Origin of the sequence: Rubrivivax sp. A210, from assembly GCF_904426505.1 — a bacterium.
GTDB lineage: Bacteria > Pseudomonadota > Gammaproteobacteria > Burkholderiales > Burkholderiaceae_C > Rubrivivax.
Map to the genome: position 1 here is coordinate 1 of NZ_CAJGBN010000009.1, position 56,579 is coordinate 56,579.

Genomic DNA, 56,579 nt, shown 5'->3' on the forward strand with positions numbered 1-56,579 from the left:
TGCGCTTCGTCGAAGGCCGGCGGCGGCCCGGCGGGGGTGCTGGCCGGCGTCGGGGCCAGCAGCGACTGAGCCAGCTGCCGCGCCGGCGCCGCCTCGCCGGCGGCCAGGTGCAGGCGCAGGCTGGCCAGTTCCAGCGCCTGCACGCGCCCCTGTCCCGCGGCATTGCCGGCGTCGGCCGCCGCCGCCTTGCGCGCCAGCGCCAGCGCCTCGTCCAGCAGCGTGCGCGCCGCCGCATGTTTGCCCTGGGCCGACAGCACCTGGGCCTGGTTGCCACGCGCCACCGCGCGCTGGTACTTGAAGTCCATGTCGTCCGGGAAGACCTCGGCCATCTGGTCGCGCAGCCCGATCTGGCGCGTGTAGGCGGCCTCGGCCTCCTCGCGGCGGCCGGCGATGGCCAGGCACTGGGCCTGCTCGCCGATGGCGAAGGCCAGGCTGTCGGGGCCGTAGCGGTTGGCAGGGTCGGCCACCAGGGCGGCCTCGGCGGCGGCGCGGGCGCGGTCGGCGCTGGCGCAGGCCGCGGCCCAGTCGCCGCGGCTGGCAAAGGCCAGGCTGCTGCCCTGGATGCGCGCCAGCACGCCGTAGAAGCTGATGGCGCTGCTGAGCGCCCAGACATCGGCCGGGTGGCGCGCCAGCATGCCGTCCAGCAGCGGCTGGCCGGCGCGCAGCGCGGCCTCGGCGCGCGCCAGCTCGCCGCGGCGCTGCCAGACCTCGCCGTGGCTGATGTGCATGTTGACGGCCACGCCCAGGGCCTCGGTGCTCATGCCGGGGGCGGCCACATAGCGCCCGGCGTGGGCCAGGGCCTTGCGCAGATTGGCCGCGGCCAGGTCGTGCTCGCCGATGTTGATCGACATGTCCACGCCCTGCAGCCGGCTGATGCGGTAGTAGGTGCTGGCCAGCTCGTAGGCCAGCTGAGGGTCGCCGACGGCCGCCGGCTGCAGGCTGTCCATGAAGGCGGCGGCGTCCAGCAGCAGGGCCGAGCGGGCCGAGGTGGCGCCGGGCAGGTTCTCGATCAGGTCGTGGTACTTGAAGACCAGCTGGTTGGCGAGCTGGCGCACCTGCTTGAAGCGCTGCTGGGCAAGGTCGCGCTGGTTATCGGCCACACGGGCCTGCCACAGTGCCAGGCCGGCGCCGGCCAGCACGGCCACCAGGGCAAGGGCGGCCAGCGCCACGGCTGCGCGGTTGCGCCCGATGAAGCGGCGCAGCACATAGGCCGGCCGTGGCGGCTGGGCCTTGACCGGGTAGCCGCCCAGGTAGGCGCGCACGTCGTCGGCCAGCGCGTCGACGCTGGCGTAGCGCGCATCCACTTCCTTGGCCAGGGCCTTGAGCAGGATGTTGTCGAGGTCGCCCTTCAGGCGCTGGCGCAGGCGCAGCCAGTCGGGGTCGGCCACGATCTCGGGGCCCAGCGTGCTGGGCCGCGAAGGCTGCTCTTCCAGCACGCTGCGCGCCGCCTCCTGCGGCGAGGTGGCGCCGCGGCCATAGGGCCGCACGCCGGTGAGCACCACGTAGAGCAGCACGCCCAGGCTGTAGATGTCGGTGGCCGTGCCCACGGCCTCGCCGCGCACCTGCTCGGGGCTGGCGTACTGCGGCGTGAAGGGGCGCTCGCCGCCCACGGTGATGGCATCGACCGACGAGCCCGGCCCCAGCGGTTCGGCCAGGGCGTCGAGCGCCTTGGCGATGCCGAAGTCCAGCAGCTTGACCTGCTGGTCGGGCGTGACCAGCACATTGCCGGGCTTGAGGTCGCGGTGGACCAGCAGCTTGCGGTGGGCGTGGGCCACGGCGTCGGCCAGTTGCAGGAAGAGCTTTAGCCGCGCCGCCAGCGGCAGGCCGGCGCAGGCGGCGTCCATGGGCTGGCCGACGACGTGCTCCATCACGAAGTAGGGCAGGCCGTCGCCGGTCTGGCCGGCGTCGAAGAGCTGGGCGATGTGCGGGTGCGACATGCGCGCCAGCGCCTGCTGCTCGTGCGCGAAGCGCTCCAGCACCGCGGCCGTGTCCATGCCGCGCTTGAGCACCTTGATCGCCGCCCGGCCGGCGTAGGCGCCGTCGGCGCGCTCGGCCAGCCAGACATGGCCCATGCCACCGGCGCCCAGGCGCTGCACGATGCGCCAGGGCCCCAGGCGCTGGCCCTCGCGGCCCGGTTCGGGCGGGTGCGGGGGCGCGACAGGCCGTGAAAGGAAATCGCCGCCACCCGAGGCCGTGGTGTCGCCATGGGCCAGCAGCGAGTACACCTCGGCCAGCGCCGCGGGCGCCAGGCCGGCGCCGGCCAGGAGGGCCTCGCGCGCCGCCGCGTCCAGGGGCAGGGCGCGCTCGAACCAGCTGCGGACCAGGGCCCAGTCTTCGGGCGGGGGTGTCGTCATCGGGAGAATCCTAAGAGTCGGTGTCCGGGGTGGCCGCCGCGGCCCCCTGTTCGAGGGGGGTGGCGCCGGCCGGGCGGTGGCGAGGAACGTGACTTTTCGGGCAGACCGCAAGCCGCCGATGTACACAATCTCCCCACTGCCATGTCGCCGATCATCGCCCCAGAAAACCCGTCCGAAGTGACGCAGTGGTTGCGCCAGCTGGGCGGCAGCACGCCGCAGGCCTCGAGCCAGCTGTTCGAGCTGCTGTACAGCGAGCTCAAGCGCGTGGCGCGCTCGCAGCTGCGCCGCGAAGACCCCGGCCACACGCTCAGCCCCACGGCGCTGGCGCACGAGGCCTGGTTCCGCATGGCCGAGCAGTCGCGCACGGCGTGGCAGAACCGCAGCCACTTCCTGGCCGTGGCCAGCACGATGATGCGGCGCATCCTGGTCAACCACGAGCTGGCGCGCCGCGCCTGCAAGCGCGACGCCGAGAAGGTGGCGCTCACGCTGTCGGGCCTGGAGCAACTGGCCGACGCGCCCGACCGCGACGTGGTGGCGGTCCATGAGGCCCTGCTGGCCTTCGAGACCGTCGATGCCCGGGCGGCCAAGGTGGTGGAGCTGCGCTTCTTCGGCGGGCTGGAGAACGAGGAAGTGGCGCAGGCGCTGGACATCAGCCTGGCCACCGTCAAGCGCGACTGGGCCGTGGCCCGCGCCTGGCTCAAGCGCGAGCTGGCCAGCCGGCCCTGAGCGCGGGCCGGACGGGCCGGCGCCGCAGCGCCGGCCGCGGCCCTCACGGCAGCGTGACCGACTTCACCCCGCCCACCGTGACCACCCGGTCGGGCGAGGCCGCCATGCCCACCAGTTGCAGCTGGCCCGTGCCCGTGCCCTGGTAGGCGATGCTCCAGCTGGCGCCACCGTCGGTGGACTGCACGATCATGTTCTGGCTGCCGCTGATGCTGCCCGCCGCACCGGTGGCGTAGATCGTGCTGCCCACCGCCAGCACCGCCTGCAGCGGCACGCCGGACAGCGCTTCGCCCGCAGCCAGCGCGCGGCGGGTCCAGGTGAGGCCGTCGGGCGAGGTCATGACCACGGCGTCGGCGCCGAAGTTTCCGCTGCTGCCGCCCACGGCCACGAACTGGCTGCCGGTCCAGGTGACGGCAGCAGGGCTGAAGCCGGATACGCCGTTGGCGTAGCTCCAGCCGCTGCCGGTGTCGACCAGGATCACACCATTGGAGGCCGTGTCGACGGCCACGGCCACCCGGGTGCCGCTGTTGCCGGCCAGGCCGCGGACCTCTCTGAGGAAGGTGTCGGCTGGCGTGCGGGCCGGCAGGGCGTCCACGCTCCAGGTCACGCCGTCGCTGGACGAAGCCACCGCGCCGGCGCCTGCCACCGTGATCTTGCCGCCACCTGCACTTGCGGCGACCAGCTTGTTGACATCGCAGCACGCATCAGGTGTCCAGCTGCGGCGCGTCCAGGTCAGGCCGTCGGGCGAAGTGGCGATCAGCGCCGACGCGCTGGACCCGAACACCTTGTCGCCCACCATCACGAACTGGCTGCCGGTCCAGGTCACGGATGCGGCCTCGAAGTAGTTGCTGTCGGGCGCGGTGGCCGTGGTCCAGCTCAGGCCATCGGTGGAGGTGAGCAGGGTGCGGCTGAAGCCCACCGCCACGAAGCGGCCGGCGCCGTAGGCCAGGCCGCTGAGCAGAAAGCCGCTGGGCGAGGCGCGCGAGACCCAGCTGCCCGTGCCACCGCCCGCCGCGGCCGTGACGCTGAAGCTGGCGCTGCTGGTGGCGGCCTGCTCGCGCAGCGTGTTGCTCACCGTGATGGGGCCGCTCACGGCGCCGGCCGGCACCTTGACCACCACCGCGGTGGCGCTGCTGCTCACGATCTCGGCCACCAGGTTGTTGGCGAACTTCACCTGCACATGGAAGGGGTCGGGGTCGAAGCCGCTGCCGCTGAGCGTGACGGTGGCGCCCGCCGCGCCGCCGGCCGGCGCGAATCCGCTGAACACCAGCGCCGCCGGCGGCGCCACGCCCAGCGCACCTTGCAGGTCGGCGTTGGCAAAGGCGGCCATCGCGCTGCGGCCAGCCGCCAGCTGCGTGGCCAGGTCGGCGGCGGTATAGACGAAGCCGGTGCTGCCGGCCGCGCTGCCGGCCAGCGTGCCGTCGGCCAGGTCGGCGGCCAGCGCCGTGGTCACGGCCAGCGCCGGGGCTGCAGCGCCCAGGCCCATGCGCGCCAGGGCCGCCAGGTGGAAGGCGTAGCGGTCGGCGGCGCCGGTGCCCAGGCTGCCGGCGGCGGTGGCGGCGGTCCAGGGCGTGGGCGGGGCCAGGATGTCCAGCGTCACGCCGGCGCCCAGCACCTGGGCCACGACGGCGGCATTGGCGGCGTTGACCTGGGCCGCGCTCAGCGCAGCCAGGCTGCCGGCGGCGGCCAGGGCCTGGCGGGTGGCGATCTCGGTCAGCGGCGTCACCGCCAGGGCCAGCGGGCTGGCGAGGGCCGGGGCCAGGGCACGCAGGCTGCTGGTCGCAGGGAAGGGCAGGCTGGCGGCCAGCGCTTCGTCGTAATAGGTGCTGCTGCCGTCGCCACGGCCGCTGACGGTGACCAGCACCGGCCCGGCGCAAGTGCCGCTGGTGCTGACGGTGACCGCGCCGTTGCTGCCGGTGGCACCACTGCCCAGTGCCGCGCCCGTGGCCGCGCAGCTGACGCTGACATCGGCATTGGCCACCGCGCCCAGCGCGGCGGTGATGGCCGCGCTGCCCGTGGCTGCGCCGCTTGTCACGGGCGCAGGGTCGTCGTCGCCGCCGCAGGCGGCCAGCAGCGTACACAGCAGCAGCGCGGAGCCCAAGGCGGTGGCGGGGCGGCGGAAGGCCGGGCGCGGGGCGCGCGCCGACAGCGGGGCGGGGGTAACGGCGAGGGCGGGAACGAGGGGCATGGTGGGCGCTCCTGGGGTGGCGGCCGGAAACTGGCCTTCCCCTGCCTACGCCGGGGGCCGGGGCAAAAGGGCTCAGGGCCGGTGTCGGCGCGCCAGCAGGCAGCCGGGGCCAGCGCTCCAGGACCGATCGGGTTAGCCCTTGCCCGGGTGTGCGGCCCCGGAGCTAAGCTGCTCGGCCTCGAACGACCACTGGTGACACCCCCCTATGCGATTCCTCCAATTGACCAGCGCGGCCCTGGCCGCAGCTCTGCTCGTGGCTTGCGGCGGCAGCGACGATGATCCGCCCGCACGCGGCACCGTGCTCAGTGGCCTGCAACTCGGGCAGTCGACCCGGGCGCAGATCGATGCCGGCACGGCCGCCTCGGGCGCGCAGGCGCTTACCGGCGCGGCGCGCTGCGACGTCGTCGTGCGCTACGTGCAGTACTCCACCCGCACGCCCTCGGGTGAAGCCGCCCGCGCGTCGGCCGGCGTGTTCGTGCCCACCGGCACCGACCCGGCCTGCACCGGCCAACGGCCGGTGCTGCTGTACGGCCACGGCACATCGACCAGCAAGGCCAAGAACATGGCACTGGCCAGCACCGATGGCGAGGCCTCGCTGCTGGTGGCGATGTACGCGGCGCAGGGCTTCATCGTGGTCGCCCCGAACTATCTCGGCTACGACGGCTCGCTGGACTGGCACCCCTACCTGAATGCCACCGCGTCGGCGGTCGACATGATCGACGCCCTGCGCGCCGCCAAATCGCACCTGGCGAGCGTCGGCGGCACCACCGCCTCGCCGCAGCTGCTGATCAGCGGCTATTCGCAGGGCGGCCATGTGGCGATGGCCACGCACCGCGAGATCCAGGCCAACTACGCGGGCGAGCTCACCGTCACCGCCTCGGGCCCGATGTCCGGGCCCTACAACATGGTCGGCTTCAGCGATGTGGTCAACGGCCCCGGGCCGATCAACGCCGGCGCCCTCACCTTCGCGCCGATGCTGCTGACCAGCTACCAGCGCAGCTACGGCAACATCTACAGCGCGGCCTCGCAGGTCTACCAGCCGCCCTACGACACGACGGCGCCCAACATCTACCCGAACGATGCCACGACGGCCCAGTTGATGACGCAGGGCAAGCTGCCGAACGACCCGACGCAGACGCTGCTGTTCGGTGCCGGCGGCCTGCTGACCGACGCCTTCAAGGCGGGCTACGCGACCTCGGCGTTCCGCACGGCGCTGCAGAACAACACGCTGCTCGGCTGGACGCCGGCGCGCCCGGTGGCGATGTGCGGCGGCGCGCAGGATCCGACTGTGTACTACGCCGTCAACACCAGCGCGGCGCAGGCCGACTTCGCGTCGCGCAACGTGCCGGTGCCCGCGTTCGACCTCGAGAACCGCGCCACCCTGCCCGCCGGTGCGCTGGGCGATGCGCTCTTCGGCGGCTTCCAGCAGAGCAAGGCTGCGGCCGGCGCCAGCGTGCAGGCGCAGTACCACGGCACGCTGGTGCCGCCGTTCTGCAGCGCCGTGATTCGCGGCTTCTTCCAGCAGGTGCTGGCGGCGCCCTGACGGACAGGCGCGCGCTCGGCGCAGGCGCCGAGCGCGCAGCCCTGACACCAGCCCGGACACCAGCCCTGCGAACCCGCAGGTGCTGGCCCTGCGTGCCTGCACCGTGCAGGCCGGCGCCGAGGGCCTGGACAGCGGGCTTGTTGCGGCCCGCCGGCGGGGGCGTCCCTTGACCTGCAAGGCGAAGCCCGCCGCACGAGCGGGGGTCGATCAGCCACGACCCGCGCAGCGTTGTTGGCGCGCGCAAGTCCCCCGACTCTTGCAGGGCGCGAAACACTGACTTGGCGCGCGCAGGCATTCCGCTGCGCGGCATGAGCGGCCACAGTCATGGCCATGCGCCGGCCATTCGGCCACGCGGATCCACGGAGCCCGCCATGCCCCACGCCTTCGCTGACATCGCCTTCACGCCTTCGGTCAAAGCCGCGCAGCACCGCGGCGGCCCGCCCGCACCGGGCTGAGCGGCGCCGGCCGGCGGCGAGCCAGGCCTCGTCCCGTCGCGATCCCTTCCGAGTCTGTCTGCCCCGCCCCCGCTACGTTCGCTCGGGGGCGATGGCCCCCTGTCGCCCGCGAACCTTCCATTACTGCAGGAGCACCCTCATGTCCATCACCCTCCACGGCTTTTCGCTCTCCGGCCACTCGCATCGCGTTCAACTGGCGCTGTCCTTGATGGGATTGCCGCACCAGGTGGTGCAGGTCGACCTGAAGCACGGCGCGCACAAGTCGCCAGAGTTCCTGAAGCTCAACCCCTTTGGCCAGGTGCCGGTGCTCGATGACGACGGCACCACGCTGTTCGACTCCAATGCCATCCTGGTCTACCTGGCCACGAAGTACGACGCCGACCGCCGCTGGCTGCCGCGCGACCCCAAGGGCCAGGCCGACGTGCAGGCCTGGTTGTCGGTGGCGGCCGGCCTGGTGGCCTTCGGCCCGGCAGCGGCACGCCTGATCACGGTGTTCGGTGCCCGGTTCAATCCGGAGGATGTGATCGGCCGCGCGCATGGCCTGCTGAAGGTGATGGATGGGCTGCTGGCCACGCGCCACTTCCTCGTGGGCAACAACGCCACGCTGGCCGACATCGCCGGCTACAGCTACATCGCGGCCGCGCCCGAAGGCAATGTGGACCTGGCTGCCTACCCGAACGTGCGCGCCTGGCTGGCGCGTGTGGAGGCGCTGTCGGGCTTCGTGCCTTTCCAGAAGACGCCGGTCGGCCTGGCGGCCTGACCGCCATCCATCACACCACCCATCGCGCCATTCCAGGAGCCGACCATGGACACCGACCTCGCGCGCCACGACAACCCTTTCCACGCCGGCGAGCAAGCGGTGCATGAGCGCCTGGGCATCCGCGAAAGAATGGTCGGCCTGGGGCAGCGGGTGATTCGCACCTTCATGCCCGAGCAGCACCAGCGCTTCTTCGAGCAACTGCCCTTCATGCTGGTGGGCTCGGTGGATGCGGCCGGCCGGCCCTGGGCGTCGGTGCTGGTGGGCCAGCCCGGTTTTGTGCAGGCCCGGGGCGCCAGGCAGCTTGACATCCAGGCGCGCCCGATACCGGGCGACCCGCTGGCCGAAGGCCTTGCGCCGGGTGCGCAGCTGGGGTTCCTGGGCATCGAGCTGCACACGCGCAGGCGCAACCGCGTCAACGGCCATGTCGTGGCTGCCGATGCGGCCGGCTTCAGCGTCGAGGTTGACCAGTCGGTGGGCAATTGCCCGCAGTACATCCAGGGGCGCGAGTTCAAGTGGCTGCGCGACGCGGCCGATCTGCGGCCCCGCGGCACCGAGGCCCTTACCGCGCTGGACGCCGATGCGCGAGCGCTCATCGAACGTTCGGACACCTTGTTCATCGCCACCCAGGCCCCCGCCACCGCGGATGCCCCCGACGTGAGGAGCGGCCGTGGGGCCGACGTCTCACACCGCGGCGGCCGGCCCGGCTTCGTGTTGATCGAGGACGAGCGAAGCCTCCTCGTGCCCGACTTCACCGGCAATTTCTTCTTCATGACCCTGGGCAATCTGCAGATCAACCCGCGCGCCGGTGTCCTGTTCATCGACTTCGAGACCGGCGACCTGCTGACCCTGACCGGCACCGCCGAGGTGGTGTGGAGCGGCGATGAACTGAAGGACTTCGACGGCGCCGAACGCGCCTGGCGCTTCCGCATGCAAGCCGGCTGGCGGCTGCGCGGCGCATTGCCGCTGCGCTGGGCCTTCCGCGACTTCTCACCCAACTCCACCCTCACCGGCACCTGGGCCGCGGCCGAGGGGCGCCGCGAGGCCCGGCGCCTGGCGCAGACCTGGCGGCCTTACCGGGTGGCGCGCATCGACGACGAGAGCCGCGTCATCCGCTCCTTTCACCTCGAGCCGGCCGACGGCCATGCCGTGCCAGCCTTCCAGGCCGGGCAGCATCTGCCTATCCGCCTGAAGGCCGCCAAGGGCGAGCACTTGCACCGCACCTACACCCTCTCGCAGGCCCCCAGCGACGAGGGACTGCGCCTGAGCATCAAGCGCGAGGGTGTGGCCTCCAGCCATCTGCACGACCACGTCCGTGTGGGCGACGTGCTCGAGGCGCTGGGACCGCGTGGCCAGTTCACCATCGACGCTACGCTGCGTCGCCCGGCGGTGCTGATCGGCGCCGGCGTGGGCATCACGCCGATGGTGGCCTTTGCGCGCCACCTGGTCGCCGAGGGCTTTCGAAACCGGCGCACGCGGCCTGTACACCTGATCCAGGTGGCACGCGACGAGGCGCTGCGGGCCTTCGGCGCCGAACTGCAGGCGCTTGCGCAGCGCGCCCAGGGCGCGATGGCACTGCACGTCGTGCTGGACCACGGCGCCGGCGCAGCACAGGCCGCGCTGGAGGTGGTACACAAGGGGCCGCTGACGATGGCGCTGTTGAAGTCGCTCCTGCCCTTCGACGACCACGAGTTCTTCCTCTGCGGACCACCCGGTTTCATGCAGGCGCTGTACGACGGCCTGCGCGACCTTGGCGTGCGCGACGCACGCATCCAGGCCGAGGCCTTCGGCCCGTCCTCGCTGAAACGCCGCCTGGACGGCGCGGTGGCTCAAGCACCCCCGCCGGCCCCGGCTGCCCGCCAGGCAACGGTGACTTTCACGCGCACCGGCGATGCGGCCGAGTGGACGCCCGAGCATGGCACGCTGCTGGAATTTGCGGAAGGCAAGGGCCTGAACCCGCCGTTCTCTTGCCGTGCCGGGCATTGCGGCTCTTGCGCCACGCGCCTGACGGCGGGTGCCGTGACCTACGCCGAGCCCACCGCCTGGCGGCCGGCGCAGGGTGAAGTGCTGTTGTGCTGCGCCGTGCCCGCCGCTGGAGGCGGCGAACGCGTGGCGCTTGATCTCTGAGTGCGGGAGTGCCAGGCCCGCGCCGGCTGCCGTGTGCCTTCAGTTCAATGCCGGATCGGCCCGCAGCGTGTCCACCGTCAGGTCGACGAAGGCACGCACCTTCTGCGTCGCACGCCGCCCTTCGTGGTGCACCACATGCACCGGCAGCGGCGCGGTCTCGTAGTCCTGCAGCAGCAGTTGCAGCGCGCCGCTGCGCACATGCTCCGCCACCTGGTAGCTCAACAGCCGGGTGATGCCCAGCCCCGCCACGGCGGCCATGATGGCGGAGTCGTTGGTCGTCGTGCGCATGCGCGCCTGCATGCGTTGCAACAAGGGCTTGCTGTTGTCGTTGAAGCGCCACTCCGACACCGGGGTCACGCCGGCGGCCGAGACGATGGTGTGTGCGGCCAGATCCTGGGGCTGCTGCGGCACGCCGCGTGCCGCCAGGTAGGCCGGTGCGGCCACCAGCACACGGCGCACGCGCCCCACGCGGGCGGCCTGCAGCGACGAATCCGGCAACTCGCCAATGCGCACCGCCACGTCGATGCCTTCTTCGACCACGTTGACCACGCGGTCCAGGAACAGGCATTGCGCGTCAACTTCGGGGTATTGCTGCAGGTAGCGCACCAGGATCGGCGTGACATAGAGCTGGCCGAACAGCACCGGCGCCGTCAGCGAGAGCGTGCCCCGAGGCGCGGCGTGGGTGCCGGTGGCCACCGTTTCAGCCTCTTCGATGTCCGCCAGGATGCGACGGCAGTCATCCGCAAAGCGCGCGCCCGCGTCGGTGACGCGCACGACGCGGGTGGTGCGGGTCAGCAGGCGCAGCCCCAGGCGCTCTTCCAGTTCCGCGACCGCGCGTGTGACCATCGGCGGTGACTGGTTGAGCTTGCGGGCTGCACTGGCGAAGCCGCCGCTGTCGACGACCGCCACGAAGGTGGCCATGGCTTGCAGACGGTCCATGTTGTTTCCGCTTCTGGAATGCTGTCTTGGCTGATGGGCGGATTCTCTGCCCGGCCGCCATCACGCAGAGTTCATGTGCCGTCCCGCCCCCCACTCGAGAGCCTCGACCCTGTTGCCCGCACCCTTCTTCAGCGAAGTTCCCGACGATCTGGCTTGCGCAGCCGCGTGGCTGGATCGCGACTTGATGCGGTCCCTGCTGGACCTGCGTCACTTCCCACCCATTGATGAGCCCACCGGAGCCCGACATGACTGCCAGCATCGCACCCCGCCCGCCCCTGCCCCCGTTTCCCCGCGAGACCGCAGCGCAGAAGGTTCGCATTGCCTGTGAATGGCGCCACGACGCCGGCAACGGGTTCCGCTCGTATGGCAATGAGAACTGGGAGTTCGACGACCACGCGGGCTTGAGCGGGCTGGGACTTTGAGCGACCAGGAGCCCACCGTGACTTCCAATTCCATCATCGAGACCGACGTTGCCATCATCGGAGCGGGCACGGCGGGCATGTCGGCCTACCGCGCGGCGCTGGAGCACACGCCGCGCGTGCTGCTGGTCGAGCGTGGCGTCTACGGCACCACCTGTGCGCGTGTCGGCTGCATGCCCAGCAAACTGCTGATCGCGGCGGCCGAGGCGGCGCACGCGGTGGCTGGCGCGGCGCGCTTTGGCGTGACGGCCGGGCCGCTGGCCATTGACGGCCGCGCCGTGATGGAGCGCGTGCGCAGCGAGCGCGACCGCTTCGTGGGTTTCGTCGTCGACACCGTTCAACGCTGGCCTGCCGAGCACCGCCTGATGGGCCACGCCCGCTTCATCGACGATCACACCCTGGAAGTGGGCTCGACCCAGGTCCGCGCTGGGCGCATCGTCATCGCCACAGGCTCGCGGCCCGCGGTGCCCGAGGCCTGGCGCAAGGCCCTGGGTGACCGGCTGATCGTCAACGACGATGTCTTCGACTGGACCGATCTGCCGCGCTCGGTGGCGGTGGTCGGTGCCGGGGTCATCGGGCTGGAACTGGCGCAGGCGCTGCACCGGCTGGGCGTGCGGGTGCGCCTGTACGGCCGCACGGATCGCGTCGGCCCGCTCACCGATCCGGCGCTGCAGGCGCTGGCGCGCCAGGTGTTCGCGACCGAATTGCCCATGAGTACCGACATCGCACGGATCGAGCCCCGCCGCGACGGCAGCAGCGTGGTCGTGTGTGCCAGAGGCCGCGACGGTGGCGTCCATGAGGAACGCTTCGACTGGCTGCTCGCCGCCACCGGGCGCCGGCCCAACGTCGACCCGCTCGGCCTGGAGCACACCTCGCTGCCGCTGGACGCGCACGGCATCCCGGTGCATGACCGCCGCACCGCACAGGTGGGCGACCATCCCGTGTTCATCGCAGGCGACGTGAACGAGGACCGCCCGCTGCTGCACGAAGCGGCTGACGAAGGGCGCATCGCGGGCGACAACGCGGGCCGCTTCCCCGACGTGCGCATGCGGCCGCGCCGCGCGCCACTGGCGGTGGTGTTCAGCGAACCGCAGATGGCACTGGCCGGCGCCAGCCACGCCGAGCTGTGCGCCAGCGGCACTGCCTTCGAGACCGGCCGTGTTTCCTTCGACGACCAGGGCCGCAGCCGCGTGATGGGGCGCAACCAGGGTGCCTTGCACGTCTATGGCGAGGCGAGCACCGGCCGCTTCCTGGGCGCTGAAATGCTGGGTCCGGCGGCCGAGCACATCGGGCACCTGCTGGCCTGGTCGGTGCAACGAGGCGACACGGTGCAGCAAATGCTGGACAGCCCGTTCTACCACCCGGTGGTCGAAGAGGGCCTGCGCACCGCGCTGCGCCAGCTGCAGCGCGCTTTGCGCATGGGCCCGGTGCCCGTGGAGCGCTGCCTGGACTGCGGCCCCGGCGCATGACACCCCCTCGCCACTGAAGGCCTATTCATGATCGACGTCTACACCGCCCACACGCCCAACGGCGTGAAGGTGCCCATCGCGCTGGAAGAACTGGGCGTGCCCTACCGCATGCACCGCATCAACCTCGGCGCCAATGAGCAGAAGCGACCGGAGTTCCTGCGCCTGAACCCGAACGGCCGCATCCCGGCCATCGTGGACCCGGAAGGCCCGGGCGGTTTGCCACTGAGCGTCTTCGAGTCCGGTGCCATCCTCTGGTACCTGGCCGAGAAGTTCCCGGGGCTGATGCCCGGTGATCCGGTCGAGCGCATTCGCGCGCTCGAGTACACCTTCTTCCAGGTCGGCGGCATCGGGCCGATGTTCGGACAGGCGGGATGGTTTGCACGCCACACCGAACGCATGCCGCTGGCCATCGACCGCTACCAGGCCGAAGCGCGGCGGCTGACCGCCGTTCTCGAAGCGCGCCTGCAGGCCGTACCCTGGCTGGCGGGGCATGTCTATTCGGTGGCCGATGTCATGAACTTCGGCTGGCTGCGCGCACCCCAGTACGCCGGCGTGAACCTGGAAGAGTTCCCGGCCGTCCAGGGCTGGGTCGAGCGAATCGCGGCGAGGCCGGCCGTGTTGCGCGGGCTGCAGGCGCTGGCCTGATTGCCAGCAACCCCGGGCGCAGGCCGCCGCCACCGCGCCGCCACCGCGCAGTGATCGAAGCACGACGACGGGTTCATCGTCTGCCCCATCGGCGCCGTGCCGTCGCGCACCATGGGGCGCGCTTCGATGGTGGCCATGCATTCGGGGGGGCTGCTTCTCCCTTCCGGGCCCTGGCGTGGATACTTGGCCCCGCGTTCGAGCGGCCGGACGGGCAGAGCAAGAAGGAGCGGACTTGGAGGTCGGGTCTTTCATCGCGGAACAGTCCGCGCAACTGCTCCATCTGCTCAACGACCAGGACCAGTGGCTGGCCCTCGCGGCCGGCACGGTGGCTGCCGCCCTGATCGTGGTGTCATCGCTGGTCAAGACCATCATCCCGCTGCGCTGGCTGGCCGTCGGCGGCAACATCGGCTTCATCGTCTACGGTCTCGCCCATCCGGCGCCGATGGTGGCGGTGCTCCACGCAGCGCTGCTGCCGATCAACCTCTGGCGCGTGCTCGAAATGTGGCGCCTCACCCGGCGCGTGATGCGCGCCGAGGCGGCCGGCAGCGAGTTGCGCGTGTGGCTGCAGCCCTACATGAAGCGGCGCCGCCTGCGCGCCGGCGCAGTGTTGTTTCGCCACGGCGACCGCGCCGACCGCGTGTATGCGCTGGCCGAAGGCCGGCTCGTGGTGGTCGAGACGGGCCGCGTGATCGAGGCCGGCGAGATGTTCGGCGAGATCGGCTTCTTCGCCCCAGGCGGGTGCCGCAGCGCCACCGTGCGCAGCCTGCAGCCGAGCACCTTGCTGTCTCTCGACGAGGCGAGCTTCCGTCAACTGTTCTTCCAGAACCCGGGCTTCGGCTTCGAGGTCGTACGTTTGATTGCCGGCCGGCTTTCAGCCGACGTGCAGCAACTGAGCGGCGAGGTGAGGACGCTCGAGGCGCGGCTCGCGGCCGGCTCCGGGGATGGATCGACCGCGGAGACTCTCGCCGCGATGGCCGATGCCGAGGGGGCCGCGAGGTCGCGGTCTTCGTCGGGGCTGGACACGGGTGTCTGAGGCTGGCTCGCCGGGCAATCGGCAGACCTTGCCAAGCGGGCCTTGTGCAGCCCCGGCGCCGCACGTCCGGTCCGCCACCGGCCCGCTACCGGCCTGCTACTGCCGCCTTGGACACCACGGTTTCGTCGCGACGGGCTAACTCTTCCCACGCCGCTTCTGGCCGCCATGTGGCCGCCCAGGTGGGCATCTCCTCGGCCGGCATGGGCCGGGCGATGCCATACCCCTGGGCCAGTTCGCAGCCCAGTTGCAGCAGCGCAGTGCCGTGCGCCACCGTCTCCACGCCCTCGGCGATCACCTCGCGCTTGAAGGCAGCCGCCAAGCCCATGACGGCCAGCAGAATGGCCGAATCACTGCGGTCATCGAGCATGTCGCGCACGAAGCTCTGGTCGATCTTGATCTGCGCCACGCCCAGTCGCTTGAGGTAACTCAGCGACGAATAGCCAGTTCCAAAATCGTCCAGCGCAAACTCCACGCCCAACCGGGAGCAGGCTTCGATGACCCGGGACACTTGTGCAATGTCCTCCAGTGCGCTGGTCTCCAGGACTTCCAGGCCGAGGCTGCGTGGTTCTACGCTTGGATGAGCAGCAAGAATGGATTGCAGGCGCTGGACGAAGTCGACCTGTTGCAGGTGCCGCGCATTCACGTTCACGCTGACTTGCAGGTCCAGCCCCTTGGCGCGCCAGAGTTCCACTTGTGTCAAGGCCTCGTCGATGACCCACTCGCCAAGCTCCACGGTCAGGGGATGCGTCTCGATGACCGGAAGGAACTTGCCTGGCGCGAGCAAGCCCTCTTCCGGATGCTGCCAGCGAATCAGTGCCTCGGCGCCAATGATCTGGCCGGTTCGCATATTGACCTTGGGCTGGTAGTGCAGGACGAACTCCTTGTTGGCCACAGCCTGACGAATGCGGTCTAGACTTTCATGGCGCCCGCGTACATCGCGATCGAGCGCGGCATCGAATATCTGGTATCGGTTCTTGCCAGCTTGCTTGGCCTGGTACATGGCCTGATCAGCCTGCCTCAGCAACTGGTCTGCGTTGATCTCGCTGGCCTGCGGATAGAAGGTAACGCCCAGGCTGGCGGACAACTGCAGTGTGAGCTGCCCCAGTTTTACCGGCTGTGCGGCTGCCACCAGGAGCCGAGTGAGCATGGCCTGGCTGGTGGCCATGTCGTCCAGGTCGCTCAGGACGGCCACGAACTCGTCGCCCCCCATTCTGGAAAGCGTGTCGCTCTCGCGCAATGTCTGACGCATTCGCGTGGCCAGGGTGACCAGCACCTGGTCGCCGGCCTCGTGGCCGTACTGGTCGTTGACGGCCTTGAAGCCGTCCAGATCCAGGTAGGCCACGGCCAGGCGTTGACCTCGCCGCTGGGCCTGGAGCATGGCTTGCTGCAGCCGGTCTGCCAAGACCGCACGGTTGGGAAGATTGGTCAGCGCGTCAAAGTGGGCGATGTGCTCCAGGTCGCTCTGATGTCGCTTGATTGCCGTGATGTCGGTAAACAGGGCGACATACCGCAATGCCCTGCCGCTGGCGTCGCGCACGGCGCTGATGGCAATCAATTCGGCGAAAAGCTCGCCGTTCTTCCGCCGGTTCCAGATTTCTCCGTCCCAATGCCCCAGGGACAGCAGGTCGTTCCAGATCGCGGCATAGAACGCCTGATCATGCAGGCCCGACTGAAGCAGGCGCGGATTGCGGCCGATCACCTCCTCGCGCGAGTAGCCCGTGATTCGGCTGAAGGCCTCATTGACGTCGATGATGATGCCGCCTGCGTCAGTGATGGCTATGCCCTCCCTGGCGTGGCGGAACACGCTGGCGGCCAGACGGAGATCTTCCTCTTCCTTCCGGCGCTCCGTGATGTCCTGGACCAATCCTGACACGCGAACCACCGTCCCAAGGGCATCCCGTTCCGGGAATCCCTTGGTCAGGCAGGGACGCTGATTGCCATCCGGTTGAACGGTCATCAATTCGAGTTCGTAGGGCGTGCCGTCGGATACAGCCTTGTCAATGGCATGGAGGAGTTGTTGTGCAGATTCGGGTGTATACAGTTCGGTCAGGCCCTGGAGGTTAGGGACACCCAGGTCGGGGTTGCGGCCGAAGATGCGGTACATCTCGGGCGACCAGGTCACGACATTGGCGTCGACCTCCCACTCGAAACTGGCCAGGCGTGCCATGCCTTCGGTGCGCTCCATCATGAGTTGGATGCGTTGCAAGGCGCGCTCGGCCAGCTTGCGCTCGGTGATCGCGGTATGGGTGATCACCGCGCCCGCCTGCGCACCCGGCCCCAAGGGCAGAACCTTCATCGAGAACCATCGCCGCCGGTCTGGCGAATCGCAGGGGTATTCGAAGCCGAACTCCGGCGTGTGACCTGCCAGGACCGACTCGATGCCCAGCCGAACACTCTCGATCCCTTCGACGCCCGCTTTCGATCCGGCGTCGCAGGCCGCGAGATAGTTCGAGCCAATGCCGGTATGTGCTGCCGGCCTCCCGGGCTCAAGGCTGTTCTCCAGAGAATATTGATGCCAGCGGGTATTGACGGCCTGGATGACCCCATTGCGATCAACGACCGCAATTTCGGAGTCGAGTGAGTTCAGGACGACTTCCTTGAAGGCTTCGCTGGCCTTCAGCAGTTCTTCTCTGCGGGCGTAGCTCTCGAGCAAGCTGTTGAAGCTGCGAATCAACTCTCCGACTTCGTCGTTCCGGGATACCGGCAGCGCTTGCACGGGTTGATCGTCGCTGAGTCGGTCTGCGATGGCCCGACTGGCCACCAGCATGGGTGCGAACTGCTGGCGCAGCATTCGTCGGGTCAGCAGCCAGGTCAGGACTCCGGCCAGCACAGTGAGGGCCATGGCGCCGGCAAACAGACGCCTCAGCATGCTGTCCACAGGTGCAAATGCCTCTTCGGCAGGCAGAATGGCAGCGATGAACCAGCCGGTCGCAGGGATCGACTTTGCCGCCGACAACTCCAGGACGCCCCTGGAACTGACTGCGGTGCCGAAGCCTTCGTAGCCCTGCATGTAGAGGTCGTGCATGGCATTGATGCCAGGCGGGGGCACGGGCTGCATGACGCGCGATTTGTCGGTCGCCGTGACAATCATCTTGTGCTGGGGCGCGATGAGCAGGTAACCGCCGCTGCGGCCGTAGTGGGACTCGGAGATCCGATCCAGAAAGTTCGGCTTGCCCAGATTGATGGTGGCCACCATGGCGCCGATGACCTTGCCGGCGCCATCGAAAACCGGCGCGGTGATGCTGAAGATGGGTGCGCCCAGTTTCTTCCCCATGGCTGGCCGCCCGATCATCGTCTTGCCGTCTCTCAGCGGGATGGAGACTGACTCCCTGTCGAGATAGTTGGTACCAATCCGCCCGGCCGAGTGCGGCACATCGGCTATCGCTGTTCCATCTGTTCCCGTGATGAAGACGCCACCGTTGAACAAGAGTTGGAGCAGCGGCCGTTGATCGAGCAGAGCCTGCAGTGCCGGCTGATTCCAGAATATTGCGGGTGTAATTTCCTTGGCGATGATCTCCAGCGCTTGCCTGCGATCATTCAGGCGATCATTGATTTCACGGGCCATCCCGGTCACGGCAGAGAACTGCTGTGCCCCCATCACAAGCTGCATTTCCTCTCGCAACACGCGACTTGCATAGAACGCGATTGACCAGATGCCTGCCAAGAGGAACAGCAGCGTGATCAGGGTCACCCTCGTCTTGAGCGAGCGCAGCGACGGAAGGTGAAAGTTCATGCTGACGGCCGCCACGGAATCAGAGGGAGGGTGGGCGGAGAGGCAGGCCGGATTGATCGCCCACAGCTATGGCTGCAGGTCGACGGCAAGGGTCGGGGACGCCAGAGGCAAGGGCGGTTGGCCGCGAGCCCTCGATGCGGGGCGCCGTCCTGCATTGAGCCCAAGTGCCCGCAGCGATGTTGGCAGGCCAGGGGCAAGCGCGCTGCATCGGAGTGCTGCTGAGCCGGCCAACTTCATCCCGATGCTCCTGGTTGGGGCGCGGAGAGCGCACTTGGGGAGAGAGCCGTTGACGCACCCGAAGCCCGAGCCGAGACGTTCGGAGCAAGCATGGCGTGCGGTGTCTATCTATCGGCACGCCCTGGCCGAACCTGAGGCAGCCGACGCCGGTGACGGCCCGCCTGCTGCAATCAGCCCGTCGATGCAGGCCGGCTGCATGCGCAAGGCATTCAAGGCGGTCTCCCCTGGCCAGACGCCGGACGCCGGACGCCCGCTCAACGCTCGGCCCCTTCCCCCCCCGCCCGGTGGTCGAGGCCACCTGACATGGGGCCCAGTGTGTCTTGCAGGCGCTCTTCTCGGTGCCGGCCGAGCCGGCTGCCGTAACCGTTGGGGAGCAACTGACCCTGGCTCGACCCATCGTGGAGGCGGACGGCGGTCTACGGTGGATGACACGGCAGCTCATCGGGGTGGAGCGGAGGTTGCAGTTTCGGAGTTTAAGTTTTCTCCGTCGCTGAGGCGTCATTAAATGCTCTAATTTCGGAGTTCGAGGAACTTTCTCATTGCGAAGCCTCATATGTGGCATAGTTTCGGACTTCAAGGAACATCCGCATCCTGACGCTGCGAGGACTCCTCATTTCTGGAACTCCGAAATGACAACAGAACCGACCGCCCTGCAGGCCCCACTGCACATCGAGACCGCAGCCGATCTTGGCCCGGCCGTGCGGGCGCATCGACGCGAGCAGTCACTTCGCATAGACGATGCAGCTTCACTCAGTGGCGTCTCGGTTGACCTGCTCTCCCGACTCGAAAACGGCAAGGGCTCGGTGCGGTTCGACAAGCTCCTGACCGTGCTGGACGGGCTGGGACTGGCACTGGTGGTGGGCCCCAAGGACCACCCCTGGTTGCAGTCGGTCTCGAGACCCCGCTCCGGGGACACGAAGCAGCCATGACGCCGGCGGCCACGTCCCCGCACTCTCTCACCCTCTGGGCCGACGGCCAGGCGGTCGCCACCCTGGGCCACGAGCCGCTGAGGGACCTGTGGTCACTCGACTACGACCACGACTGGGTCCAGACGCCGCAAGCGTTCCCGCTGTCGCCCGCCCTGCCACTGGCGCCCCCCGCAGACGGCTACGCGGCCGGCGCGGTCAAGCGCTTCGTGGAGAACCTGCTGCCCGAAGGACGCGCGCTCGACATCACCGCCACGACCTACCGCGTCTCCAAGTCGAACATCTTCGCCCTCATCAACGCGCTCGGCACCGAGACCACAGGTGCGTTCCGGTTCTGGCCAACGGGGGAGGCACCACCCTCCATCGTTGCCATGCCAGCGCGGGAAGTGACCCGGGACGAGCTGCATCAACGCCTGAGCGAGCGTGATGCGATTCCGCTGGCCGTGTGGGATGGCAATGTCCGCATGTCCATCGCGGGCGTCCAGGACAAGATGATGGTCTACCTCGACCGTCCCCTCGACGAGGGCGGTCGCATATTCCTTGTCGAGCCCCCGTTGGCGTCGACCCACATCCTCAAGCCCGAGCCGGGGCGGACGGCGACTCCCCATCTCGTGGTCAACGAGCACTACTGCATGTCTCTCGCCCGACGCATGGGCCTTCCGGTCGCCGACGTCAGCATCTATAGAACGCCAAGGCCGGTACTGGTCGTCAGCCGCTTCGACCGCGTCGTGCGGGAGGAGGCGACAGGGCCCGTCGTGAAGCGCCTGCACATCATCGACGCCTGCCAGGCCGCGGACCTGCCTGCAACCTACAAGTACGAGCGGAATTTCGGCAGCGGCGAGCATGTTCGCAACATCCGCGAGGGCGTCAGCTTCGCAATCCTGTTCGACCGCGTGGCGCAGACGGTCAACAAGGCCGCCGCGCGCCTGACCTTGCTCAGATGGGCACTGTTCCAGTTCCTGATTGGCAACAGCGACGCGCACGGCAAGAACTTCTCGTTCTTCGTTCGCCGCCAGGGGCTGGAGCCGGCGCCCTGGTACGACCTGGTCAGCATGGTGCAGTACCCCGCCATCGACCACGAGCTGGCGATGGCGTATGGCGACGCCTTCTCGCTCAACGACGTGGATGCGTTCGAGTTGGCGGCCTTCGCGATGAGATGCAATGTAGACCGACGACTGCTGAAGCGCGAGGCCACGCGGCTGGCCAAGCTCGCGACCGCGCACGCACCGCCGCAGGCTCTCATGGACGACTACGTGGACGAAGAGCGGGCCTTCACAGGGCAACTTCGCGACTTCATCGTTGGTCAGGCATCGCGGCTGACAACGCTGGCGGCTGCCGCCTCCAAGATAAAGGACGAGTACTTGTAGGTCGTGACGACTACGACGTACGGCTAGGGACTGCTGGCGGCATCGACATAGCGCACGTACCCTGGGCCGGCAGTTCGACGCGGTCTGGCGCCAGTCATGTTCCGTGCGTTGGCGTAGAAGATGTCTGTGCCTTCATCCCGATTCGTCTTCACTGCCACGATATCGGCACGTATCCAGGTATCACCGAGGACGATGTCGATCTCAGCGCAAGCGCTGGCCCGCGTCACGCTGACGGCTGTCTGCATGGCGATTCCGCAGCCAGACTCGTACACCTTGCCATCATCGTGAAGGTAGGTGAGCGGCAAGTTGGCGCGCTGCTTGGTGAAAAGTACCAACCTCTCCATCGATTCGCTCCCGATGCCTTGCCTGGGCCATGCAGTGCTAAGCCGCCGCCCGCTGCCTGATCTCGTCAAGCACCTGCACCATCCGATCGACCTTGGCCACCGGGAACAGGCCCTCCGGCCCCTGGGGGCTGATGTCGAGAAACGGCGACTCGTACAGCCGCCCGGCTTCCATCACACCGTTGGTCGTCAGCTCGGAAACGATCAACTCGATGAACTCGATCTGGTCCGGCGTGGCCTGGGTGCCCGCGATCACTTCGCTGAAGGCTTGCGATACCGCCTCGCGCTCCATGCCCACCAAGGAGCGGATGAAGATGCCCAGCCCGAACATGCCTTCGGCCGCCTTCTGGATCAGTTCCGGGGTGCCGCCCGCGTCCGCCAGCATGCGCTCCAGTTCTGCCAGGTCGGTGGGCGTCAGCGCCTGGCCGCGCCGCAGTCGCTGCAAGGCCAGATGCCCCTCGTGGGCCTTGAGGAACTGCCGCGCCTTGTCCTTGAACCGGATCATGTCCAGAGCCAGGCCCGCAGCGATACCGACTTCGGGCAGGTCGAAGTGGGTCTCGGCGCCCAGCTCGTCGATGAAGTCGGTGTAGACGACCTTCTTCTTCGACTTCTCGATCAGCTTGACCAGCAGGCGCAGCCGCTTGCGGGCGTTCTCCAGCATGCCCAGCGTCACGTCGTTCCACCATTCGTCGCCCGCGATGGCCTGGATCAGCACCATCTCGGCCTGGATGGCAGGCACGGCTTCCTGCTCCTCCAGGGCGCTCGCAATGGTGCGAATCTGATCCCGCAGCGCGCCAAACCCGGGCGCGGCTTTCACGATGGCCAGCTGCGTGCGCAGCACGAGCAGGTCGAAGCGTTTGGCCTCCTCGTCCGCGTCCACCAACTCAGTGGGCAAGCTGGCGATGTGGCTGGCCAGCTCAGTGTGGTCGTCGCCGGTCAACGCCTTCCAGGCATCGGGCCGCGCAAACTTCTCGACGGCGCGCCGCTGCGGCCGCACCACGAAGTTCTGAACATTCATGGCCGCCACCACCTGGTGCAGATGGCCGGCCATGCTGTCGCGCAACTGCTGGTGGTTGGGTTGCGGCCCGTACTTGGCAGGGGGCTCGTTGACGTGCTGCCCGCCGAAGCCCTTGTGGTCCAGCTCTTCGATCAGGCTCAACCGCGCCTTGAACAGGCGCGTGCCCAGGGATTCGCCGCCACTGCCGTCCGTGGTGTCCGGGTTCTGGCTGAAGAATTCCAGGTTCTGGCAGTAGTCGAACAGGTAGAAGAACTTCTTGTGTTCGCCCGGGCCGAACAGGTCAGGGCACAGCCGCGTGCCGCGCCCCACCATCTGCCAGAACTTCGTGCGTGAGCGGACGATCTTGAAGAACACCAGGTTCACCACCTCGGGCACGTCGATGCCGGTGTCCAGCATGTCCACCGAGATGGCGATGTGCGGCGCCCTGTCCTTGGCCGAGAAGGCGTCGATCAGGCTCTGCGCATAGACGGTCTTGTAGGTGACGACCCGGGCGAACTCGCCCTTGTAGTGCGGGTAGTTGACATTGAAACGCTCGGCGATGAACTCGGCGTGCTCGTTGTTCTTGGCGAACACGATGGTCTTGCCCAGGCGGTCGCCGCCGGCCACCTTCTGGCCTTTGGTCATCAGGTGCGCCAGCGCCTTGTCGACCGTGTCGGTGTTGAACAGCCACTTGTTCAGGGCCGCCGCCTCCACCTCGTTGGGCGGCGGGGTGCCGTCCTCGGTCCACTCCAGGGCGTCCCACTGTTCCTTCTCGGCCTCGGAGAGCTGGGCGTACTTGATGCCGTCGCGCTGAAACTTCAGCGGCACCGACACCGCCAGCGGCGGCACCAAGTGGCCATCGGCCACCGCCTGGTCCAGCGGGTAGGCGTCGGTGGGCACGCCGTCCTCCAGGTCGAACAGGCCGTAGGTGTTGTGGTCGATCTCGTCCTTGGGCGTGGCCGTCAGGCCCACCAGCAGGCAGTCGAAGTACTCGAAGATGGCGCGGTACTTCTGGTAGACCGAGCGGTGCGCCTCGTCGATGACGATCAGGTCGAAGTGGCCCACGCCGAAGCGCCGCTGCCCGTCCATCGCCTCGTCGATCAAGCCCATCATCGTGGGGTAGGTGGACACGAACACCCGCCCCTCGGTGTGCTTGTCGGTCACCAGATTGACGGGCGACGAGTCGGGCAGGTGGCGCTTGAAGGCATTCACCGCCTGGTTCACCAGCGCCACCCGGTCGGCCAGGAACAGCACCCGCTTGGCCCAGTTGGCGCGCATCAGCACATCGGCCAGGGCGATCACCGTGCGCGTCTTGCCCGCGCCGGTGGCCATCACCGCCAGCGCCTTGCGCAGGTGGTGCTGCTCGAACGTCTCGCCGATGCGGCGCACCGTGCGCACCTGGTAGTAGCGCTCGATGATGCTGTCATCGATCACCGCGGTGGCCAGCGGCTTGCGGCTGCTGCGGCGCTGGATCATCAGCGCCAGCTCGGCCTTCTTGTAGAACCCCTGCACGGCGCGCGGCGGGTAGAGCGCGTCGTCCCAGATCCAATGCTCATAGCCGTTGGAACAGAAGATCACCGGCCGCTGGCCGTACTGCGCTTCCAGGCAGTCGGCATACAGCCTGGCCTGTTGCTGGCCCACCTTGGCGCCCTTCTTCGTGCGCTTGGCTTCCACCAGCGCCAGCGGCTTGCCGTCGTCACCCCACAGCACGTAGTCGACGAAGCCCTTGCCTTGCGCGTTGGGCATGCCGCTGACCTCGATCTCGAAGTTCTTCTTCGGGTCGAGTTGCCAGCCGGCCTCTTTCAACAGCAGGTCGATGAAGTAGTCGCGGGTTTCGGCTTCGGAATAGTCGTGGGTGTCGGGTGTGGCGGCGTTGGCCAGCTTGGCGGCGGCCACCTGCTCACGCAGCCGGGCCAGTTCGGCATCCAGCGCCGCCGTGGCGCCCAGCAGTGTGGAGAGCCTTTCATCGCGCTCGGCGAGTTGCGCTTGCAGCTTCTGCAACTGGTCCAGGGTCTGCGGTGGCACGGCCGGGGCCGCGACGGCAGGCCGGGCCAGCAGCGCCGGGTTGAAGGCCAGCCCGGGGTCCGGTCGGCCGCGCTGGCCATAGGTGCGCGCCAGCCAGTAGCCGATGTGGAACAGCTCGCGTGTGGCCACCACGGCATCGGCCGGCAGCACCTTGCGGCCGCTGTGCACCGCCTGGTTGCCAAGTTCCTTGATCACCTTGGCCTTGGTGAACACCGCCTGGCCCACCACCTGAGCAAAGGTGGGTTCATGGATCAGCGCGCTCAGGTTGTCCTGGTAGGGCAGGCGCAGGCCGCGGTCGTGCTTGTAGAGCCAGGCCACCGCCATTTCCAGCGTGCGCCGAGCGTAGAAGCAGGAGGCCCGCGCGTCGGTGTGCGCCATGTCTTCGGCCTTGGTCGCCGCCTCGTGCAGCAACGGCCACTCAGCCAGCAGGAAGCTGAAGTTGCTCATGCCTGTCCGCCCCATGAATTGCAATTGGCCGCGCCTCGATTGCAGATGCCCCGGCGAGTCAACCCGTTGAAAGACAAGGCAAAATTCGGCTGCATTGCAACTTCAGCCAGTCTTGTTTGCAACTGGCTGGCCGGGGTTGCAATCGGCCGGCGGTGGGCTGGAACCCCTGCTCGGCGTTCGAGTCACGGCACAGCCTGGGCTTCAACCGCAGCCGCCAGCAATGGGGCGACGGTTCGCAGGCCGTCCAGCGTGAGTTGCCCGCTGGTGTACATCCGGTACCACGACCGGCGCCAGCGAATGACGCGCTCGCCGTCGCGCAGCTTCAGTCGGGTCAGCGTGAACTCCGCCTTTGCGCGGTAGGCGGCGGGGACGGCATTCGTGGCGCGCATCTGCAGCGAAGGCAGGATGATCTCGAACCAACCGGCGCCCACTTCAAAAGGGTCGAGCACTGCATCGTCGGCATCCCGCTTGGACGAGTTCAACGGCCCGGACGCGAAACGGTAGTTGCTCCACGCGTAGGCCAGATCGCGGTGGTGCGTGAAGCTGAGAAAGTGATCCACCGTGCCTCCGGTTGGATCGTGCATGGCAGCGTAGCCGCACAGGTTGCTGAAACCGTCGGACAACCGGGAGGTGTAAGGCCCCCACAGCGCCGGGGGCCGTGCTGCCGCAGGGTTGTTGGCCAACCATGCGTCGCCCGGTTCCTTGACCTTGGCATCGAAGCCGCGTGGCTTCTTCACCCGGGCTACCGGGATCATGCTGTGCCCCCCGCCCGGTCCACCCCATTGATCATCCTGGTGTCGACCAACCAGCGCGGCCAGAACTCATCACCCGCCGACAGCAGCCTGCGCAACTGGGCATGAATCGCCGCCTGGGTGTCCAGGCCCGCGGGCAGAGGCTTGTCTCCCCGCATGAAGGCTTCGGCTGCCTCGATGGCATGTTCGGCTTCTACCGACCGCGCTTGCTCCAGCCCGAATGTTTCGGACACCAGCCAACTGCTGGCGTCACCCTGGGTGGCCCAGCCGCCTTGGTCGATGGCCACCTGGCCGTTGCGCAGCAAGAGGTGAACCAGGTCGTCCTGGCCGGCATCGAAGAACGGCTCCAGCGACGCCGCCACCAGCGGCGAATGGGTGGCCACCAGCATCTGCGGCGCACGGCCGGTCTTGCCGCGAAGGGTGTCGATGGCGGTCAGCACGCTGGGCAGGATGGCGCGCTGCCAGCGCGGGTGCAGATGCGTCTCGGGTTCGTCGAACAGCACCACGAAACGGTCTACCGGCTTCTTGCCCAACAGCCGCGCGGCGGCCCGGTGCTCGTGCCAGGCCCACACCAGAAAGTAGGCCAGCGCCAACACCCGACGCACGCCGGCCGAGGCCAGCGACACCGGCACGGTCTGGTTGCCCACCAGCAGCGTCGGCCGTTCGCGGCCCTCGCCCAGGAACACGCGCTGCGGCTGCCCCACCCGCAGCGGCTCGGACGGCGGCGACAGCACACGCAGCACGTCTTCCAGCACCTTGAACTGCGGCTTGCGGCCTTCCTGCCAGTTGACCCAGTCACGCTCCAGCCCTTCGCACACGCGCTGGCCTTTGATGTCCAGGCCGTCCCACACCTGCGGCGCCTGAAAGTGGTAGGCCGCGGGGCGGCCAGGGTCGGTACGCCAGTAGTTGCGCGCCGGATCCCACACCGAGAAGCCACCGTCGATGCGGATGTAGACCACGATGCCCGGCATCGGTGGGCGCTTGGCCTCCAGCGGCCACGACTCGTCGGCGCGGCGGAACGTGGAAGCCACCGTCACGGTCGACTTGCCGGCACCCTTGACGCCGTATTCGATCGTCGCCTTCTTGGCCGACGGCGCCGGCAAGGCCACCGCGCTGGCCCAGGTGCGCGTCAACGCCCACCATGCCAGGTCGAGCAGGAAGCTCTTGCCCAGGCCGTTGTCGCCGGCAATCAAGTTGATGCGCTCGGCCCAATCGACGCGCACGTCGGGGGCGAGGCCGACGTTCTTCAGGTGCATGTACTGCAGCATGGGTGCGGCTTGCCTTGGAGGTGGTGCCTGATTTTGGCTTACAGGCCGCCGTTGAAGGCGCGGTGTTGGAGGGAGGCGAACAGCGCGTCCAACTCGGCCAGCGCGGCGCGGTGAGTGGCTTTCAGGGATTCGACGGCTTGGATGCGGGTGGCGAAGGTTTGTTGGAGGGTCAGCGGCGGGACTGCGATTTCGAACTTCTCGAAGGCTGACTTGTTCAGGATTGGCACTGTGGTGCTGGCGGCCTGAGCGGCCAATTGACCCTTGAGGAATCGAAGCGCCGCGAGGCCATAAACGTCATCCACGGCATCACACCATTCGACGGCGTTTATCTGTTGATTGAAGGCGCTACGAACCTTAGCCATTCCCAACTTGCCGACCGTGCCAATGCAGCACACAAGTGCTGCGCCGGCTCGGACTGGGTTGACTTCAGCGACGCCTTCCTCTGTGAGCGTGCGCTTTGCAGGTTCTTCGTTTTCGAGGTCGCCAGGTGTGATGAACGGTACATCGCCCCCGAACATTCCTTCCTTGGACGAAGGCGGTGTTCGACCAGTTGTCACGCGCCCGAGAGCCTTGAGCGGTGATTTAGGCCAGGACGAAGGAAGCTGACGTGGATCACCGAACATCTCGATGAAGATGGACTGCGTAAGGCTATCCAGTTGCGCCAAGGCCTCCCGGCGCTTGGCGCTGAGCTCATCGGCTTTGTCGAGGATAGCGGCGATGCGGCGTTGTTCGGGAAGCGAGGGGAGGGGAATACTCAGCGCCTTAAGCGTTGTTGCATTGACGCCGGGCTGCGCCACCCCTCTGGCACCTTTTGAGATCTGCGCCCAGTAGTCCTTGGACTGGAAAAATTGATTCACAAAATGTGGATCGATTTCCTTGACCAGTCGGACTCGAATCAAGTACGAGGCGAACACAGCGTCTTCGGGGCAGTCCTCTATAAGAAAAGTCTTGCCGGTCGTGGCGCCTGTTCTGGCGAACACGATGTCACCAGGCTGAAGATTGGCCTCTTTGGCTTCTCGGACGCTGCACTCGCACCATGGGACTTGGCGCCAATCCACGCCATTGGCCTGAATATCAGTAATTCGCAGGAACTTGGGTCCGACTGACTCCCTTGAAGCAGATGCAGTAACCCCGTAGTCAACGCTGTTCGCGACTTGACTCAAGGGAACCCGAGGCCAGTTGCTCACCCGAGCATCCCCTCAAGCTCCTTCATCCCCGCCTGAATCTCCTCCTCCAACTCAGCTAGCCTCGCCAGAATCTCCAAGGGCGGCACATGCTCCACCGCGTCATGCACCACCTCCTTGTACCGATTGATCGACAGGTCATACCCATTGCCCGCGATCTCCGCCTTGGGCACGCAAAAACTCTGGTCGGTGCGCGCACGCTGCCGCTCGGCGCCATCCTTACGCCGCCAGCGCACCAGCACATCGGGCAGGTTGTTCTTCGCATGCTCGGCCTCGCTCAAGGCCTGCGCCGGGTTCACGCCCAGCAGGTTCTCAGCCAGCAGCGGTGCCCGCTTGTCGTCCAGGCTCCACCCATCGGCGCGCATGTCGTAGAACCACACGCTGTCGGTGCCGCCGGAGTTGGTCTTGGTGAAGAACAGGATGGCGGTGGACACGCCCGCGTAGGGCTTGAACACGCCCGAGGGCAGCGACACCACGGCGTCGAGCTTGTGGTCTTCAACGATCAGGCGACGCAGTTCCTTGTGCGCGTTGCTGCTGCCGAACAGCACGCCGTCGGGCACGATCACCGCGGCGCGGCCGCCGGGCTTGAGCAGGCGGATGAACAGTGCCAGGAACAGCAATTCGGTCTTCTTGGTCTTGACGATGGCCAGCAGGTCCTTGGCCGTGTTCTCGTAGTCCAGGCTGCCGGCAAACGGCGGGTTGGCGTGGATCAGCGTGTACGCCTCTTCGTCGTCGGCGTGGTCTTGCGACAGCGCGTCCTTGTAGCGGATGTCGGGGTTGTCCACCCCGTGCAGCGCCAGGTTCATGCTGCCGATGCGCAGCATGGTGTTGTCGAAGTCGTAGCCGTGGAACATGCCGTGGTGGAAGTGCTCACGCAGCTTGGCATCACGAAAGGTCTCGGGGTGCTTGTCGCGCAGGTACTCACCGGCCACCACCAAGAAGCCGCAGGTGCCGGCGGCCGGGTCGCACATCACGTCTTTCGGTGTGGGCGCGGTCATCTCGATCATCAGCCGGATGATGTGGCGCGGCGTGCGGAACTGGCCGTTCTGGCCGGCACTGGCAATCTTGCCCAGCATGTATTCGTAGAGGTCGCCCTTGGTGTCGCGGTCGTCCATCGGCACCTGGTCGATCATGTCCACCACCTTGGCCAGCAGCGCTGGCGTGGGGATGGTGAAGCGGGCGTCCTTCATGTGGTGCGCAAAGCTGCTGCCATCGCCGCCCAGGCTGCGCATGAAGGGGAACACATGCTCGCCCACCACGGTGTACATCTCGGCCGGCGCGAAGTTCTTGAAGCGTGACCAGCGCAGGTCGGCGTAGTCGCGCCCCTTGGCGTCGGCGCCCGCTGGGTAGACGCGGCGCTCGATGGGCTTGCCCAGGCGGATGGCCTTGTTCTCTTCCAGCGTGTGCAGGTCGTCGAGCCGGCGCTGGAACAGCAGGTAGGTGATCTGCTCGATCACCTCGATCGGGTTGGCGATGCCGCCGGACCAGAAGGCGTTCCAGATGGCATCGACCTGGCTGCGGAGTTCGCCTGTGAGCATGGGGGGGGTGGGGTTCGGGTGAAGGATTGGCGAGGGCTGGCTCAGGCAGCGATGACATTCACCGGGGTAAATACCTTGCAGTCCCAAGGCGCGGACCCGCGCGGTCAGGCCCAGAGAATAAGGGCACTTCCGGATGCTGGCAGGGCACAGGCAGGCAGCCGTCCGGCGCCGCTCTGGCGGTGGAAAGGGCGGTCAGCCCGGCTTGGATTCCGATTGCCAACGAAGCTCAAGCGAAGCGAGGCAAGCTCGCGGGCCGTATGCGGCCACCCCAGAAACGACGAAGCCCGTCACGATGGACGGGCTTCGGCGGGGATGACTGGTGGCCTGGGGCGGAATCGAACCACCGACACGCGGATTTTCAATCCGCTGCTCTACCAACTGAGCTACCAGGCCGTGCAGAGCCCGCCATTATAGCCAGCTCTTTGGCGCCTTCTGCTCAGCCGCCGCGCTTGTTGCGCGTGAGGTCGACGCCCAGTTGCTTGAGCTTGCGGTAGAGGTGGGTGCGCTCGAGGCCGGTCTTCTCGGCCACGCGCGTCATCGAGCCGTTTTCCTTGGCCAGGTGAAACTCGAAATAGCTCTTCTCGAAGGCGTCGCGGGCCTCGCGCAGCGGACGGTCGAGGTCGAAGCTCTGTTCGGCGTGCGGGCCGTCGTTGAGCATGAGGGCCGGCAGCAGGCCGCCGCCGCCGCCACCGCCGCCAGGGGCCAGCGCATCGCTGGCGCCGCTGCCGTCGCCGCGCAGGCCACCGGCCAGATTGGCCACAACCCCGCCGCGTGGCGCGGGCTTCATCAGCGCTTGGTCCACCGCGCGCAGCAGCTTCTGCAGCGTGATGGGCTTTTCGAGGAAGGCGCTGGCGCCGTACTTGGTGGCCTCGACCGCGGTGTCGATGGTGCCGTGGCCGCTCATCATGATCACCGGCATCGAGAGCTGGCCGCCGGCCGACCACTCCTTGAGCAGCGTGACGCCGTCGACATCGGGCATCCAGATGTCGAGCAGCACCAGGTCGGGACGCAGCGATTCGCGCACCAGGCGGGCCTGGGCCGCGTTCTCGGCCAGTTCGACGGTATGGCCTTCGTCGGCAAGGATTTCCGACAGCAGGGCACGGATGCCGAGCTCGTCGTCTACGACCAGGATGGTTGCCATGGGCTCTAGGTTGTCTGCGTGGGGTCGCCCGCGGTGGCCGGCGCGGGGACGGCCACGGCGCCGGCCTGTCGGGAGGCCGGCGCCGCGGCGAACTTGGAAAATGATAACGAAACGCGCGCCCCGGTCACCGGGCCGTCGGGTTCGTCACCGGCGTGCAGGTTGGCGGCGCGCAGGCGGGCGCCGTGTTCGTCGGCAATCTTCTTCACCACGGCCAGGCCCAGGCCCGTGCCCTTGGCCTTGGTCGTGACATAGGGTTCGAAGGCGCGCTTGAGCACCTTGTCGGCGAAGCCGGGGCCGTTGTCGATGACGGTCAGGCGCACCGCGCGCAGCTCGCCGTGCTCACCGAGCGCGCTGCTGGTGATGATCTCGACCTGGCCGTCGGGCCGGTCGGCCACCGCGTCCAGGCCGTTCTGCACGAGGTTGTGGATGACCTGGCGCAGCTGGGTGGCGTCGCCCAGGATGCGCGGCAACCCGGGCTCCAGGCGCGCCAGCAGCAGGCCGTTGTCCAGCGCCTGGCCGTACAGGGCCAGCACCTCGCCGGCCAGCGCGTCCAGGTCCAGCGGGTGCATCTGCGCCGCCGGCAGCCGCGCGTAGTCGCGGAACTCGTTGACCAGCGTCTGCATGGCCTGCACCTGGCTCACGATGGTGTTGACCGAGCGCTGCAGCAGCGCCTGGTCGGCGCCCTCGAGCTTGTGGCCCAGGCGGTGCTGCAGCCGTTCGGCCGAGAGCTGGATGGGCGTGAGCGGGTTCTTGATCTCGTGCGCCAGGCGCCGCGCCACCTCGGCCCAGGCGGCGCTGCGCTGGGCCGAGACGACCTCGGTGATGTCGTCGAAGACCATCAGCCGCGCGTCGCCGGGCAGGGTGGCGCCGCGCACCAGCAGCGTGAGTGTGGTGCCGTCGCCGCGCTTGAGCTCGAAGCTCTCCTGCCACTGGTCGCGCTCGCCGGCCTCGGGGCTGGTGGCCAGCAGTTCGAAGCGCTGCTCGACGCCTTGCGAGAACTCCTGCAGATCGGGCAGTTCCGACAGCAGCCGGCCCCGCCAGGCCGACAGCGGGCGCTGCAGGATGCGCGTGGCGCCGGGGTTGACGGTGTCGATGTGGCCCTCGCGGTCAAACACGACGACGCCGGCCGTGAGGGTGTCGAGGATGGTCTGCAGCCGCGTGCGCGCGCCCTCCAGCTGCAGCATGCCGCGCTGCACCTGGGTGCGCGCCTCGGCCACCTGGGCCGTCATGTCGGCAAAGCTGCGCGTCAGGCCGCCCAGCTCGTCGGCGCTGGCGAACACCGGCTTGGCCGTGAGGTCGCCGGCGGCCACCTGGCGCACGCCGTCGGCCAGCAGCAGCAGCGGGCGCGTGAGCTGGTTGCCGAGCACGATGGACAGCAGCACGGCGGCAAACACGGCCAGGATCAGCGCCAGGGTCAGCGTGCCCACGTACATGCGGCGCAGGCCGTCGCGCGCCAGCGCGCGCTGCTGGTATTCGCTGTAGGCGGCCTGCACCGCCAGCGCGTCCAGCGCCAGCGTGCGGCTCACCGGCCGCAGCACCATCAGGAAGCGCTCCTCGCCCAGGGCCAGCACGATCTGGCTGCGCGGCACGCCCACGATGGCGCGCACGCGCGCACCGCCACCGCCGGGGGCCAGCGACTCCTCGTCCAGGCCCTCGAACTGGCTCGCGGCGCCGGCCTGCCGGGCCTGGCGCAGCAGGGCGGGCGCCGGGCGCTCGGGCGGGCCCGAGTCAGCGCTGCCGCCGGCGCTGAGCAGCACCTGGCCGCCGGCGGTGACCAGCGAGACGGCGCTGCCGTCGAGCTGCTCGCGCAGGCGCTCCAGCACCAGCGGCGTCACCTGGGTGCGGCTGTCGGCCAGGCGCTCGGCGGCGGCGCGCGTCTTGGCCACCAGGTCGCTGGACAGGCCGTCCAGCGTGCCCTTGCCCAGCGCCAGGCCGGCGTCCAGCGCGCCGGCCACGCGCACGTCGAACCAGGCCTGGATGCTGCGCGAGACGAACTGGTAGCTCACGGTGTAGATCACCAGCCCCGGCAGCAGGCTCACGAGGGCAAAGATGCCGGCCAGCTTGATGAGCAGCCGGGTGCCGAACTTGCCGCGCCGCAAGCGGCTGGCCAGGCGTGCCACGACGAGCACGATGACCAGGGCCAGCAGGGCGGCCACCGCGACGTTGACCCAGAAGATCCACTCGAAATGGCGCTCGTAGAAGCTGCCATCGGGGTTGGCGAACGACAGCACGAAGGCCAGCACCAGCGCCGCGCCGGTGGTGGCCACGACGGCCACGATCCAGGCCCAGCGGGCGGTGCGGCTCATGGCCGGGCGCCTGTCACGGCTCGACCTTGATGACCTGGCTCACGCCCACCGCCCAATCGCCCTTGTCGCCCAGGCTGCCCAGGCCGAACTGCATGGGGCCGGGCAACTGGGTGGTGTCGAGCCGGTAGCTGAACTGCACGTAGTAGCCCTTGTCACCGGCCTCGAGTGCGGCCAGGTCGGCCAGTTTCCAGCCGGCGCTGCGCGAGGCCGTGGCCAGGGCCTCGGAGAGCGTGTGGTAGGTCTGGTTGAGCCCGCCCAGGCTCAGCTTCCAGGCCCCGGTGAGCGGCTGGTAGGCGACGCGCCAGGAGCGCGAGACGCGGGCCACGCGCTCGTCGCGCCAGTACCAGCGGCTGCGCAGCAGCTGGGCCTCGGCGACGAAGTAGATCGGCACGCCGCGCTGCAGCGCGTCTTCTACCGCCTTGGGCAGGCTGACGCGGGCGCTGAACTCGAGGTTGAGGGCGCCTTCGGCACGCGCCGTCTGCAGCGTCGCCAGCTCCACCCCCTGGGCCTGCGCCGGCAGACCGGCCAGCAGGCAGGCACACGTCAGCAGCAGCCGCAGGCCCTGCATGATGGTGTGTCGAACCGGCGGTGGCTGCATGCGGCGGGGCTGGGCTTGGCGGCTGTGGCGGGGCTCAGGTCTTTTCGATCAGGGCGTAGAAAAAGCCGTCCTGCAGATGCGGGCCGCGGCCTGGCGCGCCCGTTGCGGCATTGTCGCGGCTGGGCAGCAGGTGGCCGGGTGACTCGGGCCGCAGCCGCGCCGTGCCGGCTGGCAGGCGTTGCAAAAATGCGTCGATCTGGCCCTGGCCTTCGGCCTTGAAGATCGAGCAGGTGGCGTAGAGCAGCCGCCCGCCGGGCGCCAGCAGCGGCCACAGCGCGCCCAGGATCTCGGCCTGGATGCGGGCCAGCGCGCCCACGTCGTCGGCGCGGCGCAGCCAGCGCACATCGGGGTGGCGGCGCACGATGCCGCTGGCAGTGCAGGGGGCGTCGAGCAGGATGGCGTCGAAGGTGCGCCCGTCCCACCAGGCCTGGGGCTGGCGCGCGTCGGCGGCGGCCACCCGGGCGGCCAGACGCAATCGCCTGAGCGTCTCCTGCACGCGCGCCAGGCGCACCGGGTCGCTGTCCAGCGCCAGCACGTCCAGGTCGGCCAGCTCCAGCAGGTGGGCCGTCTTGCCGCCCGGCGCGGCGCAGGCGTCGAGCACGCGCGCACCGGGCTTCAGCCAGCCGTCACCGACGAGCAGCAACGCCGCGCGCTGGGCCGCCGCGTCCTGCACCGAGACCTCACCCTCGGCAAAGCCGGGCAGTTGCGGCACCGGGCAGGGCTGGGCCAGCACCACGGCCTGGCCGCCCAGCGCCGGGTCTTCCAGCAGCGTTGCGGCCCGGCCCTGGTAGGCCAGGCGGGCCACGTAATCGGCACCGCTGCCGCGGCGGGCGTTGACGCGCAGCGTCATCGGCGGGCGCTGGTTGGCGGCCTGCAGCAGCGGCTGCCAGTCGGCCGGCCAGTCGTGCTTGACGCGGTCTATCCACCACAGCGGGTGGTTGTAATCGCCCAGCGGCGTGCGCCGCACCGCCTCCACCAGCGCCTCGCGCTCGCGCAGAAAGCGGCGCAGCACGGCGTTGATGAAGCCGGCGGCTGCGGGCGCGCGGTGGCGGGCGCAGGCCACGGCCTGGTCAACCAGGGTGTGTTCGGCATAGGGCAGGGCCTCGCCCGGCCACAGCAGGGCCAGCGCGGTGACGAGCAGGGCGTCCACCTTGGGCGGCGGCGTCTTGGGCGCCAGGCGCTGGCGCAGCTCGGTGGCGCTGCCCAGCCAGCGCAGCGCGTGGAAGCTCAGCGCCTGCACGCCGGGCCGCATCTCGGCGGGCACCTGGGTCAGCAGGTCAGTGAGCGAGCGCCCGCCGCGCACCGCTTGTACCGCATCGGCGCTGTGGTCGAGCAGCCGGGCGAGGGCCGGCGAGGAAGGGGCGGAGTCGACGGCGGCCATGGGGCAGTCTACCCAGAGTGAGAAACTGCCGGGCCGCTGGCGCCGGCCAAGGCCCGCGGCCGGCGCGGATGGTTGCGGCGGCGCAGAATGCCTGTCCCCGCTGTACCGACCGAGCCCGCATGCCCCGCTCCAGCCCTTCTGCCGACAAACCCCCGCGCCTGCTGCGCACCGAGGAAGAACTGGCCCGGATGCCGGCCTCGGAGCGCATCCGCTACCGCCTCGTCGGCGCGCGCCGCCGCTACCACGCCAACGACAACATCGCCGCCTACGTGCGCGAGGGCGAGATCGAAGAACTCAAGGCCGAGGTCCAGGCCAAGATGCAGGAGGTGCTGCAGGCCCTGGTGATCGACACCGAGAGCGACCACAACACCCACGAGACGGCCAAGCGGGTGGCCAAGATGTACATCGACGAGGTCTTCCGCGGCCGCTATGTGCCCATGCCGGCGGTGACCGAGTTCCCGAACGTGGCACGCCTGAACGAGCTGATGATCGTCGGCCCCATCACCGTGCGCAGCGCCTGCAGCCACCACATGTGCCCCATCTTCGGCAAGCTGTGGATAGGCATCCTGCCCAACGAGCACAGCAACCTCATCGGCCTGAGCAAGTACACGCGCATCGCCGACTGGGTGATGAGCCGGCCGCAGATCCAGGAAGAGGCGGTCACCATGCTGGCCAACGAGCTGCAGCAGCGCGTGCGCCCCGACGGCCTGGCCATCGTGATGGAGGCCGACCATTTCTGCATGCACTGGCGCGGCGTCAAGGACAGCGACACCGCGATGGTCAACAGCGTGATGCGCGGCGCCTTCCTGAAGGACGCCAACCTGCGGCGCGAATTCCTCTCGCTGCTTTCGCGCAAGAACGGCTGAAGGAGAACCCCATGCTCGTGCGACTTCTCTATGCCAGCCGCGCCGCCGAAGGCGTGGGCGCCGAGGAACTGCTGGCCATCCTGCGCCAATCCAAGGTCCACAACCCGGAGCAGGGCGTGACCGGCGTGCTGTGCTGGAGCGAGGGCATCTTCCTGCAGGTGCTCGAAGGCGGCCGCAGCGTCGTCAACCGTCTCTACAACCGCATCGCCGCCGACCCCCGCCACACGCAGGTGGAACTGCTCAGCTACGAAGAGATCGTCGAACGCCGTTTCGCCGGCTGGGCCATGGGCGAGGTCAACCTGGCGCGCCTGAACCCGGCGCTGCTGCTCAAGTATTCCGAGCGGCCGGTGCTCGACCCCTATGCGGTCTCGGGCGCGGTGTCGATGGCGCTGTTCCTGGAGTTGATGGCCACGGCCTCCATCGTCGGCCAGCCCTGATCAGGCCAGCCACGCCAGCAGCTTCGCGGCCACCGCCGGGTGGTCCAGCAGATCCCAGTGGTTGGCGCCGGTGACGACCAGCCGACGGTCCTCGTGTACGCCCAGCGCCTGGGCCGGGTCGCGGTGATCGCCCAGCGCGCTGGCCACCGGCACCAGGCCGTCGCCCAGCAGCGCGCTGCGCAGCCCGGGCTTCGCCTGCCGGGCCGTGGTGGCTGCGGCCAGGAAGGTGGCCACGCCGGCCGGCAGCGGCGTCAATTGGCGGTCGCCTGCCCGTTGCGCATGGCGGCTGCGCGCTTGCCAGTCGGCGTCCTGCACATTGCCGTAGCGCAGGTCGGTGATGCCGGCACTGCGCGCCCGCCCCAGGCGCGCGAAAGGCGCGCCGTAGGGGCTGATGCCGAGCAGGCCGTCCACCAGCCGCCCGCCGCGCTCCAGCGGCGCGCCCTGGTGCGGCGTGCCCAGGCAGACCAGGCGCGTGAGCCGGCCCATCCAGGCCTCTTCCATGCCCATTTCTGCGCCGGCGTGGCAGGCGCTGCGCGCCACCAGCCCGCCCATGCTGTGGCCGATCAGCGCCAGCTCGGTCACCGGCACCGGCCAGCTCGCCACCAGCGCCGCCAGTTGCGCCGCCAGCTCGCGACCGTTGTGCGAGACATGGAGGCCGCTGTTGTAGTGCAGGTAGACCGGCGACCAGCCGCGCTCGCGCGCCAGCAGCGCGCCGTGGTCGTGGCCGCGGCGACGCCACTGCAGGTCATTCATGCACAGGCCGTGGATCAGCACGGCAATGCGGCCGCTGGCTTGGGCCTTGTCGGGGCGGCGCAGTGCCATGGGGATGGCCAGCGGGTTGGCCGTTTCCTCCAGGTGGTCGCCCCAGACGCCACCCAGCACCGCCAGCCAGGCCTCGCGGGCCGGGTCGCGTGCGAGGCCGGCGTCGGCGCGCGGCAGCGCGTCCAGCAGCAGGCCCAGACCCTGGCCGACCAGGCGCGTGGTGCCGCGCACGCTGCGGTAGACGAAGCCGGTGATGCCGCCGGTGCGGCCTTCCGTCGCACGGCCCAGCGGCGCGCTGACCGAGGTGATGGTGTGGTGCAGCGCTTCGGCGATGTCGGCCACGCCCAGCACCCCGTCCACGCCCAGCTGAGCCAGGCCGCGCAGGTCGGCGGCCCGCAGGGGGATTCGGCGCGGCGGTGTGGGGGCGGTGAGGTCGGTCATGGGCGCGGGCGAGGCTCGGGAATATCGTCCGACTATGCGGCGGCATCCGCCGCTGCCGCGAGAGGCCCGCGCCTAATTGGGGCGCTTCCCCCAATCGCCGCGCCGGCCGCCGCCGACTAGCATCGCCCGATGCAAACCGCCGACCCCCTGATCCCGCTGCCCCGTCTGCTGGACGCGATGCGCCTGCTGGTGCGCGGTTTCGGCAGCCGCGAGGACGAGGTGGAGGCCGTGGTGCAGCGCCTGGTCGAGGCCAATCTCACCGGCCACGATTCGCATGGCATCGGCATGCTGCCGCGCTACGTCTCGTCGTACCTCGAAGGCGGCCTGCAGCCCAATGCCGGGATCGCGGTCGAGATGGACGGCGGCGCGTTGCTGCGCCTGGACGGCCGCGCCGGCTTCGGCCAGGTCGTGGGCCAGCAGGCCATGGCGCTGGGGATAGAGCGCGCCCAGGCCCACGGCAGCTGCATCGTGGCGCTGGGCAATGCCCACCACCTGGGCCGCATCGGCGCCTGGGCCGAGCAGGTGGCGGCGGCCGGCCTGGTGTCGATGCACTTCGTCAACGTCATCAGCCGCGTCATCGTCGCTCCGCATGGCGGCGCCGATGCGCGCTTCGGCACCAACCCTTTCTGCGCCGGCGTGCCGCTGGCCGGGCGGGCGCCGGTGATCCTGGACTTCGCCACCAGCGTCATCGCCCAGGGCAAGACGCGCGTGGCCCACAACAAGGGCGAGACGGTGGATCCCGGCTGCCTGATCGACCACCAGGGCCGGCCCACGCAAGACCCGCGTTACGGCGTGATCCCGCCCTATGGCGCCCTGCTCACCTTCGGCGGCCACAAGGGCTATGGCCTGGCGCTGATGTGCGAGCTGCTGGGCGGCGCGCTGGCCGCCGGCCTGACCCAGCGCGAGGCCGACAACGGCAAGAAGCGCGTGCTCAACGGCATGCTCAGCGTGCTGATCGACCCCGGTCGCCTGGCCGACCGCGCTGCCTTCGAGGCCGAGGCCCTGGCCTTTCTCGATTGGGTGCAGGCCAGTCCCACGCGCGCAGGCGGCGAGCCGGTGCAGGTGGCCGGCGACGCCGAACGCGCCTGGCGCGCACGCCGCACGGCCGAGGGCGTGCCGGTGGATGCCACGAGCTGGGCCGAGATCCTAGACGCCGCGGCACGCCTGGGCGTGGACCCGGCGGCGGTGCGGGTCGCGGCCGGTGTCTGAATCTGCAACCGCCGCTTGCGGCGCCACGAGGTAATCCCATGAAGATCGAGGAATTGCGCGCCATCCAGGCGCCGTTGAAGGCGCGCTATCAAGAGACCCCCGAGGCCGCACTGATCACGCTGCGCGCCGAAGGCCGACTGGGCGAGGGCGTGAGCTGCCGCGTCGAGACCGGCCGCGCCCTGGTCACCGCCGGCCTGCACCCGGCTGGCGGCGGCACCGGCATGGAGGCTTGTTCGGGCGACATGCTGCTCGAAGCCCTGGTGGCCTGCGCCGGCGTCACACTCAATGCGGTGGCCAAGGCGCTGGGCATCGCGCTGCGCGACGCCCGCCTCGAGGCCGAGGGCCTGCTCGACATGCGCGGCACGCTGGGCGTGGCCAAGGACGCGCCGGTGGGCTTCAAGAGCATCGCGCTCAGGTTCGTGCTCGACACCGATGCTTCTGACGAGCAGGTGGCCACGCTGCTGCGGCTGACCGAGCGCTACTGTGTCATCTACCAGACGCTGGCCCACCCGCCGGTGCTGCAGGCAGTGCGCGCCTGAGGGTCTCTTCAGATGCGCCCGGCCGGCTTGAAGCCGCAGAGGCGGGCCAGCAGCCGCGTCGGGAAGACTTCCAGCGCCGCGTTGTGCGCCGCGACCGCGTCGTTGAAGAACTGGCGCGCGAAGGGCAGGCGCTGCTGGGCGTCGCGCCAGGCCGCCACCAGCGGCGCCACGGTGTCGCTGCGCGCCAGTTCGCTCTGCTGGTCGAGCAGGGCGAAGACGCGGGACGAGGCCGCGGCCAGCGCCGCCTCGGCCGCCAGCCAGGCCGCGGCGCGGTCCTGCAGCACGGGCTTGTCACCCAGGCTGGCGGCGGCGCGCTCGGCGGTTGAGAGGGCCGCGCGCCAGGCCTGCAGAGCGCCGGCCTCGGCGGCCAGCGGCAGGGCCAGCGCGTCGGCCAGCGGGGCGGCGGTGGCGCGCTGCTGCAGCGCCTCGGCCACACGCTGCCAGGCCTGGGCGATGCCGTTGCGCTGGGCCATCAGGCGGTTGTAGCCGCCCACCATCCAGAACAGCAGCACGGCGGCAAAGCCCAGCACCGCAATTTGTTCGGCGTTCATGCCGGCCTCGTCCGGGCCGCCTTCATCCGCGCACCTCGCCCTGGCCCAGCACCACCCATTTCATCGAGGTCAGGCCTTCCAGCCCCACCGGCCCGCGGGCGTGGAACTTGTCGGTGCTGATGCCGATCTCGGCGCCCAGGCCGTATTCGAAGCCGTCGGCAAAGCGCGTGCTGGCGTTGACCATCACGCTGGCCGAGTCGACCTCGCGCAGAAAGCGCATCGCGTTCGGGTGGTGCGTGGTGAGGATGGCGTCGGTGTGGTGCGAGCCGAAGCGATTGATGTGGGCAATCGCCTCGTCGAGACTGTCGACCAGCTTGATGCTGATGACGGGTGCGAGGTACTCGGTGGCCCAGTCGGCCTCGGTGGCGCGCACCACCAGCGGCTGCGGGCCCAGCAGCGCCGCGGCGCGGGCGCAGCAGCGCATCTCCACGCCCTTGGCGGCAAAGACCGCGCCGATGCGCGGCAGAAAGGCGGCTGCCTGGGCCGCGTGTACCAGCAGCGATTCGGCCGCATTGCAGGGGCTGTACTTCTGCGTCTTGGCGTTGTCGGTGACGGTGACGGCCAGATCGAGGTCGACCTCGGCATCGACATAGACATGGCAGTTGCCGTCCAGGTGCTTGATCACCGGCACGCGGGCCTCGGCACTGATGCGCTCGATCAGGCCCTTGCCGCCGCGCGGGATGACCACGTCCACGCACTCGGGCATCGTGATCAGGCGGCCGACGGCGGCGCGGTCGGTCGTCTCGATCAGCTGCACCGCGTCGGCCGGCAGGCCGGCCTCGACCAGGGCCGCCTGCACCAGGCGCCAGAGCGCCAGGTTGGACTGCAGCGCCTCGCTGCCGCCGCGCAGGATGCAGGCGTTGCCGCTCTTGATGGCCAGCGAGGCAGCCTCGATGGTGACGTTGGGCCGGCTCTCGTAGATCATCGCGAACACGCCCAGCGGCACGCGCATCTGGCCCACGGCGATGCCGCTGGGGCGGCGGCGCAGGCCGGAGATCTCGCCCACCGGGTCGGGCATGGCGGCGATCTGCTCGCAGCCCTCGGCGACGGTGGCGATGACTTTCGGCGTCAGCTTGAGGCGGTCGACCAGCGGCTCGGCCAAGCCGGCGGTGCGCGCGGCGGCCAGGTCCCGCTCGTTGGCGGCGGCGAGTTCGCTGCCGGCCTCGCGCAGGCGCCGCGCCAGGGCGCGCAGTGCCTGGTCCTTGGCGGCGGTGGTGGCGGCGGCCATGGCGGTGGCGGCGGCGCGGGCCAGGGCGCCCACATGGGCAACATAAGCGGGGATGTCGGTGGGCGTCATGGGGCGATTGTCCCAAATCCGCCCTGGCGCCGTGTGGTGACAGCCCGCGCGTCGGCGATCAATCGGGCTTGATCTTGGCGCGGGCGACCACGGCCTTCCAGCGCTTCTGCTCAGCCGCGATGAAGGCGCCGAACTCGGCCGGCGTGCTGCCCACGCCGATGGCGGCATCGGCGCCCAGCTTCTCGCTCGCGCTGGGCTGCTTGACCGCCGCCGCGGCGGCCAGGGCCAGCTTGTCGGCCGCCGCTTGCGGCAGCGAGGCCGGTGCCATGAGGCCGTACCACTGCGTCATCTCGAAGCCCGGCCAGCCCTGCTCGGCCACCGTGGGCACGTCGGGCAGCTGGGCAATGCGCTGGGTGGTGCCGGTGGCGATGCAGCGCAGCTTGCCGGTCTTGATGAACTGCATCACCGCCGCCGCGCCCACCGAGGCGGCATCCAGCCGGCCGGCCAGCAGGTCGGTGAGCTGCGGCCCGGTGCCGCGGTAGGGCACATGCAGCATGAAGGTCTCGCTCACCATCTTCAGGTATTCCATCGCCAGATGGCCGGCGCTGCCATTGCCGGCCGAGCCGTAGTTGATCTTGCCCGGGTTCTTCCTGGCGTAGGCGATGAACTCCCTGAGGTTGTGTACCGGCAGGTCGGGCCGCACCAGATAGAGACTGGGCACCTTGGCCAGCAGCGAGATGGGCCGGAAATCCTTGCTGGGGTCGTAGGGCAGCTTGTCGAACATGTAGGGGTTCACGGCCAGCGTGCCGATGTGGCCCAGGATCAGCGTGTGCTGGTCGTCGGCGCGCGCCACCTCCTGCATCGCCACGTTGCCGGCGGCGCCCGGCTTGTTCTCGACATAGACCGACTGGCCCAGCAGCCTGGACATCTCCACCGCGGCAGTGCGGGCCACGATCTCGCTGCTGCCGCCGGGCGCGAAGGGCACGACGAAGCGGATGGCCTTGCTCGGCCAGGGCTGCTGGGCCCGCAGGCGCGGCAGGGCCAGCGCGGTGGCGGCGCCGGCGCCCCATTGCAGCAGCTGGCGGCGGGGCAGTTGTCGGGCTTGCATGGCGGGTCTCCGGTGCTTTTGAGGTGGCGGCGATGATGCCCGCGCCGCGGCGGCCGGCGCCTGAGCCGGGTCAAGCCGGCAGCAGCGCGAGCAGCGTGAGCCAGAAGCCGGCGGTGAGCACGAAGGCCAGGGTCGAGAGCACGATCACGGCGCTGGCCTCGGCCTGCAGGGTCTCGTAGCGCTGGGCGAAGATGAGGGCATTGCTGCCCGCCGGCAGCGCCGCCATCATCACCAGCACCCCGAGCGGCATGCCGCTCAGACCAAAACCCCAGTGCGCCACCACCAGCACCACGGCCGGCATCAGCAGCAGCTTGTAGGCGCCCACGGCCAGGGCGCCGCGCAGGTGGCCGCGCAGGCCGTGGCTGTCCAGCGAGACGCCGATCAGCACCAGGCACACCGGCACCACGGCGCTGCCCAGGGCCGCCAGGGCCTCGTCGGCCACCGGGTGCAGGCCGATGCCGCTGAGGTTCCAGGCCATGCCGGCCAGCGCCGGCAGCACCACCGGGTGGACGATGGCGTTGCGCACCGTGCTGCGCACGGCCGAGAAGCGCGAGGCCGCGGGGTCGGCGCGCGCCAGGTCGGCCTCGACCAGCACCGTCAGCAGTGTCAGCAGCAGCACGCCATGTACGCTGACCAGGGTGATGTGCAACGCCAGCCCGGGCTCGCCCCAGATGGCCGTGACCAGCGGTATGCCCACCTGCACCGTGTTGCCGTAGACCGCGGCCACGGTGCGCGTGGCCGCGGCCGGGCCGGGGCCGGCCGCGCGGCGTGCCTGCCAGAGGTAGAAGGCGATCAGTACCGCCATCGCCGGCACGAAGTAGGCCGCCAGCGTGCGCCAGGGCAGGGCCGACAGGTCCAGCCGCACCATGGTGCGGAAGAGCAGGGCCGGCACGAAGAGGTAGAAGGCGGTATTGCCCAGCGTGCGCGAGGGATCGCCGGCGCCGCGGCCCAGCCAGCCCTGGCGCGAGGCAATCCAGCCCAGGGCCGCCGTGAAGACGATGGCCAGCAGCTTCCAGGCGACGGCCAGCGTCATCGCGCGATGGCCGTCGCGCGGCGCTGCATCACAGGCCCAGCCAGCGGCCCAGGTCAAGCAGGGCCGCGGTGTCGTAGCTGGTGTAGCCGCTCACCTTGAGGGTCTCGAGCTTCTTGCGCCCGGCCTCGGAGGCGTCCAGCGTCGTGAAATAGCCGCGCAGGCGCTCCACCTGCTCGGCGCTCAGCGCGGGGCTGGCGATGACGTGCTTGATCGGCACCGGGCGCGAGCGCGCCAGCACGCGCCCGCCCTTGCTCTCCCAGTCCTTGACGACGGCGTTGGACGCGGTGGCGCCGACGTGGGTGAAGGTGTGCTCCACCATGAAGGGCACGGCGTCCTGGTAGCGCGTGTAGGTCATCTCGCAGCGCTTGTCGCCGCCCAGCGCGTCGCGCAGCGTGGCGCGCGTGATCCAGGCGGTGATGGAGTCTTCCTCGGGTGCGCCGCAGCGGCGTTCGCGCAGTTCGGCCAGCGACTTGAGCGGCGAATCGGCGCGCACCAGGAAGCGCGCCGCGTACTCGGTATAGCCCTTGGTCACGGCCACCAGCCGGTAGCCGCTGTTCTTGATGGCGAGGATGGAAATGTGGGTCGGGTGTACCAGTGCCAGGTCGTAGCTCTTGTCGGCCAGGCCGCGGCGCAGCGTCGGGTAGTCGCTCACCGGCTCCACCCGCACCGGCTGGCCGAGCTGGGTGCTGAGGTCGGCCGCGATGGCGGCATAGCGGGCGCGGATTTCCTCGCTGCCGACGCGGTAGGTGACGCCCTCGTTGACCGCAAACACCAGGGCCTGGGCCCACGACGACAGGCCGACCAGCCAGAGGACGAACACGAGGCGCAGCGGGGAGTACTTCATGGTGGACCGGCGTTGTCGGGGTGGCGCATCATAGGTGGGCAGTCAGTGCGGTTTGCGCGCCATTCTTCACGGCGCCTGCTGCGCTGATGGGGTCGGCGCCAGCACGCGCACCAGCCAGGCCGCCACGACGGCCGGCGGCGCGTCAATCTCGATCTGCTTGCGCCGCGCGGTGTCGCCGCGCAGCAGGCTCACGGCGCGCTTGGGAAGATCCAGCTCGTCGGCCAGCCAGGCCAGCAGCCGTTCATTGGCCTTGCCCTCGACCGGCGGCGCGGCCAGGCGCACGCGCAGGCAGCCGTCGTGCAGGCCGTCGGCGCCGGTGCGGCGGGCATTGGGCACCACGGCCACCAGCAGCCGGCAGGCGCCGCCGTGCTCGCTCAGGCAGGGCGGCGCCGTTGGCTCCATCAGGCCGCGGTCTTCTTGGCCGCCGCCTTCTTGGCCGGCACGCGGGCGGCGCGCGGCTCGAACTCGAAGCCGACCTTGCCTTCCTTGCCGTCCCAGGCCAGGAAGGCCTTGAACTTGCGCTGGGTTCGGTTGGAGACGAAGTTCTCCAGCAGGCTGGACTTGCCGGTGCTCAACAGCTTGTGCAGTTCCTCGTGATTCACCGGCTGCTGCAGGATGATCTTGCCGGTCTTGAAGTCGCAGGTGACGTGGGCGCCGACGCTGTGCTCGCAGACGTAGTTGCTGCCATGCTCGTAGACATGGCCCTTGCACTTGGGGCAGGCGCCCAGGCTGGCCTGGCCCGAGAAGTCCACCGGCTCGCCGTTGCCCTCGGCGTTCTTGGCGTCCTCGCCGAAGTCGAACTCCAGCTTCCAGTTGGCGATTTCCTCGTCGCGCACCAGGTTGATCGGTGCCGTGAAGGGGAAGCCCTGGCGCGAGCGGAAGCCCTCCAGCGGGCCGATGCGCTTGTCGCGGATGAAGGCTTCGGCCTCGGCGGTCTCGAAGGCGCGGCCGGCGGGCGTCTTGGTGATGGAGAAGCCGCAGCCTTCGGTCATCCCGTCGGGCCCGGTGCAGCCGAAGCGGCGGTAGTTCTCCTTCACCACGCCGCCGCAGTTGGGGCAGGGCACGGCCAGCGTGGCGTAGTCGCCGGGGATGGTGTCGCGGTCGTATTCCTTGGCCTTGCGCACGATGCGCTCGGCCATCTTGGCGATCTCGGCCATGAAGGCCTCGCGCTTGAGGCGGCCGTGCTCCATCTCGGCGAGCTGGTGCTCCCAGTTGCCGGTGAGGTCGGGGCGTGTCAGGTCCTCGATGGCCAGGCCGCGCAGCAGCGTCATCAGCTGGAAACTCTTGGCCGTGGGTACCAGCTCGCGGCCGTCGCGCAGCATGTACTTTTCGGCGATCAGGCCTTCAATGGTCTGCGCTCTTGTCGCCGGCGTGCCCAGGCCCTTTTCCTTCATCGCGTCGCGCAGTTCCTCGTCTTCGATCAACTTGCCCGCGCCTTCCATCGCGCTCAGCAGCGTGGCCTCGGTGTAGCGCGCCGGCGGCTTGGTCTTGAGCGCGTTGACGGCCACGTTCTCGGTGCGCACCCGCTCGCCCTGCGCCACGGCCACCAGATTGGCGTCCTCGTCCTGGGCTTCCTTGCCGTAGACGGCCAGCCAGCCGGCGTTGACCAGCACCTTGCCATTGGTCTGGAACACATGTTCGCGCCCGCCATTCACCACCGTGCTGATGCGCGTGGTGACCATGAATTCGGCTGCCGGGTAGAACACCGCCAGGAAGCGCTTGACCACCAGGTCGTAGAGCTTGACCTCCAGTTCGGTCAGGCTCTTGGGTGCCTGCAGCGTGGGGATGATGGCGAAGTGGTCGGAGACCTTGGTGTTGTCGAAAACGCGCTTGGTGGGCTTGATGTAGCCCTCCTTGAGGGCCTTGGCGGCGTGGGCCGAGATCTCGCGCAGCGGTCCGGGCAGGTCTTCCTTGGACAGCATGGCCACCGTGTTCTTCACCGTGGCCAGGTAGTCCTCGGGCAGGGCGCGACTGTCGGTACGCGGGTAGGTCAGCACCTTGTGCTTCTCGTACAGCGCCTGCGCGATGGACAGCGTGGTCTTGGCGGAAAAGCCGAAGCGGCCGTTGGCCTCGCGCTGCAGCGTCGTCAGGTCGTACAGCAGCGGGCTGGCCTGGGTGCTGGGCTTGGCCTCGTCCACCACGGTGGCCGGCTGGCCGCGCACCGCCTGCGCGATGGCCTGGGCATCGGCCTCGTTCCACAGGCGGTCGGCGCGCGCCTCGGCGTCATCCGGGTTCTTCTTCCACTTGGGGTCGAACCATTTGCCGTCGTACTGGCCGGCCTGGGCGTCGAAGCTGGCTTTCACCTCCCAGTAGGGACGGCTGACGTGCTTGCGGATCTTCTCTTCGCGCTCGACCACGATGGACAGCGTGGGCGTCTGCACGCGGCCCACGGTGGTGAGAAAGAAGCCGCCGTCGCGCGAGTTGAAGGCCGTCATCGCCCGTGTGCCGTTGATGCCCACCAGCCAGTCGGCCTCGCTGCGGCTGCGCGCGGCATCGGCCAGGCCCAGCATCTGTTTGTCGCTCTTCAGCTGATCGAAGCCGTCGCGTATGGCCTGCGGCGTCATGCTCTGCAGCCACAGCCGCGTGATCGGCTTGCCGTGCGGCTTGTCGCCATAGGCGTATTGCAGGATGAGGCGGAAGATCAGCTCGCCCTCGCGCCCGGCGTCGCAGGCGTTCACGATGGCGCCCACGTCCTTGCGCTTGACCAGCTTGACCACCGCGTTGAGCCGCGTCTTGGCCTTGTCGATGGGCGCCACGTCAAAGTGTGGCGGCACCACCGGCAGGTGGGCGAAGCTCCACTTGCCACGCTTGACCTCGTATTCGTCGGGTGCCTTGATCTCGACCAGGTGGCCCACGGCCGAGGTGACGACGAAGTCGTCGTTCTCGAAATGCTCGGCGTGCTTCTCGAACTTGCCCTTGCTCGGGGTCAGCGCGCGCACGATGTCCTGCGCCACGCTGGGCTTTTCCGCGATGATGATCGTTTTGCTCATGGTTCCTTTTGCGCCCTGCGCCCGGGCCTGGTGCGCAAGGCGATGCCTACAATCGGCCCGTCTCGCGCGCACGCACGCGCGCTCGTACGATCTCAATGTACCCAATGAGCAAGACCGCGCAAGCCGCTGCCCGCAGACCGTCGGCCGCATCCGACACCCCGGCCCCGGCCGCCAGGGCTGACAACCGCCGCGTGCAGGTGCGCCGCTCGGGCATCCACGGCAAGGGGCTGTTCGTGCTGCAGCCTATCGCCGAAGGTGAGCGCATCCTCGAGTACAAGGGCGAGACCATCACCTGGCGCCAGGCGCAGAAGCGCCACCCGCACGATCCGGCCCAGCCCAACCACACCTTCTTCTTCCACCTCGACGACAAGCACGTCATCGACGGCGGCGTCGGCGGCAATGCCTCGCGCTGGATCAACCACGCGTGTACGCCCAACTGTGTGGCCGAAGAGGTGGACCGCCGCATCTTCATCCACGCCGCGCGCAATCTCGAGGTCGGCGAAGAGATCTTCTACGACTACAGCCTGGTCATCGACGAGCGCTACACGGCGGCGCTGAAGAAGGAATACGCCTGCCACTGCGGCGCCGCCGACTGCCGCGGCACCATGCTGGCCGCCAAGCGGCCGCGGGCCAAGAAGAGCAAATGAACATTCGCCCATGAACAACCGCCAACACCTCAGCTGGGGCGCCACGGCGCTGTGGGAGCGCCTCGCGCCGCTGCTGCCCGGCATCGCGGTCGAGGTGGTGGCGCGCGCCGATTCCACCAACACGCGGCTGCTCGACCGCGCCCGCAACAGCAGCGGCCTGCGCGACGCGCCCATCACGCGCCCGGGCGAGATCGACGCCGGCCACGGCGGCCCGCGCACGCCCCACGGCCGCCGCCGCCAGGACTTGCAGCCCTGCCTGCTGGTGGCCGAAGAGCAGACCCAGGGCCGAGGCCGCCTGGGGCGCGACTGGGTGGCCAGCGCCGGTGCCTCGCTCACCTTCTCGCTGGCGCTGCCGCTGGCGCCTGCGCAGTGGAGCGGCCTGTCGCTGGCCGTGGGCCTGGCGCTGGCCGAGGCGCTGGACCCGGCTGAAGCCAGCGCAGCGCCCCGCATCGGCCTCAAGTGGCCCAATGACCTGTGGCTGCTCGAAAGCCCGGGCCGGGGGCGCAAGCTGGGCGGCATCCTGATCGAGACCGTCAGCGTCGGCGAGCACCGTGTCTGCGTCATCGGCGTCGGGCTCAATGTGCTGCCGCAACCGGCCGAAGGCCTGGCCCATGGCTATGCCTGCCTGCGGGAACTCGACCCCGAGATCAGCGCGCCGCGCGCCCTGGCCCTGGTGACCGAGCCCCTGGTGCGGGCGATCAGGCGCTTCGAGTCCGAGGGCTTCGCGACTTTTGTGGCCGCCTACCGCCAGCGCGACCTGCTGCTGGGCCAGCCGGTCACGGTGGCCGCGCCCGAGCCCTTCGATGGCGAAGCCGAGGGCGTGGACGCGCACGGTGCCCTTCTCGTGCGCAGCGGCGAAGTCCACAGCGTCGTCAGCGGCGAAGTCAGCGTGCGGCTGCACCGGGCCTGAAGACCATGTTGCGCGCACTGGCTGCAGGGCTGCTTCTCGCCAACCTGGTGTTCTTCGGCTGGACCCACGGCTGGTACGCGCCCGGCTGGCAGCCGCCGCGCCACGGCGAGCGCGAGCCCGAGCGCCTGGCGGCCCAGGTGCGGCCCGAAAGCGTGAACGTGCTGCCGCCCAAGGCCGCCAGCGCCGCCCTCAGCGCGGCGCGCGCCGCGGCCCTGCAATGCCTGGAGGCCGGCCCGCTGGGCGAAGCCGAGCTGGCCGCTGCCGAGGCAGTGCTGGAAGCGGCGCAACTGCCCGAAGGCCGCATGACGCGCGACCCGGTGCAGGGCCCGCCCGGCTGGCTGGTGTTTGCCGGCCGCTATGCCGATGCCACGCTGCGCCAGGTGCGCGAGGACGAGTTGCGCAAGCTGGGCATCAATTTCGAGTCTGCCGGCGCCGGCCCGGTGCCGGCTGAGCTGGCGCCCGGCCTCGTGCTGTCGCGCCACTCCAGCCGCGAGGCCGCCGAGGCGGCCATGGCCGCGGCCTCGGCCAGCGCCGGTGCGCGCCTGCGCGGCGTGCGCGTGGTGCAACTGCCGCCGCCACCGCTCAAGCAGTGGCTGCGCATCAACCAGATCGAGCCCGAACTGGCCGAGAAGCTGCGCGCGTTGCCGGCGGCCGAGTTGCCGGGCGGCTTTCGGCCCTGCGCCGCGGCGCGTTCCTGACCGCCTCGGTCAGCGTCGGCGCGCCAGCGCTCCGGCCGCCAGCAGCAGGCCGGCCAGCCAGGCCGGTGAGGTGGCGCCACCGCCACTGCCCGAACTGCTGGGCGCGGCAGCCACCGTCACCGTCTGCGTCGCCGTGGCCGTGCCGCCGGCGTTGTCGGCGATGGTCAGCTGCATCGTGAAGCTGCCGGCGCCGCTGGGCGTGACGGTCACTGTGGCCGCGTTGTCGGTCGAGCTCAGGCCGCTGACGATGCCGCCGCCGCTTTGCACCGTCCAGGCGTAGACGATCTGGGTGCCGGGCGCGGGCACGCTGCCGGCGGCGCTGAGCGTCACCGGGGCGCCGGCGGTGGGCGTGGCGGTGGTGACGCTGATGCGCGCCAGCGGCGAGCCGGCCGCGGCGGCCAGGGCCTGGCCGGCGTCGAGCATGCCGGCGCCGCAGGTGGTGGTGGTGCAGTAGCACTGGACCTGCGGGACGCCTACGCTGGGCGCATGGCACTGCGGCACCGGCTGGCCGTTGGCGCCGTCGCCGGCGCCGGTGGTCGGAAAGGCGCGTGCCGTCGCCTTGAGCAGGGCCAGCGTCTCTGCCGGCGTCAGCGCCGGTTGCTTGGACATCATCAGCGCCGCCACGCCGGCCACCAGCGGGGCCGAGAAGCTGGTTCCGACCTCGAAGCGGAAGCTGTCGAACCAGGCCGAGGCCAGTGGGCCCGTGGTGCCGGTGTTGGTGGCGGCCAGCACCGGGAAGAGGCAGGGCTCGCCTATGGTGAAGTCGTTGACGCAATTGCCGCCTGGGGCCGACAGCCCGACTTCTGGGCCGACGTTTGAAAAGCCGACCTTGGTTCCGAGATGGCGAATCGCCGCCACAGTGGCTACGCCAGCGCAGTTGCCGGGTTCGCCCACCGGCCCGCCATCATCATTGCCTGCGGCAACCACCACAAGGGCGCCTTCGCGCGTGACCTCGGCTACTGCGTCGCGGTAGTCAGGGCTGCAAGTGCATGGGGCGTCGGCAGTGCATTCCGAGCCCAGGCTCATGTTGATGACCCGGGCCGGATTTGGGTTGACTTCGGGCACGATGCCGGGTACCCGAATTCCCACGGCCCAGCGCATCGCGGCCAGGATGTCGGAGGTGAAGCCGCCGCACTTGCCCAGCACGCGCAGCGGCAACAGGCGCACGCCCGGCGCCGTGCCGGCCATGCCGACGCCGTTGTCGGTGGCTGCGGCTATCAGGCTGGCGGTGGCGGTGCCGTGCCAGGTGCTGGTGCCGCTGCCGCAGGCGCTGCCTGGGTCGCTGGCGTCGGCGTCGCGACCGTCGCCATCGCCCGCGGTGGTGAGGTTAACGACGAAGTCATAACCCGGCAGCACATTGCCGCCCAGGGCCACTGGGACGAGGTCGGGGTGATCGAAGCGGATGCCGCTGTCGAGTACCGCTACCACCACCTTGGTGCTGCCGCGGGTTTGGGTCCAGGCGGTCTCGACGTCGATGGCCGACTTGAGGGTGTCGGTGGGTGCGCGCAGATACCACTGGCCGCTGTCGGGACCGCTGGGCGCCGCACCCGAAATTGGCAGATAGAGCGGGTCGTTGGGGGCAGCCGCGTAGCGCGCACGCCGGTTGGGCACCGCGTACTCGACTTCGGGGTCGGCGGCCAGGCGTGCCGCCAGCGTGGCGGCGTCCATGCCGGCGGCGCGCACCACCTGCACCCGCTCGCCGGCCGCCGCGCCGGCTTCGAGCGCCATTCCCACGCGCTGGCCCAGGGCGCCGGCTCGGCGGGCCAGCACCAGGGCGGCGGCGCTGGCATCGCTGCGCGCGGCCATCGCGTGGGCGCGCAGCGTGCCGGCGTCGACCCTGAACTTGACGATCACCTCGCCCACCGGCGCGGCCTGCTGGGCCAGGGCGGAGGTGCAGAGGGCGAGCGCGGCCAGCAGCAGCAGCGCGGCAAGGCGGTGGGGCATCATGGCCCCAGTGTAGGGGGGCCGAAGGCCGGGCGCGGGCCGCTGGCGCGCGCCCGGCAGCGGCATCAGCCGTTCATCACGCGAACCATCTCGAGCACCTTGTTCGAGTAGCCCCACTCGTTGTCGTACCAGGCGACGATCTTGACGAAGGTCTTGTCCAGCGCGATGCCGGCGTCGGCGTCGAAGACGCTGGTCATGGCCTCGCCGCGGAAGTCGGTCGAGACGACCTTGTCGGTGGTGTAGCCCAGCACGCCCTTCATCGGGCCTTCGGAGGCGGCCTTCATGGCGGCGCAGATCTCTTCCCAGCTGGCTTCCTTCACCAGTTCGGCGGTGAGGTCGACCACGCTCACGTCGCTGGTGGGCACGCGGAAGCTCATGCCGGTGAGCTTCTTGTTCAGCGCCGGGATCACCACGCCCACGGCCTTGGCGGCACCGGTGCTGCTGGGGATGATGTTCTCGAGGATGCCGCGGCCGCCGCGCCAATCCTTGTTGCTGGGGCCGTCGACGGTCTTCTGCGTCGCGGTGGCGGCGTGTACCGTGGTCATCAGGCCGCGCTTGATGCCGAAGCTGTCGTTCAGCACCTTGGCCACCGGGGCCAGGCAGTTGGTGGTGCAGCTGGCGTTGCTGATGATGGTCTGGCCGGCGTAGGTCTTGCAGTTGACGCCGTAGACGAACATCGGCGTGTCGTCCTTGGACGGCGCGCTCTGGATCACCTTCTTGGCGCCGGCGTCGATGTGCTTCTGGCAGGTGTCCTTGGTCAGGAACAGGCCGGTGGCCTCGACCACGATGTCGGCGCCGACATCGCCCCAGGCCAGCGTGGCCGGATCCTTGGCGGCGGTGAGGCGGATGCGCTTGCCGTTGACGATGAGGGTGCTGCCGTCGACCGCGATGTCGCCCTTGAAGCGGCCATGGACGCTGTCGTACTTGAGCATGTAGGCCAGGTAGTCGGGCTCGAGCAGGTCGTTGATGCCGACGACTTCGATCTCGGGGAAGTTCTGCACGGCGGCACGGAACACCATGCGCCCGATGCGGCCGAAGCCGTTGATGCCGATCTTGATGGTCATGAAGTGACTCCTTGGGATGGATGAGAGGAATTCAGCGGGACAGAACCTTGCGAACCACGTCGACGAGGTTCTGCGCGGTGAGATTGAAATGCTTGAACAGCGCCCCGGCGGGCGCGCTCTCGCCGTAGCTGTCGATGCCCACCACGGCGGCGCAGCCGTATTTCCACCAGCCGTCGGTGACGCCGGCCTCCACCGCCACGCGCGGCAGGCCGGCGGGCAGCACCTTGCTCTTGTAGGCCACAGCCTGGCGGTCGAAGGTGGTGGTGCTGGGCATGCTGACCACGCGCACCGCGATCTTGAGCTTGGCGAGTTCGGCCTGGGCGTGCAGGGCCAGCGCGACCTCGCTGCCGGTGGCGATGATCACGGCCACCGGCTTCTTCTTCAGGCCCACCTCGGCCGGCTCGGCCAGCACGTAGGCGCCCTTGCCGATGTCGTCCAGCGCGGCCTTGGGCAGGTAGGGCAGGTTCTGGCGCGACAGCAGCAGCGCGCTCGGGCGCTGCACATTGCCCAGCGCCATGGTCCAGGCCACCGTGGTCTCGGCGGTGTCGGCCGGGCGCCAGACGTCGAGGTTGGGAATCAGGCGCAGGCTGGCGGCGTGCTCGACGCTCTGGTGCGTGGGGCCGTCCTCGCCCAGGCCGATGCTGTCGTGGGTGAAGACATGGATCACGCGCTTCTTCATCAGCGCCGCCATGCGCAGCGCGTTGCGGCTGTAGTCGCTGAAGGTGAGGAAGGTGCCGCCGTAGGGGATGTAGCCACCGTGCAGCGCGACGCCATTCATGATGGCCGCCATGCCGAACTCGCGCACGCCGTAGTTGATGTGGCGCCCGCCATTGGCCGCACCGCGCTCGTCAAAGCGCAGCGCCGGCGTCGCCGAGGTGTTGGTGAGGTTGGACCCGGTGAGGTCGGCGCTGCCGCCCAGCAGCTCGGGCAGGGCCTTGGTAAAGACTTCCAGCGCCAGCTGGCTGGCCTTGCGCGAAGCCACCGTCTCGGCCTTGGCGTCGGCGGCCTTGATGGCCTCGACCGCGGTCTGCACATAGCCCTCGGGCAGCAGGCCCTTCAGGCGCCGCTGCAACTCGGCGGCCAGTTCCGGGTGGGCGGCGGTGTAGGCGGCGATGCGCGCCTCCCAGCCGGTCTGGGCGGCGGCGCCGCGCTCGCGTGCGTCCCAGGCGGCATAGGCGGCCTCGGGCAGCACGAAGGGCTCGTGGTTCCAGCCCAGGGCGGCGCGGGTGAGGGCAATCTCTTCGGCGCCCAGCGGCTCGCCGTGGGCCTTGGCGGTGCCGGCGCGGTTGGGGCTGCCCTTGCCGATGGCGGTCTGGCAGATGATCAGCGTGGGCCGCTGGGCCGAGCTGCGCGCCTGCTCGATGGCGGCGTCCACCGCCTCGGTGTCGTGGCCGTCGAGCGGGCCGATCACGTCCCAGCCGTAGCCGGCAAAGCGCAGGCCGACTTCGTCCACATACCAGGGTTTGACCGGGCCGTCGATGCTGATGCCGTTGTCGTCGTACAGCGCCACCAGCTTGTTGAGCTTCCAGGCGCCGGCCAGCGCGCAGGCCTCGTGGCTGATGCCTTCCATCAGGCAGCCGTCGCCCATGAAGACCCAGGTGCGGTGGTCGATGACCGCATGGCCTGGGCGGTTGAACTCGGCCGCCAGCAGCTTCTCGGCCAGCGCCATGCCCACGGCATTGGCCAGGCCCTGGCCCAGCGGGCCGGTGGTGGTTTCGACGCCGGGGGTCACGTCGACCTCGGGGTGGCCCGGGGTCTTGCTGTGCAGCTGGCGGAACTGGCGCAGCTCGCTCATGGGCAGCTCGTAGCCGGTGACGTGCAGCAGCGCGTACAGCAGCATCGAGGCGTGGCCGTTGCTCAGCACGAAGCGGTCGCGGTCGGGCCAGGTCGGGTCGGACGGGTTGTGGCGCAGGTGGCGGCCCCACAGTGCCACTGCCATGTCGGCCATGCCCATCGGTGCGCCGGGGTGGCCTGAATTGGCCTGCTGCACGGCGTCCATCGCGAGGGCGCGGATGGCGTTGGCCATCAAGGCCACGTCTTGGGTCTGTTCGGCGGCTGCACTCTGCATGGCTGGGGGCCTCGTGAGTTTCGGGGGGTGGGGGATTCTAGAAGCCTGCCCGGCCGCCGCGGGGCTGCGCCATGCGCGCTTGACCTGAGTCAAGCGCCGCGCCGGCACCGCTGCCATGCTGGCGGCGATGAAGCCCACCGCGCTCGACATCATCCGCGAAGAGCATCAGGCGCTGGCCGCCATGCTGCGCTCGCTGGTGCTGCTGCTGGCCCAGGCGCGCCGCGAGAGCCGTCTGCCCGATTTCAACGTGCTGCGCGCGATGCTGTTCTACGTGGACGAGTTTCCGGAAGCACTGCACCACCCCAAGGAAAGCGAACTGCTGTTCCCGCGCCTGCGCGAGCGCTGCCCCGAGCTGGCGCCGGTGATGGCGCGCCTGGACGATGACCACCGCAAGGGCGAGCGCGAGGTGCGCGCGCTGCAGCACGCGCTGCTGGCCTTCGAGCTGCTGGGCGAGCCGCGCCGCGCCGCCTTCGAGCGCGCCGCCGAGGGCTATGTCGCGGCCTACCTGGAACACATGGCCATCGAGGAGCGCGAAATCCTGCCGGCGGCCCGCCGCGTGCTGGGTGCCGACGACTGCCAGGCGCTGGACACCGCCTTCGCCGCCAACCGCGACCCCCTCACCGGCCACGCGGCCGAGGCCGAGTTCGCGCCGCTGTTCCAGCGCATCCTGCTTGCGGCGCCGGCGCCGATCGGCTTGGGGCCGCCTGGCTGAATTCCCCAGTGTGAGCGGTGCCCGCAGCGGGCGAGAATGGTCTGCATCCCCCCATCGGAGACAGACATGGACCGTCGCTCGCTGTTCGAAACCGGCGCCACCCTGGGCCTGGGCGCCCTGGCCGGCTGTGCGCTGCCGGGCGTGGCCGCCCATGCGGTGAAGACGCCCTTCGCCGTGCCCGCCACCGTTATCCCCATCGTCGGCAGCGACGCGATGTTTCCGGTGCGGCGCATCTACTGCATAGGCCGCAACTATGCAGCCCATGCGCGCGAGATGGGCTCCGACCCCACGCGCGAGCCGCCCTTCTTCTTCCAGAAGCCCACCGACGCGATCCAGAACGTGGCCCCCGGCACGGTGGCCGACCACCCCTATCCGACGCTGACCAAGAACTACCACTACGAGGTGGAGCTGGTGGCCGCACTCGGCAAGGGCGGGCGCAGCATCCCCATGGCCAGCGCGCTCGACCACGTCTACGGCTACGCCCTGGGCCTGGACATGACGCGGCGCGACCTGCAGCGCGGCATGGGCGACCAGAAGAAGCCCTGGGAGATCGGCAAGAGCTTCGACAAGAGCGCGCCCATAGGCCCGCTGCACCCTGTTTCTCAGACCGGCCACTTCGGCAAGGGCGCGATCTGGCTGCAGGTCAACGGCGCGGTGAAGCAGAACGCCAACCTCAATCAGATGATCTGGAACGTGGCCGAGCAGATCAGCAAGCTGTCCGAGGCCTTCGAGCTGATGCCGGGCGACATCATCTACTCGGGCACGCCCGAGAACGTGGGCCCGGTGGTGCGCGGCGACGTCATCCTGTGCCACATCGACGGCCTGCCCGACCTGAGCGTGAAGATCGTCTGAGTCGCCGATGGCAGGGGCACTCTTCACCGCCGACGACGGCCGGCCGCGCTGCGCCTGGTGCCAGGCCAGCGCCGCCTACCGCGACTACCACGACCGTGAATGGGGGTTCCCGGTCACCGACGACCGCCGCCTGTTCGAGAAGCTCTGCCTCGAGGGCTTCCAGTCGGGCCTGAGCTGGTTGACCATCCTCAACAAGCGCGAGGCCTTCCGCGCCGGCTTTGCCGGCTTCGACATCGAACGCATCGCCGCCTTCGGCGACGCCGACGTGGCGCGCCTGCTGGCCGATGCCGGCATCGTGCGCCACCGTGGCAAGATTGAATCGACCATCAACAACGCGCGCCGGGCGCTGGCGCTGCGCGACGAGGCCGGCTCGCTGGCCGCCTATTTCTGGCGCTGGGAGCCGACGCCGGTGCCGCCATCGGCCCAGCCGGTGGCCAGCACGCCGGAGTCGACCGCGCTGTCCAAGGATCTGAAGAAGCGCGGCTTCAGCTTTGTCGGCCCGACCACGGTCTATGCCTTCATGCAGGCCATGGGCCTGGTCAACGACCACCACCCGGGTTGCGCGGTGCGCGAGCCGGTGCAGCAGGCGCGGGCGGCGTTGCAGCGGCCCTGATTCCTCAGGCCGCGAGCGGGCGGCACTGGATCAAGCCGCGAGTACGCGGCGGGCCCGGTGCAGGCGCACGAAGAGATTCTGTTCGCTGATGGCCAGCGCCCGGCAGACCTCTTCGGTGCTGTCGTCGTTGAGCAGGCGCAATTCGACGGCGCGGCGCAGGC

Annotated in this window: 45 protein-coding genes, 1 tRNA gene and 1 pseudogene (1 of these 47 running past the window's edge); 20 read left to right on the top strand and 27 right to left on the bottom strand. The window is 69.5% G+C overall.

All coding sequences use genetic code 11. The features are described 5' to 3' along the window. Positions 1-2,354: serine/threonine-protein kinase (locus JMV16_RS07430; RefSeq protein ID WP_201493615.1), on the bottom strand; the 2,354-nt coding region annotated here is incomplete at its 3' end. A gap of 141 nt (positions 2,355-2,495) precedes the next feature. On the opposite strand from JMV16_RS07430, the gene JMV16_RS07435 reads away from it, so the two are divergent. Beyond that, a complete protein-coding gene (locus JMV16_RS07435; protein ID WP_201493616.1) occupies positions 2,496-3,080 on the top strand; it encodes an ECF-type sigma factor in 585 nt (194 codons plus the stop codon). A 43-nt stretch (positions 3,081-3,123) separates the two neighbouring features. On the opposite strand, the gene JMV16_RS07440 is transcribed toward JMV16_RS07435, so the two are convergent. Next, positions 3,124-5,265 (bottom strand): IPT/TIG domain-containing protein, encoded by a 2,142-nt coding sequence (locus JMV16_RS07440; RefSeq protein WP_201493617.1) that lies wholly within the window; start codon positions 5,263-5,265, stop codon positions 3,124-3,126. A 205-nt stretch (positions 5,266-5,470) separates the two neighbouring features. Here JMV16_RS07440 and JMV16_RS07445 point away from each other — a divergent pair, with 205 nt between their 5' ends. The 3 genes from JMV16_RS07445 (at position 5,471) to JMV16_RS07455 (ending at position 10,147) form a co-directional block, all read left to right on the top strand. Next, on the top strand, positions 5,471-6,808 hold the full coding sequence (locus tag JMV16_RS07445) for an alpha/beta hydrolase family protein (RefSeq protein ID WP_201493618.1): 1,338 nt from the start codon (positions 5,471-5,473) through the stop codon (positions 6,806-6,808). Positions 6,809-7,402: 594 nt separating this feature from the next. Then, positions 7,403-8,023 (top strand): glutathione S-transferase family protein, encoded by a 621-nt coding sequence (locus tag JMV16_RS07450; RefSeq protein ID WP_201493619.1) that lies wholly within the window; start codon positions 7,403-7,405, stop codon positions 8,021-8,023. Between the two features lie 45 nt (positions 8,024-8,068). After that, a complete protein-coding gene (locus tag JMV16_RS07455) occupies positions 8,069-10,147 on the top strand; it encodes a pyridoxamine 5'-phosphate oxidase family protein (RefSeq protein ID WP_236580401.1) in 2,079 nt (692 codons plus the stop codon). Between the two features lie 39 nt (positions 10,148-10,186). Here JMV16_RS07455 and JMV16_RS07460 read toward each other — a convergent pair whose 3' ends face one another. Further along, entirely contained in the window at positions 10,187-11,086 is a 900-nt protein-coding gene (locus JMV16_RS07460) for a LysR family transcriptional regulator (RefSeq protein WP_201493620.1), read from the bottom strand. A 311-nt stretch (positions 11,087-11,397) separates the two neighbouring features. Between JMV16_RS07460 and JMV16_RS24590 the strand changes: the two are divergent. From JMV16_RS24590 to JMV16_RS07480, 4 genes and pseudogenes are all read left to right on the top strand, one after another. Further along, positions 11,398-11,481: pseudogene (locus JMV16_RS24590) on the top strand (DUF1348 family protein); the annotation flags it as partial. 44 nt (positions 11,482-11,525) lie between these two features. After that, positions 11,526-12,974: a dihydrolipoyl dehydrogenase gene (locus JMV16_RS07470; protein ID WP_255511413.1), complete on the top strand. Its 1,449-nt coding sequence runs from the start codon at positions 11,526-11,528 to the stop codon at positions 12,972-12,974. Positions 12,975-13,001: 27 nt separating this feature from the next. Further along, a complete protein-coding gene (locus JMV16_RS07475) occupies positions 13,002-13,619 on the top strand; it encodes a glutathione S-transferase family protein (RefSeq protein ID WP_201493622.1) in 618 nt (205 codons plus the stop codon). Between the two features lie 175 nt (positions 13,620-13,794). Next, positions 13,795-14,652 carry a Crp/Fnr family transcriptional regulator gene (locus JMV16_RS07480; RefSeq protein ID WP_201493623.1) on the top strand — a complete coding sequence of 286 codons (858 nt, stop codon included), beginning with the start codon at positions 13,795-13,797 and terminating at the stop codon, positions 14,650-14,652. 85 nt (positions 14,653-14,737) lie between these two features. On the opposite strand, the gene JMV16_RS07485 is transcribed toward JMV16_RS07480, so the two are convergent. Further along, a complete protein-coding gene (locus tag JMV16_RS07485; RefSeq protein ID WP_201493624.1) occupies positions 14,738-18,385 on the bottom strand; it encodes an EAL domain-containing protein in 3,648 nt (1,215 codons plus the stop codon). 866 nt (positions 18,386-19,251) lie between these two features. Between JMV16_RS07485 and JMV16_RS07490 the strand changes: the two genes are divergently transcribed. Both JMV16_RS07490 and JMV16_RS07495 read left to right on the top strand, forming a co-directional pair. Continuing rightward, a complete protein-coding gene (locus JMV16_RS07490; RefSeq protein WP_201493625.1) occupies positions 19,252-19,551 on the top strand; it encodes a helix-turn-helix domain-containing protein in 300 nt (99 codons plus the stop codon). Continuing rightward, the gene (locus tag JMV16_RS07495; RefSeq protein WP_201493626.1) at positions 19,548-20,915 is read left to right on the top strand and encodes a HipA domain-containing protein; all 1,368 of its coding nucleotides are present in this window, start codon (positions 19,548-19,550) and stop codon (positions 20,913-20,915) included. The genes JMV16_RS07490 and JMV16_RS07495 overlap by 4 nt, the downstream gene beginning before the upstream one ends. Before the next feature lie 23 nt (positions 20,916-20,938). On the opposite strand, the gene JMV16_RS07500 is transcribed toward JMV16_RS07495, so the two are convergent. The 11 genes from JMV16_RS07500 to rsmB form a co-directional block, all read right to left on the bottom strand. Further along, positions 20,939-21,259 carry a hypothetical protein gene (locus JMV16_RS07500; protein ID WP_201493627.1) on the bottom strand — a complete coding sequence of 107 codons (321 nt, stop codon included), beginning with the start codon at positions 21,257-21,259 and terminating at the stop codon, positions 20,939-20,941. A 37-nt stretch (positions 21,260-21,296) separates the two neighbouring features. Further along, entirely contained in the window at positions 21,297-24,725 is a 3,429-nt protein-coding gene (locus JMV16_RS07505) for a DEAD/DEAH box helicase family protein (RefSeq protein WP_201493628.1), read from the bottom strand. Positions 24,726-24,907: 182 nt separating this feature from the next. After that, complete coding sequence (locus JMV16_RS07510; RefSeq protein WP_201493629.1) at positions 24,908-25,480, bottom strand: hypothetical protein; 573 nt, start codon at positions 25,478-25,480, stop codon at positions 24,908-24,910. Next, positions 25,477-26,745: an AAA family ATPase gene (locus tag JMV16_RS07515; RefSeq protein ID WP_201493630.1), complete on the bottom strand. Its 1,269-nt coding sequence runs from the start codon at positions 26,743-26,745 to the stop codon at positions 25,477-25,479. Before JMV16_RS07515 ends, JMV16_RS07510 begins: the two co-directional genes overlap by 4 nt. A 38-nt stretch (positions 26,746-26,783) precedes the next feature. Next, positions 26,784-27,932 (bottom strand): restriction endonuclease subunit S, encoded by a 1,149-nt coding sequence (locus JMV16_RS07520; protein ID WP_255511414.1) that lies wholly within the window; start codon positions 27,930-27,932, stop codon positions 26,784-26,786. After that, positions 27,929-29,467, bottom strand: a complete 1,539-nt coding sequence (locus tag JMV16_RS07525; protein WP_201493632.1) for a class I SAM-dependent DNA methyltransferase — start codon at positions 29,465-29,467, stop codon at positions 27,929-27,931. The genes JMV16_RS07520 and JMV16_RS07525 overlap by 4 nt, the downstream gene beginning before the upstream one ends. Positions 29,468-29,784: 317 nt before the next feature. Continuing rightward, positions 29,785-29,860 (bottom strand) — tRNA-Phe (locus JMV16_RS07530). Between the two features lie 43 nt (positions 29,861-29,903). Further along, positions 29,904-30,608, bottom strand: a complete 705-nt coding sequence (locus JMV16_RS07535) for a response regulator (protein ID WP_201493633.1) — start codon at positions 30,606-30,608, stop codon at positions 29,904-29,906. Positions 30,609-30,613: 5 nt separating this feature from the next. After that, the gene (locus JMV16_RS07540; RefSeq protein ID WP_201493634.1) at positions 30,614-32,914 is read right to left on the bottom strand and encodes a sensor histidine kinase; all 2,301 of its coding nucleotides are present in this window, start codon (positions 32,912-32,914) and stop codon (positions 30,614-30,616) included. Positions 32,915-32,927: 13 nt separating this feature from the next. Next, positions 32,928-33,512, bottom strand: a complete 585-nt coding sequence (locus tag JMV16_RS07545) for a DUF4390 domain-containing protein (RefSeq protein ID WP_201493635.1) — start codon at positions 33,510-33,512, stop codon at positions 32,928-32,930. A 34-nt stretch (positions 33,513-33,546) separates the two neighbouring features. Then, positions 33,547-34,893 carry a 16S rRNA (cytosine(967)-C(5))-methyltransferase RsmB gene (gene rsmB, locus JMV16_RS07550; protein ID WP_201493636.1) on the bottom strand — a complete coding sequence of 449 codons (1,347 nt, stop codon included), beginning with the start codon at positions 34,891-34,893 and terminating at the stop codon, positions 33,547-33,549. A gap of 188 nt (positions 34,894-35,081) precedes the next feature. Here rsmB and folE point away from each other — a divergent pair, with 188 nt between their 5' ends. Both folE and JMV16_RS07560 read left to right on the top strand, forming a co-directional pair. Further along, a complete protein-coding gene (gene folE / locus JMV16_RS07555) occupies positions 35,082-35,759 on the top strand; it encodes a GTP cyclohydrolase I (RefSeq protein ID WP_236580404.1) in 678 nt (225 codons plus the stop codon). An 11-nt stretch (positions 35,760-35,770) separates the two neighbouring features. After that, positions 35,771-36,196, top strand: coding sequence for a BLUF domain-containing protein (locus tag JMV16_RS07560; RefSeq protein ID WP_201493638.1), 426 nt, complete (start codon positions 35,771-35,773; stop codon positions 36,194-36,196). Here the strand turns inward: JMV16_RS07560 and JMV16_RS07565 are convergent, their stop codons facing one another. Next, entirely contained in the window at positions 36,197-37,399 is a 1,203-nt protein-coding gene (locus JMV16_RS07565; RefSeq protein WP_201493639.1) for an esterase/lipase family protein, read from the bottom strand. A 129-nt stretch (positions 37,400-37,528) separates the two neighbouring features. Here JMV16_RS07565 and JMV16_RS07570 point away from each other — a divergent pair, with 129 nt between their 5' ends. Together JMV16_RS07570 and JMV16_RS07575 are read left to right on the top strand one after the other, a co-directional pair. Then, complete coding sequence (locus JMV16_RS07570) at positions 37,529-38,608, top strand: malate/lactate/ureidoglycolate dehydrogenase (protein WP_201493640.1); 1,080 nt, start codon at positions 37,529-37,531, stop codon at positions 38,606-38,608. A 38-nt stretch (positions 38,609-38,646) separates the two neighbouring features. Continuing rightward, positions 38,647-39,147, top strand: coding sequence for an OsmC family protein (locus tag JMV16_RS07575; RefSeq protein ID WP_201493641.1), 501 nt, complete (start codon positions 38,647-38,649; stop codon positions 39,145-39,147). Positions 39,148-39,155: 8 nt separating this feature from the next. Here the strand turns inward: JMV16_RS07575 and JMV16_RS07580 are convergent, their stop codons facing one another. The 7 genes from JMV16_RS07580 to JMV16_RS07610 all read right to left on the bottom strand — a co-directional run bounded on the left by JMV16_RS07580 (position 39,156) and on the right by JMV16_RS07610 (position 46,910). Further along, complete coding sequence (locus tag JMV16_RS07580) at positions 39,156-39,698, bottom strand: LemA family protein (RefSeq protein WP_201493642.1); 543 nt, start codon at positions 39,696-39,698, stop codon at positions 39,156-39,158. A gap of 22 nt (positions 39,699-39,720) precedes the next feature. After that, positions 39,721-40,995: a glutamate-5-semialdehyde dehydrogenase gene (locus JMV16_RS07585; protein ID WP_201493643.1), complete on the bottom strand. Its 1,275-nt coding sequence runs from the start codon at positions 40,993-40,995 to the stop codon at positions 39,721-39,723. Between the two features lie 58 nt (positions 40,996-41,053). Further along, a complete protein-coding gene (locus JMV16_RS07590; RefSeq protein ID WP_201493644.1) occupies positions 41,054-42,043 on the bottom strand; it encodes a Bug family tripartite tricarboxylate transporter substrate binding protein in 990 nt (329 codons plus the stop codon). 70 nt (positions 42,044-42,113) lie between these two features. Next, positions 42,114-43,076, bottom strand: coding sequence for an AEC family transporter (locus tag JMV16_RS07595; RefSeq protein WP_201493645.1), 963 nt, complete (start codon positions 43,074-43,076; stop codon positions 42,114-42,116). Between the two features lie 28 nt (positions 43,077-43,104). Beyond that, the gene (locus JMV16_RS07600; protein ID WP_201493646.1) at positions 43,105-43,920 is read right to left on the bottom strand and encodes a phosphate/phosphite/phosphonate ABC transporter substrate-binding protein; all 816 of its coding nucleotides are present in this window, start codon (positions 43,918-43,920) and stop codon (positions 43,105-43,107) included. Positions 43,921-43,986: 66 nt separating this feature from the next. Further along, entirely contained in the window at positions 43,987-44,322 is a 336-nt protein-coding gene (locus tag JMV16_RS07605) for a DUF167 domain-containing protein (RefSeq protein ID WP_201493647.1), read from the bottom strand. Continuing rightward, positions 44,322-46,910 (bottom strand): DNA topoisomerase III, encoded by a 2,589-nt coding sequence (locus tag JMV16_RS07610; protein WP_201493648.1) that lies wholly within the window; start codon positions 46,908-46,910, stop codon positions 44,322-44,324. The genes JMV16_RS07605 and JMV16_RS07610 overlap by 1 nt, the downstream gene beginning before the upstream one ends. Before the next feature lie 104 nt (positions 46,911-47,014). Between JMV16_RS07610 and JMV16_RS07615 the strand changes: the two genes are divergently transcribed. The 3 genes from JMV16_RS07615 to JMV16_RS07625 are packed head-to-tail and all read left to right on the top strand — an operon-like array spanning position 47,015 to position 49,165. Next, positions 47,015-47,557: an SET domain-containing protein gene (locus JMV16_RS07615; RefSeq protein ID WP_201493649.1), complete on the top strand. Its 543-nt coding sequence runs from the start codon at positions 47,015-47,017 to the stop codon at positions 47,555-47,557. 10 nt (positions 47,558-47,567) lie between these two features. Beyond that, entirely contained in the window at positions 47,568-48,467 is a 900-nt protein-coding gene (locus tag JMV16_RS07620) for a biotin--[acetyl-CoA-carboxylase] ligase (protein ID WP_201493650.1), read from the top strand. A gap of 5 nt (positions 48,468-48,472) precedes the next feature. Continuing rightward, positions 48,473-49,165 carry a hypothetical protein gene (locus JMV16_RS07625; RefSeq protein WP_201493651.1) on the top strand — a complete coding sequence of 231 codons (693 nt, stop codon included), beginning with the start codon at positions 48,473-48,475 and terminating at the stop codon, positions 49,163-49,165. A gap of 9 nt (positions 49,166-49,174) precedes the next feature. On the opposite strand, the gene JMV16_RS07630 is transcribed toward JMV16_RS07625, so the two are convergent. The 3 genes from JMV16_RS07630 to tkt form a co-directional block, all read right to left on the bottom strand. After that, positions 49,175-51,112, bottom strand: coding sequence for a S8 family serine peptidase (locus JMV16_RS07630; protein WP_201493652.1), 1,938 nt, complete (start codon positions 51,110-51,112; stop codon positions 49,175-49,177). A 62-nt stretch (positions 51,113-51,174) separates the two neighbouring features. Continuing rightward, positions 51,175-52,173 carry a type I glyceraldehyde-3-phosphate dehydrogenase gene (gene gap, locus JMV16_RS07635; protein ID WP_201493653.1) on the bottom strand — a complete coding sequence of 333 codons (999 nt, stop codon included), beginning with the start codon at positions 52,171-52,173 and terminating at the stop codon, positions 51,175-51,177. Positions 52,174-52,204: 31 nt separating this feature from the next. Further along, a complete protein-coding gene (gene tkt, locus JMV16_RS07640) occupies positions 52,205-54,241 on the bottom strand; it encodes a transketolase (RefSeq protein WP_201493654.1) in 2,037 nt (678 codons plus the stop codon). Between the two features lie 127 nt (positions 54,242-54,368). Here tkt and JMV16_RS07645 point away from each other — a divergent pair, with 127 nt between their 5' ends. From JMV16_RS07645 to JMV16_RS07655, 3 genes are all read left to right on the top strand, one after another. Beyond that, entirely contained in the window at positions 54,369-54,953 is a 585-nt protein-coding gene (locus tag JMV16_RS07645) for a hemerythrin domain-containing protein (protein ID WP_201493655.1), read from the top strand. 66 nt (positions 54,954-55,019) lie between these two features. Continuing rightward, entirely contained in the window at positions 55,020-55,805 is a 786-nt protein-coding gene (locus tag JMV16_RS07650) for a fumarylacetoacetate hydrolase family protein (RefSeq protein ID WP_201493656.1), read from the top strand. 7 nt (positions 55,806-55,812) lie between these two features. Then, complete coding sequence (locus tag JMV16_RS07655; RefSeq protein ID WP_201493657.1) at positions 55,813-56,418, top strand: DNA-3-methyladenine glycosylase I; 606 nt, start codon at positions 55,813-55,815, stop codon at positions 56,416-56,418. Between the two features lie 30 nt (positions 56,419-56,448). On the opposite strand, the gene JMV16_RS07660 is transcribed toward JMV16_RS07655, so the two are convergent. Continuing rightward, on the bottom strand, positions 56,449-56,579 hold the 3' end of the coding sequence (locus JMV16_RS07660) for an RNA polymerase sigma factor (RefSeq protein WP_201493658.1). It continues 403 nt past the right edge of the window; 131 of the gene's 534 nt are visible here — the last part of the coding sequence; its start codon lies beyond the right edge, outside the window; its stop codon occupies positions 56,449-56,451.

Excerpts from the sequence above, each read along its gene's own strand:
- rsmB (WP_201493636.1), bottom strand. The coding sequence starts at position 34,893 with ATGGCCGCCGTCGACTCCGCCCCTTCCTCGCCGGCCCTCGCCCGGCTG.
- JMV16_RS07655 (WP_201493657.1), top strand. The coding sequence starts at position 55,813 with ATGGCAGGGGCACTCTTCACCGCCGACGACGGCCGGCCGCGCTGCGCC.
- JMV16_RS07490 (WP_201493625.1), top strand. The coding sequence starts at position 19,252 with ATGACAACAGAACCGACCGCCCTGCAGGCCCCACTGCACATCGAGACC.
- JMV16_RS07630 (WP_201493652.1), bottom strand. The coding sequence starts at position 51,112 with ATGATGCCCCACCGCCTTGCCGCGCTGCTGCTGCTGGCCGCGCTCGCC.
- JMV16_RS07515 (WP_201493630.1), bottom strand. The coding sequence starts at position 26,745 with ATGCTGCAGTACATGCACCTGAAGAACGTCGGCCTCGCCCCCGACGTG.
- JMV16_RS07575 (WP_201493641.1), top strand. The coding sequence starts at position 38,647 with ATGAAGATCGAGGAATTGCGCGCCATCCAGGCGCCGTTGAAGGCGCGC.
- JMV16_RS07565 (WP_201493639.1), bottom strand. The coding sequence starts at position 37,399 with ATGACCGACCTCACCGCCCCCACACCGCCGCGCCGAATCCCCCTGCGG.
- JMV16_RS07510 (WP_201493629.1), bottom strand. The coding sequence starts at position 25,480 with ATGATCCCGGTAGCCCGGGTGAAGAAGCCACGCGGCTTCGATGCCAAG.
- JMV16_RS07535 (WP_201493633.1), bottom strand. The coding sequence starts at position 30,608 with ATGGCAACCATCCTGGTCGTAGACGACGAGCTCGGCATCCGTGCCCTG.
- JMV16_RS07440 (WP_201493617.1), bottom strand. The coding sequence starts at position 5,265 with ATGCCCCTCGTTCCCGCCCTCGCCGTTACCCCCGCCCCGCTGTCGGCG.
- JMV16_RS07625 (WP_201493651.1), top strand. The coding sequence starts at position 48,473 with ATGTTGCGCGCACTGGCTGCAGGGCTGCTTCTCGCCAACCTGGTGTTC.
- JMV16_RS07435 (WP_201493616.1), top strand. The coding sequence starts at position 2,496 with ATGTCGCCGATCATCGCCCCAGAAAACCCGTCCGAAGTGACGCAGTGG.
- JMV16_RS07615 (WP_201493649.1), top strand. The coding sequence starts at position 47,015 with ATGAGCAAGACCGCGCAAGCCGCTGCCCGCAGACCGTCGGCCGCATCC.
- JMV16_RS07545 (WP_201493635.1), bottom strand. The coding sequence starts at position 33,512 with ATGCAGCCACCGCCGGTTCGACACACCATCATGCAGGGCCTGCGGCTG.
- JMV16_RS07645 (WP_201493655.1), top strand. The coding sequence starts at position 54,369 with ATGAAGCCCACCGCGCTCGACATCATCCGCGAAGAGCATCAGGCGCTG.
- JMV16_RS07455 (WP_236580401.1), top strand. The coding sequence starts at position 8,069 with ATGGACACCGACCTCGCGCGCCACGACAACCCTTTCCACGCCGGCGAG.
- JMV16_RS07560 (WP_201493638.1), top strand. The coding sequence starts at position 35,771 with ATGCTCGTGCGACTTCTCTATGCCAGCCGCGCCGCCGAAGGCGTGGGC.
- folE (WP_236580404.1), top strand. The coding sequence starts at position 35,082 with ATGCCGGCCTCGGAGCGCATCCGCTACCGCCTCGTCGGCGCGCGCCGC.
- JMV16_RS07650 (WP_201493656.1), top strand. The coding sequence starts at position 55,020 with ATGGACCGTCGCTCGCTGTTCGAAACCGGCGCCACCCTGGGCCTGGGC.
- tkt (WP_201493654.1), bottom strand. The coding sequence starts at position 54,241 with ATGCAGAGTGCAGCCGCCGAACAGACCCAAGACGTGGCCTTGATGGCC.
- JMV16_RS07495 (WP_201493626.1), top strand. The coding sequence starts at position 19,548 with ATGACGCCGGCGGCCACGTCCCCGCACTCTCTCACCCTCTGGGCCGAC.
- JMV16_RS07450 (WP_201493619.1), top strand. The coding sequence starts at position 7,403 with ATGTCCATCACCCTCCACGGCTTTTCGCTCTCCGGCCACTCGCATCGC.
- JMV16_RS07485 (WP_201493624.1), bottom strand. The coding sequence starts at position 18,385 with ATGAACTTTCACCTTCCGTCGCTGCGCTCGCTCAAGACGAGGGTGACC.
- JMV16_RS07475 (WP_201493622.1), top strand. The coding sequence starts at position 13,002 with ATGATCGACGTCTACACCGCCCACACGCCCAACGGCGTGAAGGTGCCC.
- JMV16_RS07595 (WP_201493645.1), bottom strand. The coding sequence starts at position 43,076 with ATGACGCTGGCCGTCGCCTGGAAGCTGCTGGCCATCGTCTTCACGGCG.
- JMV16_RS07445 (WP_201493618.1), top strand. The coding sequence starts at position 5,471 with ATGCGATTCCTCCAATTGACCAGCGCGGCCCTGGCCGCAGCTCTGCTC.
- JMV16_RS07505 (WP_201493628.1), bottom strand. The coding sequence starts at position 24,725 with ATGAGCAACTTCAGCTTCCTGCTGGCTGAGTGGCCGTTGCTGCACGAG.
- JMV16_RS07525 (WP_201493632.1), bottom strand. The coding sequence starts at position 29,467 with ATGCTCACAGGCGAACTCCGCAGCCAGGTCGATGCCATCTGGAACGCC.
- JMV16_RS07620 (WP_201493650.1), top strand. The coding sequence starts at position 47,568 with ATGAACAACCGCCAACACCTCAGCTGGGGCGCCACGGCGCTGTGGGAG.
- JMV16_RS07460 (WP_201493620.1), bottom strand. The coding sequence starts at position 11,086 with ATGGACCGTCTGCAAGCCATGGCCACCTTCGTGGCGGTCGTCGACAGC.
- JMV16_RS07600 (WP_201493646.1), bottom strand. The coding sequence starts at position 43,920 with ATGAAGTACTCCCCGCTGCGCCTCGTGTTCGTCCTCTGGCTGGTCGGC.
- JMV16_RS07580 (WP_201493642.1), bottom strand. The coding sequence starts at position 39,698 with ATGAACGCCGAACAAATTGCGGTGCTGGGCTTTGCCGCCGTGCTGCTG.
- JMV16_RS07540 (WP_201493634.1), bottom strand. The coding sequence starts at position 32,914 with ATGAGCCGCACCGCCCGCTGGGCCTGGATCGTGGCCGTCGTGGCCACC.
- JMV16_RS07570 (WP_201493640.1), top strand. The coding sequence starts at position 37,529 with ATGCAAACCGCCGACCCCCTGATCCCGCTGCCCCGTCTGCTGGACGCG.
- JMV16_RS07605 (WP_201493647.1), bottom strand. The coding sequence starts at position 44,322 with ATGGAGCCAACGGCGCCGCCCTGCCTGAGCGAGCACGGCGGCGCCTGC.
- gap (WP_201493653.1), bottom strand. The coding sequence starts at position 52,173 with ATGACCATCAAGATCGGCATCAACGGCTTCGGCCGCATCGGGCGCATG.
- JMV16_RS07610 (WP_201493648.1), bottom strand. The coding sequence starts at position 46,910 with ATGAGCAAAACGATCATCATCGCGGAAAAGCCCAGCGTGGCGCAGGAC.
- JMV16_RS07590 (WP_201493644.1), bottom strand. The coding sequence starts at position 42,043 with ATGCAAGCCCGACAACTGCCCCGCCGCCAGCTGCTGCAATGGGGCGCC.
- JMV16_RS07500 (WP_201493627.1), bottom strand. The coding sequence starts at position 21,259 with ATGGAGAGGTTGGTACTTTTCACCAAGCAGCGCGCCAACTTGCCGCTC.
- JMV16_RS07585 (WP_201493643.1), bottom strand. The coding sequence starts at position 40,995 with ATGACGCCCACCGACATCCCCGCTTATGTTGCCCATGTGGGCGCCCTG.